Genomic DNA, 41,019 nt, shown 5'->3' with positions numbered 1-41,019 from the left:
ACGCGTCAATGGTAGGGAGCCCGCGGCCCGCACCGCCCCGTCGTCCCTTCCGAGGCGGCGGACCGGACGCGAGGTGGGACCGTTCACGCTGAGGCGGTTGGTGTTGCGGGGCGGGCGCCGGGCGCACAGGGTGGCTGTGCGGTGCCGCGGCGCTGCTTGTCCGGTGCCCGCCCCGCAACCGCCCGGTGCCCGTCCGCAGGTCGGCCGACGATGCCGGTAAGCGCGGATCCGTAGGCGTGGACTTGTCGTACGCGGGAACGCGTGGCCTAGGAGGAGTTCCCCATGACGCACCCCGTCCCCGATCCGGTACCTCCCGGTCCGACCCCCGGCCCGGAACCGGTGCCTCCCGGCCCGGCGCCCGGCCCCGGCCCCTCACCCGGCCCAGGTCCCGGCCCAGGTCCAGGTCCCGGCCCAGGTCCAGGTCCCGGCCCAGGTCCAGGTCCCGGCCCAGGTCCAGGCCCCGGCCCCGGTCCCGAGCCGCAGCCCGACCCCGGGCCCTTCCCGTCGCCCATCCCGGACCCGCAGCCGGGGCCCGCCCCCGAGCCGCAGCCGTCCCCGATCCCGAAGCCGCCGGGACCCGACCCGGTCCCGGAACCAGAACCCGCGCCGGGACCCATGCGGTAGCCGCCGGGACCCAGGCGGTAGCCGCCGGGACCCAGGCGGTAGCCGCCGGGACCCAGGCGGTAGCCCTGGATCCGCAAACTAACTGAGCCCCCCTCTGGCCATCACCCCCGCCATCGGAAATGCTTCCGTCGAAGCCGCACCGATGACGGGAGTGACGACGCGTCCGTCGACGACGAGTCAACAGAAGACGAGTCAACACAAGACGAGTCAACACAAGACGAGTCAGAGGAGACTGCCGCTCATGGCGTTGTTCGACCTGCCCCTCGACCAGCTCCGCACCTACCGCCCCCACCACCCCGCACCGCCGGACTTCGACGAGTTCTGGCTGAAGACGCTGGCCGAGGCGCGCGAGCACGATCTGGGGGCGCGGTTCGAACCGGTCGACGTGCCGCTCACCGGGGTCCAGGTCCTCGACGTGACGTACGCGGGCTACGGCGGCCACCCCGTCAAGGGCTGGCTCATCCTCCCCGCGCACGCCGCCGCCGCGGGCGACCCGCTGCCCGCGGTGGTCGAGTACATCGGGTACGGCGGCGGCCGCGGCCTCCCGCACATGCATCTGCTGTGGGCCGCCGCCGGGTTCGCGCACTTTGTGATGGACACCCGGGGCCAGGGCAGCGGCGGCTGGGCGCAGGGCGACACCCCCGATCCGGTGGGGAGTCCACCCGCGTACCCGGGGTTCCTGACGCGCGGCGTCGAGGACCCGCACGCCTACTACTACCGGCGCGTTTTCACGGACGCCGTCCGGGCCGTGGAGGCCGCGCGCTCGCACCCGCTGGTGGACTCCGCGCGCGTCGCCGTGGCCGGGGGCAGCCAGGGCGGCGGCATCTCGATCGCGGTGGGCGGACTCGTCCCCGACCTGGCGGCGGTCCTGCCGGACGTGCCGTTCCTCTGCGACTTCCCGCGCGCCGCGACCCTCACGGACCATCCGCCGTACAACGAGATCGGCCTGTACCTCAAGTCCCGCAGGATCGGCGGCGATTCGGTCTTCCGTACGCTGTCCTACTTCGACGGCGTGCACTTCGCGGCCCGCGCCCACGCCCCCGCCCTGTTCTCGGTCGCGCTGCAGGACCTGACGTGCCCGCCGTCGACGGTGTTCGGGGCGTTCAACGCGTACGCGGGCGAGGAGAAGACGATCGAGGTGTACGAGTTCAACGAGCACGAGGGCGGCGGACCATACCAGCAGCAGGCCCAACTCCGCTGGCTCCCCAGGTACTTGACCGCCCGGTGACCCGGACTCTTGTCAGGCGCCGCGGCGGGCGCCTACGTTGGCGGCGCTCGGCGCATCGGGGGACATCAGGGCACGCGGCTTCGAGGGGAACGCTCATGGGCTTACGCGGCCGGCACCGCCGGTACAAGGCGAGCAGGATCAACCGGGCCTCGCTCACCGTCACGGCCGGCGGGGCCGGAATGGCGCTCCCGCTGGTCGGCGGCGGCGACACCGTGCACGCGGCCGAGGGTCGCCAACTCGTCGGCCACGCACAGCAGTTCACCGTCGCCGAGAAGGTCCTCCGGGTCCAGGGCCTGGGCCAGACCCAGACCCAGACCCAGCCCCAGACCCAGACCCAGCCCCAGACCCAGCCCCAGACCCAGACCCAGACCCAGGCTCAGACTCAGGCCCCCGCCGCCGTACGGCCCGAGAGCACCCCGCAGTCGAACGCGGGCAAGGCCGAGCTCTACACGGTCGTACAAGGCGACAGCCTCTCCGCGATCGCGGGCGCCGAGGACGTGGCGGGCGGCTGGCAGGGCCTGTACGCGGCGAACCGCAAGGTGATCGGGACGGACCCGGACCTGATCCTGCCGGGCCAGCGGCTGACGCTGCGCGGCGGAGCGACGGCGGACGGGCGCAGCCGGGAAGCCCCGAAGCCCGAGGCCGAGCCGGACCCGAAGCCGGACCCGGACCCGGACCCGAAGCCCAAGCCGGACCCGGAACCGAAGCCCAAGCCCGAGCCGGACCCGAAGCCCAAGTCCACGCGCGAATCCCAGCCGGAGAAGGAGAAGCAGGCCGAGGAGGCCTCCGTGCCGCAGCGGGGCGGGCTCAGCGCCCCCGTCGCGGCGGGCCCCAGCACCCCGTACCGCGCGGCGGGCGATTCCTGGGCGAGCGGCTATCACACCGGCGTCGACTTCCCGGTGCCGATCGGCACATCCGTGCGGGCCGTCGCCGGGGGCCGGGTCGTCTCGGCGGGCTGGGGCGGCGCGTACGGCTACGAGGTGGTGATCCGGCACGCCGACGGCAGGTACAGCCAGTACGCTCACCTGTCCGCGCTCACCGTGCGGGCCGGGCAGGACGTCGCCCCGGGCCGACGCATCGCCCGCTCCGGCTCCACCGGCAACTCCACGGGCCCCCACCTGCACCTGGAGATCCGGACCGGCCCCGGCTACGGCTCGGACGTGGACCCGCTGGCGTATCTGCGGGCGGGCGGCGTGCGCATCTGACGGCCCGCGAGGTCAATACCGCTCCCAGTGCCGGACCCGGTGCCGGACCCGGTGCCGGACCCGGTGCCGGACCCGCGGGTTCAAGACCGCACCCGGTGCCAGAAGTGCCGTTCGCCCGGGCCCGGCGGCTGGTCCGGGATGTCGTCGAGGCGGCGCAGCTCGGCCGGGTCCAGGTCGCCCAGACCGTCGAGCGCCGCCGGGTCGTCCGGCACCGCAGGCATCCCCGGGACGGAGGTGTGCGGGGCCGCGTGCGCGTGCGCGGCCTCCGTACGCGCGGCCTCCGTACGACCGATGCGCTCCGTCGTCAGCATGACCAGACCGCCCGCCGCGAGCACGCCGAACAGCAGCGCGCCGACCGCGCCCGCCGTGCCGTACCGGAACGTCTCCCCGAACAGGGTCAGGCCGACGGCCGCGGCCACCACCGGGTTCACCACCGTCACGACCGCGAGCGGGACCGCGAGGCCCGCGCCCCGGTAGGCGGCCTGCGAGAGCAGCAGGCCGCCGGTCGCGAGGACCGCGATGACGACGAGGCTGGACGCGCCGCTCAGGCCGACACCCGAGGTCAGGTCCACGGCGACCGTCTTCGTGAACACGGAGGCGATACCGAACGCGATGCCCGAGGCCGTCGCGAGCAGCACACTGCGCGCCACCGGAATCCGGGCCGCCGCCCGCGCCGCCGCCAGCAGCGCGGCGACCGCGGCGAACGTCACGAGGGCGACCGAAACACGCTCGGGGCCCGCGAGCGTGTCCGACCCGGCGTTCCCGGCGAGCGAGAGCAGTCCGGCGAGGCCCACCGTCGCCAGGACCGCGCCGCGCCAGGCGGCGGGCCCGGCCCCGCGGCCGACGAACAGGGCCGCCATCGGCAGCGCGAACACGATGGTCAGCGCGCCCAGCGGCTGCACCAGGCTGAGCGGACCGAACGCGAGCGCCACCACGTGCAGGACGGCGCCCAGGCCGTTGAGGCCCACGGCGACCCACCAGCCGGGGCGGCGCACCGGCGCGTACGTGTGGGTGTCGGAGACCGCCACGCGCTCCTGCACGATCGCGCCGCCGGCGTAGGCGACGGCGGAGACGAGGGAGAGCAGCGCTGCCAGTGCGAGGGCGCTCATCGGCGCCTCCTTGCCAGGTCCTGCGGGTGCTGCGGGTGCTGCGGGTGCTGCGGGTCCTGTGGGTCATGCGGTGAACGGTCGCCTTCCATAACGTCCACGATGACGCCGGCATTCCGCTTCGTCGTCGTCCCTGAGCAGGCATTCCCTCGTACTGCCGATGGAGTAGACCCCGGTGCCGCGTCCAACCGGCGGTGCTGACCCGTGGCCGGGCCTGCGCCGGGCGCCCGTCATCATGGGCGCGTGGATCTTCGACTGCTCTCCTCCGTCGGCGGCTTCTTCGCCCTGCGTACGGGACGGCCGGACGGTGGACCGGACGGTGCCGTTCCGCTGGCGCGGGTGTACCGGGAGCCGTTGGTGTACCGGGAGTACGGGGTGCACCGGGCGTACGAGGCAGGCCCGGAGCCCGCCGACGACCCCCTCGCCTTCCGCGTCGACAAGGTGACCGCGAGCCTCGGGGCGCCCGAGGCGAGGATCGGGGCGTCCGTGGCCCAGCTGGGGCTCGCCGCACGGCTCTGGTCGGTGAGCCTGGGCGCCGCGGCGCTGTACGGCCGGGTCCTGGACCTCGACCCCGGGCGGCTGCGCTGGGACCCGGACGGCACGAGCCCGGACGACCTGTGGCTCGACGAGGCGCACACGCCGCCCCTCGACGGGCCGTCCACGACCGACCCGCTCGCCGCGACCGACCCGCTCGCCGCGACCGACCGGCTGACCACGACCGACGGCCTCGCCGTGAGCGACCTGCTCGCCACGACCGACCAGCTCGCCGCGAGCGTCCTCGACGGGCACCTCGTCCCGCTCGGCGCGGCCCTGCGCCGCCGCCACCGGATCGCCGAGCCGCTGCTCTGGGGCAACGCGGGCTCCGCGCTCGCCGGGGCCGTCCGCGAGCTGCACACCTGGGCCCGGCGCGAGGGCCGGCCCGAGGCCGCCGCCCGCGCCCTCGCCCTGGGCACGGCCCTGTTCCGGCGCCCGGAGCTGGCCGCCACGGGGACCCTCGACACCACCGCCCGGCCCCCGCGGTTCCGCCGCCGCAGCTGCTGCCTCTACTACCGCTGCCCCGGCGCCGGCGTCTGCGGCGACTGCTGCTTCGACCGCCCGCCGGGCCGGAACTGACCGGACCCGCACCCCGGTCGCCACAGGTTGCCGTGCACCCGCACGCCCCGCCGAAGTGGCCGGTGTGGTGGCCGGGATGGGCGAGGAAAGGCTTAATCTGCTCGTAACGCTACGTGTCCTGAACGTACTTGACCGTAGTCGCCCGGGAGAGATTGACTCGGGCTCCCCGTCGCCGACGCGAGAGCAAGCCATGACCCCTGACCTGCTCGCCCCCCTCGACCTGGCCTTCTGGAACATCGAGTCCGACCGCCACCCGATGCACCTCGGCGCCCTCGGAGTCTTCGCCGCCGACTCCCCGGAGGTCGCGCGGCACGCGGCCACACTCCTCGCCGCCCGAGCCGTCGCCGTACCGGGCCTGCGGATGCGCATCCGCGACGCGTGGCTGCCCTTCGGAGGCGCCGTACGGACCCCGGACGCCGACTTCGACCCCGCCCGGCACGTCCATCTGGCCTGCGTGGCCCGGGACTTCCACGCGGCGGCGGGCGAGCTGATGGAACGGCCCCTCGACCGGGCGCGGCCGCCGTGGGAGGTGCACGTCCTGCCCGGCCCGGACGGCGCGTCGTTCGCGGTCCTGTTCAAGTTCCACCACGCCCTCGCGGACGGCCTGCGCGCGCTCACACTCGCCGCGGGCGTCCTCGACCCGCTGCCGGAGGCGACGGCGCCCCGCCGGAACCGCCCCGCCCCCACGGCGACCGCCCCCGCCCTCCGCGTCCCCGACCTCTCCGACACCCTCGACCTGGTCCGCCGCCGCGTCGGCGAGGTCGGCCAGGCCCTGGACATCGGCGCCTCCGTGGCCCGCGCCACCTGGGGCTACCTCGACGCCGCCCCGGCCCTCACCGCCGACGCCACCGGTACGCGCCGCACCGCCGGCGTCGTCGTCGACATCGACGACATCCACCGCATCCGCAAGCGCACCGGCGGCACCGTCAACGACGTCCTGATCGCCGCGGTCGCCGGCGCCCTGCGCCGCTGGCTCACCGAGCGCGGCGAGAGCGCCGACGGGGTCCGCCCCCGCGCCCTGATCCCGGTGTCCCGCCGCCGCCCGCGCGACGCCCACCCCGGTGGCAACCGCCTCTCCGGCTACCTGATCCGGCTCCCCGTCGCCGAGCCCGACCCGCTGGAGCGGCTGCGTACGGTCCGTACCGCCATGGACCGCAACAAGGAGGCGGGCCCCAACCGCGGAGCGGGTGCCGTCGCCCTGCTCGCCGACCACGTGCCGCCGCTCGGCCACCGGCTCGGCGGCCCCGTCGTCGCCCAGGCCGCCCGGCTGCTCTTCGACATCCTCGTCACGAGCGTCCCGCTGCCCGGCGTCGGCCTGCGCCTCGGCGGCTGCCCGCTCACCGCCGTCTACCCCTTCGCGCCGCTCGCCCAGGGCCAGTCCCTCGCGGTCGCGGTCTCCACGTACCGCGGCAACGTCCACTACGGCCTGATCGCCGACGCCGAATCCGTCCCGGACCTGGACCGCCTGGCTCAGGCGCTGCGGGCGGAGATCGCGGAGCTGGGGGAGGCGGCGGACGGGGCCGTGTAGCGGGTCGGCGGGGGCAGGGGTGGCGTACGCACAGCAACGGCCCGGGTACGGGGAGCTCATCCCCGTGCCCGCGCCCCCGCGAGGGTTTGGCCAACCGTCCCACCCCTACGTAAAGTTCCCTCTTCGGAACTTCCCGCGACCCCGCCGCCCCCCGCGCGCGGGGCCCGAGCGAGCACGAGGAAACGGCCATGACGGTTGCCCCCGAGGCGGCGGACGAGACCCAGACGTACGGTCCGGGGATCGACCCCGACCGGCTGGCCATCTGCCTCAGCGTGCTCGACGAACTGGACAAGCTGGACGTCGACCACCCCGACGCGATCGCCGTGCGCCGCGCCACCGCCGGCATCTACCGCACCGTGAAGCAGCGCCGCCGGCAGGAGCGCCGCGCCGCCAAGACCGCCCACGACAAGGCCGTCACCGAGGCCACCGCCACCGGCTCCGCCGAGCGCATCGACGACGAGACCGAAGGGCTGCTGCCGTCGTCGCAGACCGAGGAGGGGAAGATCGCGGGGATACTCCAGCGCCCCCGCTCCTGCTACATCTGCAAGGCCCGGTACGTCGAGGTCGACTACTTCTACCACCAGCTCTGCCGGCAGTGCGCCGCCGAGAACCGCGCCCGGCGTGAGGCCCGCGCCGACCTCAGCGGCAAGCGCGCCCTGCTCACCGGCGGCCGCGCCAAGATCGGCATGTACATCGCGCTGCGCCTGCTCCGCGACGGCGCGCACACCACGATCACCACGCGCTTCCCCAAGGACGCCATCCGCCGCTTCAAGGCCATGGACGACTCCGCGGAGTGGATGCACCGCCTGGAGGTCGTCGGCATCGACCTGCGCGACCCGGCGCAGGCCGTCGCCCTCGCCGACCAGGTCGCCGAGCAGGGCCCCCTCGACATCCTGATCAACAACGCCACGCAGACGGTACGCCGACTGCCCTCCGCGTACGCCGCCCTCGTCGACGGCGAGAGCGCGCCGCTGCCCGCCGGTGAGCTGCCCGCCCACCACGTCATCGGCGCCTTCGGCTCCGGCGCGGTCGATGGAATCGCCTCGCTGCCCGCCGGGATCAGCGGCATGGACGCACAGGCGGTCGCCGACCTCGCCCTGGTGGCGGGCAACGCGAGCCTGGAGCGGCACGTCGCGGGCACCGCCATAGACGCGGGCGGGCTCGTCCCCGACGTCGTCGACACCAACACCTGGGTGCAGACCATCGAGCAGATCTCCCCGGTCGAGCTCCTGGAGACCCAACTCTGCAACTACACCGCCCCGTTCATCCTCATCTCCAAGCTGCGCCCGGCCATGGCCGAGGCGGCGAAGAAGGCGGCGAGCGGCCGCGCGTACATCGTGAACGTCTCCGCGATGGAGGGCGTGTTCAGCCGCGGCTACAAGGGCGCCGGACACCCCAACACCAACGCCGCGAAGGCCGCGATGAACATGGTGACGCGCACCAGCGGCCAGGAGATGTTCCAGGCCGACCAGATCCTGATGACCTCGGTCGACACCGGCTGGATCACCGACGAGCGCCCGCACTACGACAAGCTCCGCCTCGCCGACGAGGGCTTCCACGCCCCCCTCGACCTGATCGACGGCGCGGCCCGCGTCTACGACCCGGTCGTGCGCGGCGAGCACGGCGAGGACCTGTACGGCGTCTTCCTGAAGGACTACGCCGTCTCCAAGTGGTAGACGCACTGCGCGTGCGGGCCTGGATGAACCCTGGGGGCAACTCCTAGTTCACGGTCACCCCCGGCGGCAGCAGCGCGTGTCCCGCCGCGAGGAGTTCGAGGACGGGCCGCCAGTCCTCAAGCACCCCCGCGTCCAGCTCCACCACCCGCGCCGCCTCCGCCGCCTGCCGCAGCGCCACCGCCTCCTCCGCCAGCGGATCCCGTACGAACGCGTCCGCCTCCCGCGCCGGCATGGTGCCGCCCCGCTCCGCGATCCGCCGCACGCTCCACGGGGGCAGCGGGCGGCCCGGCTCGACCGCGGCGAGGTACCGCTCGGCGTGCACATGCAGGCGTACGAGGCGTGCGACCCGGCCGCCGAGCAGGGTGTGCAGGGCGTCGGCGGCCGCGTCCGCGAGGTCCGCGTGGGCCGCGGCGCCGGGGTGCAACAGCAGCTCGATGTCCTGGATCAGCCCTGCGACCTGCAACTCCTTGTCGCTGGGGCGGGACCGGCGCAGCAGGGCCGCGGTCCGCAGGGCGTGATCGAGCAGGTCGAGCGGTGCGTCGCCGCCGTGCTCGGGCGGCACTGCGTACGCGCCCCGGCCGGAGTAGAGGAGTTGCATCAGCTCGTCGACGGTCCGCGGCGCCCTCTGCGGCGCCCTCCATGGCTCCATGCGCGGCTCCCTCCGGGCTCGGTGCCGGTGTCGCAGCACACCATGCCCGCCTGACGCTGCGACCAACGCGGCGTTAACCTCGTACGCCTCCTGGTCCATGTGGGGTACGCGACACGCCGTGCGGCACCCCTTCTGGACTCCCTGCCGCGCGAACCCGGTGGGCCGCGCCTAGCGTTTCCACGCGTCGGACCGGTTTCTGTCGGGACGTCAGAAACCGGTCATCTGTGCGGAGGAAAAAGGGGAGTTGTTGATGCAAGCGATAGCACGAGCCTCGGCGCGTGCGGCGGCGGCGCTCATGCCGGTCGCCTTCGTGACGGGAACCGTGACTGCCACGTTTCCTCGGGTACGCCGCCGGGGCGTCCACGAGAGCTGAAGACGGAAAACGTACGCGCGAGGGCCGGTGCCGCACCGCTGATGCGGCACCGGCCCTCGCGCGTACGCACACCCGACCGAGCGCACGCGCGCCTCCTGGTACCCCCTCGCCGCCCGGCCCTTCGCGCCGTCAAGCCCTGGGCCAAACAAGGTAAAGGGGCCATTCGGGTGATTAGTGACAAAAAGGACATGTGCTCGATGTCCGACGCAACAGCGGCCGGAGGGTGCGGAGTCCAGGATCTCCGAGGTGGATTGTGGTCGAATCAATGCGACGAATCGCGATAAAGCGGACGACTTTTGGCCCCATCGAGCAGCGGGCCGCTCATTTGGTTACGCTGTACGGAACGGACAGCCAAAAGGGGTCCCACCAACACCCATGGCCCGTCCTGGGGCAAGCCGGTCACCCGGCCTCGCCCCGTACGAGTACCGGCGCCACCGCGTCCGAACTGCCCAGATCGAGCCCTACGGTCAGCGGCGCCCGGTAATCGGGGACGCGCCGGAGCGACCGGGGGTTACCCGACACATAAGGAGTGCGCGGTGACACCAGACAAGACGAACAGCGATCAACGCCCGAAGGAACACAGCGAGCGCAAGAGCCGGCCCGAAGAGCTGGGCAGTCTCGATGTGTGGGCCCGTTCCGCGCCGATCAGGCTCGCGGGGTACGAGGACGATCTCGCCGAGCCGCACATCCTCCAGGGCGTCGACTGACCCTCCGGGAGTCGACCGGCCCCCACGGGCCGACCGATCGCACCGGGCCCCCGCGGACCACCGTCCGCCGGGGCCCGACGCATGCCCGGGCCCCGGCGCGGGCGTGAGCGCCGCATGGACCCTCGCCCCGTACCCCCGGCCCCGTACCCCGGCCCCCGGCCCTGTCACTCCGCCCTGTCACTCCGCCCTGTCACTCCGCCCCGAACACCCGCAGGCCGCCCACGAAGGTCTGTTCCACGCGGGTCGTGCCGATCTCCTCCGCCGGGCCGGCGAACGGGTCGCGGTCGAGGACCGCGAAGTCCGCGAGGAAGCCGGGCGCGAGGGCGCCGGTCACCTCGTCCAGGTGGTTCACGTACGCGCTGCCCGCCGTGTACGCGGCGAGCGCCGAGCCCAGGTCGATGCGCTGTTCGGGCAGGAACACCGGGGTGCCGTGCGGGGCTTCGGGCAGGACGCGGTTGACCGCGACATGCAGGGCCTGCAGCGGGTCGGGGCTGGACACCGGCCAGTCGCTGCCCGCCGCGAGCGTCGCCCCGGACCGCAGCAGCGCCGCGAACGGGTACTGCTGTCCGCTCCGCTCAGGACCGAGGAACGGGATCGTCAGGTCGTCCATCTGCGGCTCGTGCGCCGCCCACAGCGCCTGCAGGTTGGCGCTCGCGCCCAACTCCCGGAACCTGCCGATGTCGTCGGGGTGCACGACCTGCAGATGCGCCAGGTGCGGGCGCGTGTCCGAGAAGCCGTTGGCCCGCCGCGCCGCCTCCACCGCGTCCAGCGCCTCCCGCACCGCCCGGTCGCCGAGCGCGTGGAAGTGCACCTGGAACCCGTGCGCGTCAAGCTCGGTGACGTACGACTGCAGCTCCTTCGGCGGTACGAAGCTGATGCCGCTGTTGTCCGACATGCAGCCGCAGCCGTCGAGGTACGGGCCGAGCAGCGCCGCCGTGCCGTTCTCCGCCACGCCGTCCTGCATGATCTTCACGGTCGAGCAGCGCAGCCGCCCGCGCGTGCCCGCCGCGCGCCGTGCGAGCAGCTCCTCGATCTGCTCGGTGCCGCGCGCCCGGTCCCACCACAGTGCGCCCACCACGCGCGCCGTGAGCCGCCCGTCCGCCGCTGTGGCCAGGTACGCGTCCGTCGGGTCGGTGAGGTTGGCGTGCTCGCCGAGGATGGCGTCCTGCCAGGCCGTGACGCCGAGCGAGTGCAGCAACTCCTGGGCGCGCAGCAGGCCTTGGACCTTCTCCTCCAGGGTGACCGGCGGCAGCAGCCGGCCGATCAGGTTGGCGGCGCCCTCCTGCAGCATGCCGGTCGGCGTGCCGTCCGCGTGCCGCTCGATGCGGCCGTCGGCCGGGTCGGGGGTGCGGGCGTCGATGCCGGCGCGTTCCAGGGCGCGCGAGTTGACCCACGCGCCGTGGTGGTCGCGGTTGACCAGGTACACGGGCCGGTCCGGTACGAGCGCGTCGAGCTCGGCGGCCGTGGGCAGCCCGCCGGGGAACGCCTCCATCGCCCAGCCGCCCCCGGTGATCCACGCGGCGTCCGGGTCGGCCCGCGCGTACGCCGCGATCCGCTCCCGGTAGGCGGCGAGCGTCGTCGCCCCGCTCAGGTCGCACTGGCCCATCTCCAGGCCGCCGCCGACCGGGTGGACGTGCGCGTCCTGGAACCCGGGGATCAGCAACTTGCCGCGCAGATCGACGACTTCGGTGCGCGGGCCGATCAGCTCCCGCACCTCGTCGTGGCCGACGGCGACGATGCGCTCCCCGCGCACGGCCAGGGACGTGGCGCGCGCCCGCGCGGGGGACAGGGTGTGGACCGGGCCGCCGGTGAGGACGAGGTCGGCGGGTGCGGTGTCGGACATGAAGGCTCCTTGAGGGTGCGGAAGCGCGGAGGGGCGGAGGGAACGGAGGAGGGCGGAGGGGGTGGAGGGGGCGGAGGGGGTGGAGGGGGTGGAGGGCACGAGACAACAGCCTTGCCAACCTTGCGTCAATGGTGTTGACATAAGGGTGGCAGGCGTACGACGGCGATACGACCCAGCGGGAGGCGGCCGGTATGGGGGCGGGACGGATTCCGGCGGAGCGGCGCCGGCGCAGGCCCACCAAGAGCGGTGTGGTGCTCTCCGAGGAGCTGATCGTCGACCGCGCGCTGACCCTGGTCGGGCAGCACGGCCCGGAGGCGCTCAGCGTGCGCCGCCTCGGCGCCGCGCTCGGCTGCGACCCCAGCGCCGTCTACCGGTACTTCCACCACACCGACGACCTGCTCCTCGCGATCGCCGACCGGCTCATCGGCGAGGCCCTCGACGGCTTCGCGCCCGGCGCCGACTGGGTGGCGGGCCTGCGCGAGATGGCCCACCGCATCCACCGCAGCTACCGTGCCCACCCCCGCATCGCCGCCCTCGCCGCGTACCGCGTGACCCGCCGCCCGCACGAGTTCCGCGCCGTGGACACCGGCATCGGCCTGCTGCGGCGCGCGGGCTTCGACGCGGCGGACGCGGTACGGCACTACGCGGCGTTCGTCGACACGGTCCTCGGGCACGCCGCCCTGGACGCGGCGCATCTCGCGCTCGGGGCGCGGCAGCGGGTGGCGGACGAGGCGGCGTGGACGGACGCGTATCAGTCCGTGCCGGCCGAGGAGTATCCCCAACTCTCCGCTGTGCGCGAGCAGTTGCCGCTCATGGCGGACGGGTCGTTCGACCGGGCGATCGAGCTGCTGCTCTCGGCGCTGGCCGCGCGGGCGGGCGGCACCGGCTACCGGCCGTGATCCGCGGGCGTGTCGAGCCGGGTCGGCGGCCAGAACTCGCGCACGTACGTGCGGTGCCACCACGCCCCGGTCTGCCGCAGCTCGCGCCAGGTGGTGTAGCGGTAGCGGTAGAGGCGGGCACGCACGTACGTGGGCGGCTCGTCCGGGAACGGGTTGTGGCCGAGGAGCCGCAGCGTGTCCCGGTCGTTGGTCAGCAGCCGCTCCAGCAACGGGCCGAACCACGGGCGCGCGTACGCGGGGGAGAGCCCGGCGAACCACATCAGCCAGTCGAGCCGCAGATGGTACGGGGCGAACTGGCGCGGCAGCCGCCGCACGTCGCCCGGCTTGCCCTTGAAGCCGTACTCGCGCCACGCCGAACCGTCCGCCGACGGCACCCGCGCGTTCGTACCCTCGACGACGACCTCGGTCCGCACCCGGCCGATGCTGCCGAAGGCGCCGTACGTGTTGACCAGATGCAGCGGGTCGAAGGAGGTGTTCATGACCTGCCTGCGGGACAGCAGATTGCGGACCGGGTGGTAGCTGAGCCCCGCGACCCCGCAGGTGACGGCGGTGACGACCACCGCGTACCAGAGCGGCACCGCCGGGAACGCGGGCGGCGGGCCGCCGGACAGCGGGGACCAGTCGATCGCCGAAAGGGCGAGCGTCACGGTGATCCAGTTCAGCCAGGAGAAGTTGCCCGACAGGATCAGCCACAGCTGGGTGAGGACCATCAGACCGGCCGCGTACGAGGCGACCGGCTGCGGCGTGAACAGCACGAACGGGACGCCGAGTTGGGTGACGTGGTTGGCCGCCGTCTCCACGCGGTGCAGCGGGCGCGGCAGATGGTGGAAGAACCAGCTCAGCGGTCCCGGCATCGGCTGGGTCTCGTGGTGGTAGTAGAGGCAGGTCAGATCGCGCCAGCAGCGGTCGCCGCGCATCTTGATGAGCCCGGCCCCGAACTCCACCCGGAACAGCACCCAGCGCAGCAGGAAGAGCACCAGGACCGGCGGGCCCGCCTCGTCGTTGCCGAGGAACACCGCGAGGAAGCCGACCTCCAGGAGCAGTGACTCCCAGCCGAAGGCGTACCAGGTCTGCCCCACGTTCACGATCGACAGATACAGCGCCCACGGCACCAGCCAGAGCAGCATCGCCGCCCACAGCGGCACCAGACCGTCCACCCCCGCGAGCAGCGCCGCCGACCAGAGCACCCCCGTCCACGCGGTGACGGCGAACAGCCGGTCGGAGTAGCGCAGTTGGAACAGGCTGGGCGCCCGCCGCCACGGCACCCGTGCCACGAACCGCGGCACCGGCAGCATCCCGCGCTCCCCGATCAGCGCCCGGAACTGCAGCGCGGCCGTGAGGAACGCGACCAGATACAGGGCGGCGAGGGCCCGCTGGAAGATCAGGCGGGCGAGCCAGTAACCGGAATCCGTGAACCACTCCACGTGCCCCATTGTGACGCCGCCCGCGCCTCCCGGACTCGGCTTGCGGGGGCGTGCCGCCGCCCGCGGACAGTGAGGGGCGAGGGGACCCGGACGGGCAGACGGTCCCGTCGCCGTCGCAGCCGGACGCGTTCAACGGCTGACCCGTCCCCCACCCGCTCCGCGCGGACAGGACCCCCCTGGCCAGGCAAACCCCCCTGGCCAGGCAAACCCCCCGTGGACAGGAAAAACGCCCCGACTGGTGACAAGGTGGCTCCATGGTCGATCAGGGAGCCGCCCACACCGGAGGCGACCGGCAGGCCGACCACAGCGCCGGCGCCGACGCCCCGGCGCCGCCCCAGGACTGGCCTGCCCGCCCCGACCCGATCCTCGCCCTGAACCAGCTCGGCACCTTCGACTGGGACCTCGACACCGGCCTGATGCACATGGACGCCAAGGCCCACGAGGTCTTCGACATCCTGCCCGAGGACTACGACGACCGCCCCGAGAACCTGGCCGGCCGCGTCCCGTCCGGCGAGGGCCGGCGGCTCGACGCGATCGTCGCCCAGGCCCTGAAGAACGGCAGCGAGAACTACGGCACGTACTTCCGCATCCGCCGCCGCGACGGCAGCCTGCTCTGGACGCACACCCAGGGCTACATCCGCCGCGACGCCTCGGGCCGCCCCCGCCGCATCATCGGCGTCGTCCGGGACGCCACCCAGGAGCTCAGCGACACCCGCGTACGGATGCTCCGCGACGCCGAGACGCGCCGCCTCACCGGCGTCGTCGAGGGCGCCACCGCGGCCCTCTCGTACGCCCGCACCGTCGAGGACGTCATCGACGTGCTCACGGACAACGACGGCCTCGCCCGCCTGGGCGCCGCCAGCCTCGTCATGGGCCTGGTCGAGGGCGGCCGGATCCACCTGGTCGCGGAGGGACAGCAAGGCGCGTTCGTGCCCGGCACCCGCTTCACGCGCATCGACGAGCCGTACCCGATGAGCGAGGTGGTCCGCACCCTCAGCCCGCTCTTCATCGAGAGCCGCGAGGACTTCGCCGCCTCGTACCCGATCCTGTGGCCGCACATCTCGCACCTGGAGGTGACCTCGGCGGTCTATCTGCCGCTGATCGCGCAGGCCCGCCCGATCGGCGCGCTCGGCCTGCTCTACCGCGACAAGATCGGCTTCACCGCCGAGGACCGCAACCTGCTGGTCGCCCTCGGCAGCGGCATCGCACAGAACCTGGCCCGCGCGATGCTGTACGAGCAGGACAAGGACCTCGCCCAGGGGCTGCAGCAGGCCATGCTGCCCCGCTCCATCCCCGCCGTGCCGGGCGTCGACATCGCGGTGCGCTACCGGTCCGCGAAGCTCGGCCGGGACATCGGCGGCGACTGGTACGACCTGATCCCGCTGCCCGGCGGCCTGATCGGCGCCGTCATCGGCGACGTGCAGGGCCACGACACGCACGCCGCGTCCGTCATGGGCCAGCTGCGGATCGTGCTGCGCGCCTACGCCTCCGAGGGGCACACCCCGTCCACGGTGATGGCCCGCGCCTCGGTGTTCCTGCACGAGCTGGACACCGACCGGTTCGCCACCTGCCTGTACGCGCAGTGCGACCTGACCACCGGCGTCGTGCAGTTCGTACGGGCCGGGCACATCGACCCGCTGGTCCGCCGGGTCGACGCGACCTGCCGCCGCGTACCCGTCGAGGGCGGCCTCCCGCTCGGCCTGTCCGCGGAGTTCGGCCGGCTCGAATACCCGGTCACGACCGTCGAACTGGACCCCGGCTACACGCTGTTGATGTGCACCGACGGCCTGGTCGAGGAGCCCGGCGCCGACCTCCACGACGGCATGCGGCGCCTCACCCGGCAGATCTGGGCCGGACCCCTCGACCTGGACGAGCTGGCCGACCGGCTGTGCGAGGCGGTGGAGGACCGGGACGGCGCGGACGACGTGGCGCTGCTGCTCCTCCGCCGCCGCCTCAGCGACGCGCCCCGCTCGGGCGGCCGCCTCAAGGAGCACGTCGCGCCGAACGACCCGGACGCCCTCGTCGGCGCCCGCCACATGATCCGCGCCGCGGTCCGGGCCTGGGGCGCGGGGGAGCGGGCCGACGAGATCGAACTGGTCGCCGACGAGATGATCACCAACGCCCTGATGCACACCGACGGGGCCGCCGTCGTCACGCTCCGCGTCCTCTCCGCGGCGGACCGGCGCCTGCGCGTCGAGGTCGAGGACACGTCGAGCGCCCTGCCGCGCCGCCGCGAGGCCGGGGACGACGGGGTGTCGGGGCGCGGCCTGCTGCTCGTCGACCGGCTCGCCGACGTGTGGGGCGTGGAGCCGCGGGGCAGCGGCAAGTGCGTCTGGTGCGAATTCATCGTGCCCGCGCGAGACTGACGGTCAGCGTGCCCGCGCGGGAGCGACGGTCAGCGTGCCCGCGCGAGACTGACGGTCAGCGTGCCCGCGCGGGACTGACGGTCAGCGTGCCCGCGCGGGACCGACGGCCCGACCGTGCACCGGAGGTGAGGGACCATGCCGGAACTGCCCGAGGTGGAGGCGCTGCGGGACTTCCTCGCCGAGCACCTGGTGGGCCGCGTCATCGTGCGCGTGCTGCCCGTCGCGGTCAGCGTCCTCAAGACGTACGACCCACCGCTGAGCGCTCTGGAGGGCAGGGAGGTCACCGCGGTCGCCCGGCACGGCAAGTTCCTCGACCTCGCCACCGCCGAAGGCCCGCACCTGGTCACCCATCTCGCCCGCGCGGGCTGGCTGCAGTGGAAGGACCGGCTGCCGAACGTCGCGCCCCGCCCCGGCAAGGGCCCGCTCGCACTGCGCGTAGCCCTGGAGGACGGCTCGGGCTTCGACCTCACCGAGGCGGGCACGCAGAAACGCCTCGCGGTGTACGTGGTCGCCGACCCGGCCGAGGTCCCCGGCATCGCCCGCCTGGGCCCCGACCCGCTCGCCCCCGGCTTCGACAGGGCGGCCCTCGCGGCGCTCCTCGCGGGTGAGCGCCGCCGGATCAAGGGCGCGTTGCGCGACCAGAGCCTGATCGCGGGCATCGGCAACGCGTACAGCGACGAGATTCTGCACGCCGCCAGGATGTCCCCGTACAAACCGGCCGGGAGTCTCGGTGACGAGGAGCTGACGGGGCTCTACGAGGCGCTGCGCAGCACGCTCGCCGAGGCCGTGGAGCGCTCGCGCGGGGTGGCCGCGGGGCGCCTGAAGGCCGAGAAGAAGAGCGGGCTCCGCGTGCACGGCCGCACGGGCGAGCCCTGCCCGGTGTGCGGGGACACGATCCGCGAGGTGTCGTTCAGCGACTCGTCGCTGCAGTACTGCCCGACCTGCCAGACGGGCGGCAAGCCGCTCGCGGACCGCCGGATGTCCCGCCTCCTGAAGTGACGCGCGCGGGCCCGTCCTCAGAACAGATGGATCGCCAAGTGGCCCAGGGGCAGGCCGAGTTGCCACGCCGGGGTCCACACCTGCGGGCCCTCCTCCTCGTCCCGCGCACCGCCCTCCAGGAGCGCCGCGTCCAGGTCCGGGGCGAGCAGTTCGGTCTCCTCCAGCCAGCGCCAGGCCGCGCGCGCCAGGTCCAGGTCGGCGTCCGCGCCGCCGGACTCGCGGGCCTCCGCCTCCAGTACGGCCATCCGGTCGCCGACCCACTCCTCCCAGGCCCGGTCGTACGCGGTCAGCGAGAGCCAGGTCTCCAGCTGGGAGACGACGCGGATCCGGGACAGCTCGCGGTCCACGTCGGAGAGGAAGATCGTCAGCGCGAGGGCGTCCCGGCCCGCCCGGTACTCGAAGGACGTGGGCGGCATCAGGTCGCCGGTGCGCAGCAGTTCGTCGGCGATGTACTCGGCGTAGAGCCAGGCCATCGGCACGGTCAACTCGCCACGGCCGTCGGCGCCGTTGGTGCTTCCTCGCGGCATCCTGATCGCCTTCCTCAGCTCTCCTCCGGTGCCTTCGGGGCCGTGCACGGGCGAGCCGCCTGCCCTCGCGCCGCGGTACGGCTGGGACCAGCCGATTACTCGACGGGGCGGCGGGCAAGGTGTTTTACGGACCCTTGACCATGCCGTCGGTTTCGCCGCTGGTCATGGAGTCCCTGTGGTGTCGCACGGTGGTCGCCGGGTTGCCGTGCGCGACGCCGGTCCCGCGCGCACGGCACCACACCGTACCGGGCTCGCGGCGCCGTGACGCAGCCGGACCGCTTCGTCTACGACAGGCGGGCGGCGCGCAGTGGACGCCGGGAGGCGGAGGTTCCGGGCCCCGTTCCTCAATCGCCGGAGAAGCTCAGCCCTCGCGCTCCTCCCGCGCCAGGTTCGACTTCCGGTACGAGTACGCGAAGTACACGATCAGGCCGACGCCGAACCAGACCGCGAACCGGGCCCACGTCTGCCACTGCAGGAACGTGATCAGCCACAGCGAGAAGATCACACCGATCGCGGGCACCACCGGCATGCCGGGGCACTTGAAGGCGCGCGGCAGGTCCGGCTGCCGGTACCGCAGCACGATCACCGCGACGCACACCACCACGAACGCCAACAGGATCCCGATATTGGTGAGTTCGGCCGCCTCGCCGATCGGCATGAACCCGGCGATCCCCGCCGACAGCACCCCCACGATCCACGTCACCCGCGTCGGCACATGCCGCGTCGGATGCGTCTTGGCGAACCAGTGCGGCAGCAGCCCGTCCCGGCTCATCGAGAACCACACGCGGGTGACGCCCAGCATGAACGTGAACATCACGGTGAGGATGCCGATGATCGCGCCGACCGCGATCACGTTGGCGAGCCCTCCGAGGCCCACCGACTCGAAGGCCGTGGAGAACCCGCTCTCCTTGTCGACCTCCTGGTAGTTCTGCATGCCGGTCAGGACCAGGCAGGCAAGCACGTACAGGACCATCGAGATGGCGAGCGAGTACACGATCGCCTTCGGCATGTGGCGCTGCGAGTCCTTGGACTCCTCGGCCGCCGTGGACATCGCGTCGTACCCGAACACCGCGAAGAACACCGTCGCCGCACCCGTGAACGCACCGCCCACCCCGTACGGGAAGAACGGGTTGTAGTTGGCCGTGTCGATGTGGAAGAAGCCCACGCCGATCACCAGGAGCACCACGAGCACCTTCAGGACCACGACCACCGTCTCGAAGCGGGCCGCGTTCTTGATGCCGAGGGTCAGCAGGTACGCGATGAACAGGCACAGGACCACCGCGAACAGGTCGATCCGGTGCCCGTCGCCCGTCCCCGGCGCGCCCATCATCCAGGCCGGCAGCTCGGCGCCCAATGACTCGACCAGGAAGCCGAAGTAGCCGGAGATGCCGATCGCGACCACCGCCACGATCGCCGTGTACTCAAGCAGCAGGTCCCAGCCGATGAACCAGCCCGCCAGCTCGCCGAGGACCGCGTACCCGTACGTGTAGGCGGAGCCCGCCTTCGGGATCATGCCCGCGAACTCGGCGTACGAGAACGCCGCGGCGGCGCTCGCGATGCCCGCGATGAGGAAGGAGACCAGGACCGCGGGGCCCGCGGTGCCGTTGGCGACGGCGCCCGCGAGGCTGAAGATGCCGGCGCCGATGATGCCGCCGACGCCGATCGCGGTGAGCTGCCACAGGCCGAGCGTCCTGGTCAGCTGCTCGCTGGGCGCACCCTCCTCGATCTGCTCGATCGGCTTGCGGCGCAGAATGCCCTGTCCCGTGCGTAGCCCGGCCATGTGCCTCACCTCGTCGTGGACGGCCAGTGGGTGATGGGCGATCATGATGGCCGACATGCGGCCCCGACGGAAGACGGGGGACGCCTCAGAGGTGCGTTGGAGTCACGGCACCACTGTGACGGGCCAGCGGCCCGCCTTCACGAGCCGCACCGCCACCGAGCCGACGAAGCGGTGCCCGGCCTGCTCGGAGGCGCCGACCACCACGGCGTCGGCGGTCAGCTCGTCGGCCGCCTCGACCAGGCCGTTGTACGGGTCGCCGCGGAACGTGTGGAACTCCCAGCGCACGTCGTATATGTGCCGCACCCGCTCGGCGGCCTCCCGGATCTCCTGGATCAGGGACTCGGCGACCTCGTCCGTCGTACCCGCGACCGGCGCCCCGAGCGCGGCGCCCGCCACCATCACCGGCTGCACATAGACCATCGCGAGCCGCGCCCGCTGCCGCCGGGCGAGCCCCGCCGCGTACGCGGCCGCGCGCAGCGACGACTCGGAGCCGTCGACGCCGACGACGATCACTTTGGGGCCGTCCGTACCCCGCTCGAACTGGTGGGACTGCTGTTCCGTCATGCCGCAAAGGCTAGGGCCAGTCCGGAGCCCCGCTGAGCGGGTCTACTTGGGCGTGCCGAAGGGCTCCACGCCCACGATCCGCCGGACCCGCTCAAGCTCGACGACCACGGTGATGCGCTTCTCCTCGGGCAGCAGCCACTCGTAGGGCGTGCCCAGGTACTTGTGCGCGAGCCGGTCCATGTCCGCCTTGGCCTGCTCGCCCTCGACGAACCGGGCGACGCGGCCGTGCAGCTGCACGCGGTCGAAGGGGTTGGCCGTGTCGGCGTTGGAGAGGCAGATACGCGGGTCGTTGCGCAGGTTGCGCTCCTTGACGCGCCCCACCGAGGTGTTGAACCAGAGCTGGTCGCCGTCCAGGTCGACCCACATCGGGCTCACGTGCGGCGACCCGTCCGGGTTGGTGGACGCCACGAACCAGATCCCGGTCCCGGCGATCCGGTCCCGTACGTCCTGCGTGAGCTGGGCCATTGCTCTCCTCTTCCGTGTGCCGGCGTGCGCGATGATCACGGTACGCGGAGGCGGAGAGGGCCCGCCGAACGGGGGTGCGGTCGTCCCGCAACTTCTGCTCGGTCAGGGGGAATTGACCGTATATCAGCCCCATCTCTAACCCGGGAGCGCGCGCTGCGCACCCCGAGCCGGTCTCATCAGGTGCTTTCCGTCGCGGCACCGTGTCGATGGATTGGGTACGGGCACCGCCGTGCGACGCATAAGTCATGAAAACGGACGAAATGCTTCCGGGGCGGCGTGTACTCCTGCGCGGCGCCGCCCTCTTCGCCCTCGCGGCGACCGCCGGCTGCGCCGGCGAAGAACGGTCCGGCGCCCCCGCCCGCCCCTCCACCTCGCCGGAACCTGCCGCGGGCGCCCAGGCGGCCCGCCCGCGGAAGCCTTCCGCGTACCGGCTCCGGCCCATGACCGGCTACGGCCCCCGGCGCGCCGCCGTGCGCCGAACCCCCGTACGCAGCAAGCCGATTCTGCGGCTGGCGGACCGCGGCCGCGGCATGGTCCTCAGCTTCGACGACGGCCCAGACCCCCGCTACACCCCGCACATCCTGGACACCCTGCACAAGCACGACGTACGCGCGATGTTCTTCGTCTGCGGCGAGATGGCCGAGTCCAACCCGGACCTGCTGCGGCGGATGACCGACGAGGGCCACCTCATCGGCAACCACACCTTCACACATCCCCAGTTGACCCTGATGCGGCGCCCCGGCATCCGTGACGAGATCGAGCGGACCAGCGAGGCCGTCCTGGACACCGTGGGCCGCCCGCCGCTCTGGTTCCGCGCGCCGTACGGGGCCTGGAACCGCTCGGCCTTCGAGATCGGCGCCGAGCTCGGCATGGAGCCCCTGGCCTGGACCGTCGACACCCTCGACTGGACGGAGCCGGGCAGCCGCACCATCGTCCGCCGCGTCCTGCAGGGCGCCGGACCGGGTGTCGTGGTGCTCTCCCACGACGCGGGCGGCAACCGCTCCCAGACCGTGAAGGCCCTGCGGACCTATCTGCCGCGACTGCTCGACGAGGGATACCGGATCGAGGTGCCGAACCGTGCGCTGATGTGAGAATTCCGGGAGCCATTCACGCGAGGGTCAAGGGGCAAGGGTCGAGGAACAAGAATCAAGGGCCGGTCGGGCTCAAGGAAATGAGTCCGACCGGCCCTTGGTAGTTCCCGGGTCAGATCGTTTTCACCAACCGGGCGAACGCCACCACATTCCCGTCGTAGCCGTTCTCCTTCGTGAACCCGCCGCCGCACGTGATGACGCGCAATTCGGCCCCGCCGGTCTCGCCGTACACCCTGGTGCCCGGGAAGTTCTCCTTCTCGAACACCTCGATCCCGTACACCTCGAAAATGGCGGTGCGGCCGTCCTTGCGGGTGACCTCGACGTGATTTCCCTTCGACAGCGAACCCAGGCCGTAGAAAACCGCGGGACCCGCGTTGTTGTCGACATGGCCGACGACCACGGACGTGCCCTTCTCGCCGGGCGAGACGGAACCGTTGAACCAGCCCGCCAGATTCGGGTCCTGGGGCGGCGGCGCGTCCACCCACCCCTCCGCGTCCAGGCCCACGGGCTGGATCGGCGCGTCCACCTGGATCGCCGGGATGCTAATCCGTTGGGCGAGCGAGAACGACAGTGGCGCGGGGCCCTCGGCCCTGATCTGGCCGTGCACCCGGCGCTCGGCCGCCGCGGCCGAAGCCGGCTGCGGCGGGCCCACGGTGAATTCACCGGAGCCATTCCTTATCAAGGCGAGTCCGGTGAGCAGAACAAGCGCTATCACTCCCCACGGGGCGCGCTTCTTCCGCGGCTCCTCCTCGATGGCGGACTGGGACGAAGGCATTTCGATTTCCCCTCTCGACGCGACAAGTCCTGCCGCGTCCACGACGCATGGCAGAACGCTAAGGGCCGGACAGAATTCGGGCGACAGCGCGGAGGCGAACGGGTGGCGGCCGAACGGTCCCTGCGCCATCCGAGTCTCCGGCCCCAGGGAATTTCTGACGGTCCGTGACCTGCGCCTACTCGTCATATTCGGAGTTTGCCCCGGCGTGTCGCCTCACCAGGACGGACCAGCCCCGAAATGCGGGCCGGTGCACTGCACCTGAGGGTCGGTCTGGGAGGGCGATCTCGCCAATCCTGCCCGGGGACGGTTCCTCGGCGCGCTCTCCCGCGGAGGTTCTCATGCGTACTTCTCGTGCCCTGGCGGTCACGGCCGCCGCCGGTGCCATCATCGGGCTCGCAGCACCGTCCGCGAGCGCCTGGGACGGAAGCGCCATCACCGTCTCGCCCACCACGAGCCAGCGCGGCGGAACCGTCACGGTGACGGTCGACGCCCATGAGTGCACCAGGGGCAACAACAACCACGTCTCCTCGTCGGCCTTCCCGCGCACCCGGCTGCGTCCGAGCGGCGGCAACATGGCCACCGCCACCGTGAAGATCAGCCGCAAGGCCCACATCGGCGCCCACAGCGTCACCGCCACCTGCGGCGCCGCAGGCAGCGTGACCCGGGAGGCCGCGCTCACCGTCATCCACGGCGGTGTGCGCGGCGGCGTCGGCGGCAGCTCCAGCATGGGCGCCACGTCGACCGACGTCGCGATCGGCGGCTCCCTGGTGGGCGCCGCGGCCATCGGCGGCGGCGTGTTCTGGCTGCGGCGCCGCGGCGAGACCAGGACCGGTCGCGCCTGACACAGCCGCGCGCCCGCGGGCGCGCAGGACGGCACTTCGTCCCGGGCCGGGTGTGGATCCCGGGACGAAGTGCCGTTCCGTGTGCGGGTACGGGGGGGCGAAGTGCCCTGCCCTTGCATGTAGGGGAGTTGGCGCATCATGGGCGCGGGCTTCCGGTGTCCGGGGTCAGGCGTCCGTGCCCGGACCGCCGGCGGCGTCCTCGCTCGGGCGGCGCCTCGCCCAGTAGTACGCGGAGCCGAGTGCGCCCGTGATCAGGGCAGCGCCCAGGGCGAGTTCGCTGAAGTCGAGCTTGCCGAAGGTGCCGCCGATGCCCGCGTTCACGCCGCGCTGGACGTTGTGTTGCCGGCCGCCGGTCTGATTGCCGCCGGTCTGGTTGCCGCCGGTGTGGTGGCCGCCGCCCTTGGCGATGGTGAGGTCCGTGGTGCCCGTCTCGCCCTTGCACTCGAAGGTGACGGTGTACATGGCGCCCGGTTTGGCGTCCCAGTCGACGGTGGCGGTGGCGGTTTGGTGCTTGCGGATCGTGACCGGGTCGAAGACGCCCGAGGTGGCGTGCGCGGCCGCTTTGCAGCCGTCCACCTTCAGGGTGACCTGGCCGCCCGCGGCGACCGTCGACGGCGTCACGCTGAAGCCGAACGACGTGATGTTGTTGTCGTTGTCCCCGGCGACCGTCGCATGGGCGGCCGGGGCGGCCAGGACCAGGGCGCCTGCCGTGAGAACGGCCACGGACGCGGCGGACACGGCGGATACGCCAGGCATGGCGGACACGGCAGATACCGCGGATACGGGGGATATCGCGCGCATGAGCAAATCCTTAGGTCCCGAGGAGCGCGTGCGGACCTGTTCCGCTGCGACCGGCGATGCACCTCGATGTTCGAAACGCTAGGTATGCACCCCGGGGGTCGCGAACGGGGTCGGGCGAATGGGGGAACCCGCCGGGCACCCAGGCCGTACGGAGAACGCCACCACCAGGCCGCACGAAGGCCGCACGAAGGCCGCACGAAGGCCGCACGAAGGCCGCACGAAGGCCGTACGGAGACACCGCGCCCCCGGTTGAACAACGCGGCCCACGGCTCCGTATGCAGGGGTGCGAGCAGCGAGCGAGCACCACCCCTACCAGCACGGGAGTTGACCACCATGAACACCTGGCGGAGCGCGTCGGTCGCGGTGGCGGCCGCGGCCCTGTTGACGCTGACGGCGGCGTGCGGTCAGGGGGAGCCGGACGCGGACGCGAGCGGTCGGTCCGCGGGCAACGCGGCCCCGGCGCAGGGGAGTTACGGCGACGGGTACGGCTCGGCGGCGGGCGGGAGCGGGGCCGCGGAGGCAAAGCCCGCCGGGCAGCTCGCGGTGTGGAAGAGCAAGAAGTTCGGCGAAGTCCTCACCGACAGCGCCGGGTTCACCCTCTACCGCTTCGACCGGGACACCGCGAAGCCCTCGAAATCGGCCTGCGCGGGGGAGTGCGCCGAGACCTGGCCAGTGGTAGCCGCCGACGGCGCGAAGGCCGCACCCGGCGTCGACCCCGCCCTGGTCGGCTCGGTCACCCGCGAGGACGGCACCGAACAACTGACCGTCGCCGGCTGGCCGATGTACCGCTACGCCGCCGACGAGAAACCGGGCGACGCCAAGGGGCAGGGAGTCGGCGGCACCTGGCACGCCGCGGCGCCCGACGGCAAGAAGGCGACGGCGGCTCCCGAGGGCGGTTCCGCCGATGAGGCCGACGGGAAGGGGGCGGACCTTCCCGGGATGTCCACCCGCCAGGACCCCGAGCTCGGCGAGATCGTCGTCGACAAGAACGGCAGGACTGTCTACCGCTTCACGAAGGACTCCGCCTGGCCCATGAAGTCCGCCTGCACCGGGGCCTGTCTGGAGCGCTGGCCGGTCGTCGAGCCGGTGGACGAGTCAGACGCCGAGGGTGTCCTGAAAAAGGGGTTCACGGTGTTCGACCGGCCCGACGGGAAGCAGCAGCAGACCCTCGACTGCTGGCCGCTCTACACCTTCGCCGGCGACAAGGCGCCGGGCGACCTGAACGGCCAGGGCGTGGGCGGCACTTGGTACGCCGTCTCGCCCGAGGGGAAGCTGCTCGGCGCCCCGGAATAGCCGTCGGGCCGCCGCCCCCGCTCCGCGTTCGGCGGAGCGGGGGCGCGGTCGTGTGCATCTGCAATCGGCCATGTGCACGTGCAGCTGCAGATGCAGTCACCGGAGGTGGTGACCGAGAACGGACGAGCAATTTCCGGTTCTGCTCGACCTGTTGGCGAGCGATCAGTAGCCTCGGCTCGAACACCGGCTCGCTCACGCCTTGGAGACACGATGGATCGACCCGCCTGGGCCCCACCGGGCATCGACATCTCGAAGCCCAGCGTGTCCCGTATGTACGACTTCTACCTGGGCGGATCGCATAATTTCGAGGTCGACCGGGAAGCGGCCCGCAGGGCCATGGAGTTCATGCCGGGGCTTCCCAAGATCATGCAGGCCAATCGGGCCTTCATGCGGCGAGCCGTACGATGTGCGGTCGAATCGGGAATCACGCAGTTCCTCGATATCGGCTCCGGCATTCCCACGTTCGGAAACGTTCACGAAGTGGTACAGGCGGCAAATCCCCGGGCAAAGGTCGTCTACGTCGATCACGATCCGGTGGCGGTCGAGCACAGCCGCGCCGTGCTCGCCGGGAACGACGGGGCGACGGTCCTCGCGGCCGACCTGCGCAGCCCGCAGGAGATCCTCAACAGCCCGGAGGTGAAGGGCCTGTTGGACCTGGAGCAGCCGGTGGCGCTGCTCCTCGTCGCGATCCTGCACTTCGTCGAGGACGCGGACGACCCGTACGCCGCCGTCGCCGAGCTGCGGGACGCGCTCGCGCCCGGCAGCCTCCTCGTCCTCACGCACGCCTCGTACGACGGCGTCCCGGCGCGCGAGGAGGCCGCCGGCACGGTCGGGGTCTACGAGAAGACCCGCAACCCGCTGGTCATGCGCACGCGCGACGAGATCGCGCGCTTCTTCGAGGGGTACGAGATGGTCGAGCCAGGGCTCGTGCAGATGCCGCACTGGCGGCCCGAGACGCCCCCGGAGCAGGAGGACCCCTTCACGTTCTCCGGGTACGCGGGTGTGGGGCGCGGCGCGTGACCGAGAAGAGCGCGGCGCCGGACGGGGCCGAGGGAAGACTGCGCCGGTTCGCCACGATCTGGAGCCGTGCGGTCTTCCCCGCCACGGCCACCTCGCTCAGCCGGGCCGAGCTGGAGCAGCAACTGGTGCCGCTGGCCCGCCGGTTGCGGGACGCGCTCGCCGCGCGGGCCTTTGACGCGGCCGAGGGCCAGGCGGTCGGCGCGGCCCTGGTCGGCACGCACTGCACGGACCCGGAGGCGCTGAGCCGCACCCTCGACGTGGTCGACGCGTACCTCGTCCTGTACTGCGGGCAGGACGAGGAGCGGCGGAGCAAGGACGAGCTCAGATCGCGCTGTTCGCGGCTGCAGCACGCCGTGGCCGCGGGCTTCGCGCAGGCCCTCAAGGAGCGCACCCTCGCCGAGCAGGAGGCCATCTCGCGCGCCGCGCTCGACGCCCGGCACGCGGTCGCCGAGGCCCTGCACGCCAGCGAGGCCCGCTTCCGCGCCGTGTTCGAGGGCGCCGCGATCGGCATCGGCATCGCCGACCTCGACGGCACCGTCCTCCAGGTCAACGACACCCTCACCCGGATGTTCGGCGGCGGCCTGGAGCACCAGATCCGCGGCCGCAACATCAGCGACTGGACCCACCCGGACGACGCCCCGCAGGTCTGGCGGCTTTACGAGGAGCTGGTCCGCGGCGACCGGGACGAGTACCGGGTGGAGAAGCCGTACTACCGCCACGACGGCACCGTCCTGTGGACCAACCTCACCGTCTCCCTGCTGCGCGACGCCGAGGGCCGCCCGCAGTACCAGCTGGCGCTGATGGAGGACACCACCGAGCGGCGCCTGCTCAACCTGCGCCTGCGGTACGAGGCGACGCACGACGCGCTCACCGGGCTGCCCAACCGCACCCTGTTCTTCGAACGCCTGGAGAAGGCGCTCGCCGCGGGCGACGGCAGGCGCTTCGGCCTCTGCTACCTCGACCTCGACGGCTTCAAGGCCATCAACGACAGCCTCGGCCACGCCGCCGGGGACCGGCTCCTCGTCGAGGTCGCCGACCGCCTGCAGTCCTGCGCGACCGCGCCCGGCGAGATGGTGGCCCGGCTCGGCGGCGACGAGTTCGTGGCGCTCACGACAGGGCCCGACACCGAGCGTGAGGTGGACGACCTTGCGGGGCGCATCCTGTCCATGCTCGCGATCCCCGTACGGATCGAGGGCCGCGAGATCACCGTGCGCGGCTCCATCGGCATCGTCGAGGGCCCGGCGGGCGAGCGCAGCCCCGCGGAGGTGCTGCGCAGCGCGGACATCACGATGTACCGGGCCAAGTCCGCGGGCGGCAACCGCTTCGAGCTGGCCGACCCGGAGGCCGACGCCCGTACGATCACGCGGCACGGACTGACCACCGCCCTGCCGGCGGCCCTGGCGCGCGGGGAGTTCTTCATCGAGTACCAGCCGCTGGTGCACCTCGCGGACGGGTCGGTGAGCGGGGCGGAGGCGCTGGTGCGGTGGACGCATCCGCAGCACGGGGTGCTTGGCCCGGACCGGTTCATTCCGCTCGCCGAGCACACGGGGCTCATCGTGCCGCTCGGGCGCTGGGTCCTGGAGGAGGCGGTCCGCCAGGCCCGCGACTGGCAGCAGCGGCACGCGGACGCAGGTCCGCTGCGGATCAACGTCAACCTGTCCCCGGTGCAGCTGCACCATCCGCATCTGGTGTCCGACACGGTCGAGATCCTGGAGCGGGTCGGGCTCGAACCCGGGGCGCTGTGTCTTGAGGTCACGGAGTCGGCGCTGATCGGCGCCGACGACGATCTGCTGAAGCCGTTGCGGCGGCTGGCCGAGATGGGGGTCGACATCGCCCTGGACGACTTCGGTACGGGGTACTCGAACCTGGCGAATCTGCGGCGGCTTCCGGTGAGTGTGCTGAAGCTGGACCGGTCGTTCACGCAGGGCATGCAGCGGTATCCGGTGGACCCGGTGGACCTGAAGATCGTCGAGGGGGTCGTCTCCCTCGCCCACAGTCTCGACCTGTCGGTCACGGTGGAGGGGGTGGAGACGGGGGCGCAGGCGGAGCAGTTGCGGGAGCTGGGCTGCGATACGGCTCAGGGGTGGTATTACGCCCGGCCCGGGCCGCCGGATCGGTTGCATGCGCTGGCGCTGGTCGACGCGACGGGTTGACCACCGGGGGCGAAGCCCCCGCCTCCCCCGTCCGTGGCTGGTCGCGCGGTTCCCCGCGCCCCTATCGGGGCAGTCCGGCCGCGCCGGAAGCCTCCGTAAGCATCCGTTGCAGCTCTCGTGCCGCCCGAGGCGGAGCCACATCGCTGCGGTGGGCCAGGGCGATCGTCCGGTGGAGGCCGGGGCGGGTCAGTGGGGTGACCCGGAGATCCCGGCCCGCCCGCGCAGCGACCATGCGCGGGACCACCGCCACCCCCAACCCCGCCCGCACAAACCCGAGGACCGCGTCCATCTCCCCGCCCTCCACCGCGAAGTCCGGCTCGAACCCCGCCGCCCGGCACGCGGCGACCGTGAGTTCCCGCAGGTCGTAGCCGTGCCGGAACATCACAAGGCGCTCGCGCTGCAGGTCGGACACGCGCACCGACCGCCCGCGCGTCCCCGGCGCCGGAGCCTCCGGTGAGGAGACCACCACCAAGTCCTCGCGCAGCAGCTCCAGCGTCGTCAGGGCGGGGGAGGGCGACGGCAGCGGCAGGACCACCAGCGCCAGGTCGAGCGCGCCGCGGGCCAGCTCGCGTACGAGATCGTGGGAGCCGCCCTCCTCGATGAGCAGGCGGATGCCCGGATAGCGGTCGTGGAAGGCGCGGAGCACGTCCGGAAGCAGGCCCGTGCAGAGCGAGGGCGTCGCGCCGAGCCGGACCCGCCCGCGCTCAAGGCGGCCCAGCTCCTGCACCTCCTGCCGGGCCGTGTCCGCGTCCGCGAGAATCCGCCGGGCGAGGGGGAGGAGCGTCTCGCCCGCGTCCGTCAGCGCGATGTTGCCCCGCGCCCGGCTGAACAGCTCCGCGCCCAACTCCCGCTCCAGGGACCGGATCTGCTGGGACAGCGAGGGCTGCGCCACGTGCACCTGCTCGGCGGCCCGTGTGAAGTGCCGGGTCTCGGCCACCGCGACGAAGTATTGGAGCTGCTGCAACTGCATAAGCACCAGCGTACGCGGTTGATAGTCATCGGCTATCGAGATGAGCCGTACAAGATCTTGGACCTCTGGGACCTTGGGCCCTTAGCGTCTTGAGTCATGGCTCTGGCAACGCGGGCAACGCGGACGGACCGACGGCCGTCGAAGACACCCGGCTTCTGGGACTCGACCGTCGGCAAGAAGACGGTGATGGCCGTGAGCGGCCTCGTCATGCTCCTGTACCTGGTCGTCCACATGCTGGGCAACCTCAAGATCTTCTTCGGGACGGACGAGTTCAACGGGTACGCGCACTGGCTGCGCACCGTGGGCGAGCCCTTCATGCACTACGAGTGGACGCTCTGGCTGGTCCGCATCGTCCTGGTCCTGGCGGTCGTGGCGCACGCGGTCTCCGCGTACCAGCTGAGCCGTCGGGACATCAAGGCGCGGCCGACCAAGTACGTGCACAAGAGGAAGCGCGCGAGCTACGCCACCCGCACGATGCGCTGGGGCGGCATCATCCTCGGCCTGTTCATCGTCTGGCACCTGCTCGACCTGACCACCCTCACCGTCAACGAGCACGCGGTGCACGGCGAGGCCTACCAGAACGTCGTCGCGACCTTCTCCACCTGGTACGGCAACGTCATCTACCTCGTCGCGACGGTCGCCCTCGGCTTCCATGTCCGGCACGGATTCTGGAGCGCCGCCCAGACCCTCGGCGTCGGCAGCGCCGCCCGTGACCGCGCCCTGAAGACCGTTGCGGGCGGGCTCGCACTGCTCCTGACCTTGGGCTTCGTGTCCGTACCCGTCGCCGTCATGACCGGAGTGGTGAGCTGAATGAAGACCCCTGATTCCTACGGTTCCTCCGGCTCCTACGGTTCCTACGCCGACTACGCCACCGGCGAGCCGGTCGTCGACGCCAAGGCGCCCACCGGGCCGATCGCCGAGCGCTGGGACACCCGCCGCTTCGAGGCCAAGCTGGTCAACCCGGCCAACCGCCGCAAGCACACCGTGATCGTCGTCGGCACCGGTCTCGCGGGCGGCTCCGCGGGCGCGACGCTCGCCGAACAGGGCTACCACGTCGTCCAGTTCTGCTACCAGGACTCGCCGCGCCGCGCCCACTCCATCGCCGCGCAGGGCGGCATCAACGCCGCGAAGAACTACCGCAACGACGGCGACTCGGTCCACCGGCTGTTCTACGACACCGTCAAGGGCGGCGACTTCCGCGCCCGCGAGTCGAACGTGCACCGGCTCGCGCAGATCTCCGTCGAGATCATCGACCAGTGCGTCGCGCAGGGCGTGCCGTTCGCCCGTGAGTACGGCGGACTGCTCGACACCCGCTCCTTCGGCGGCGTGCAGGTCTCCCGTACGTTCTACGCCCGCGGCCAGACCGGCCAGCAGCTGCTGCTCGGCGCCTACCAGGCACTGTCCCGGCAGATCGCCGCGGGCAACGTCGAGCTGCATCCCCGTACGGAGATGCTGGACGTGATCGTCGTCGACGGGCGGGCCCGCGGGATCGTCGCCCGCGACCTGATCACCGGCAAGATCGAGACGTACTTCGCGGACGCGGTGGTGCTCGCGAGCGGCGGCTACGGCAACGTCTTCTACCTCTCCACCAACGCCATGAACTCCAACGCGACGGCGGTCTGGCGGGCCCATCGCCGCGGCGCCTACTTCGCCAACCCCTGCTTCACGCAGATCCACCCCACCTGCATCCCGCGCACCGGCGACCACCAGTCGAAGCTGACCCTGATGAGCGAGTCGCTGCGCAACGACGGCCGCATTTGGGTGCCGAAGGCCAAGGATGACGACCGGCCGGCGCACAAGATCCCCGAGGACGAGCGCGACTACTACCTGGAGCGCATCTACCCCTCCTTCGGCAACCTCGTGCCCCGCGACATCGCCTCCCGCGCCGCGAAGAACGTCTGCGACGAGGGCAGGGGCGTCGGACCCGGCGGGCAGGGCGTCTACCTGGACTTCGCCGACGCCATCAAGCGCATGGGCCGCAAGGCGGTCGAGGCGAAGTACGGCAACCTCTTCGACATGTACCAGCGGATCACCGACGAGGATCCGTACCAGGTGCCCATGCGGATCTACCCGGCCGTGCACTACACGATGGGCGGCCTGTGGGTCGACTACGACCTGCAGACCACCGTCCCCGGCCTCTTCGCCGTCGGCGAGGCCAACTTCTCCGACCACGGCGCGAACCGTCTGGGCGCCAGCGCGTTGATGCAGGGTCTGGCCGACGGCTACTTCGTCCTCCCCTCCACCATCAACGACTACCTCGCGCGCAACCCGCTGGAGAGCGAGGTCGACGCTCAGCACCCCGTCGTACGCGAGGTGCTTGAGGAGACCGAGGACCGTCTCGCCCGCCTCCTGGCCGTCGACGGGGACCGCACCCCGGACTCCTTCCACCGCGAACTCGGCGAGGTCATGTGGGAGTTCTGCGGCATGGCCCGCACCGAGGAAGGGCTGCGCAAGGCGCTCGACCGCATCCCGCAGATCCGGGACGAGTTCTGGCGCCGCATCAAGGTCCCCGGGGTCGGCGAGGAGTTCAACCAGTCCCTGGAGAAGGCCAACCGCATCGTCGACTACCTGGAGCTCGCCGAGCTCATGTGCCTCGACGCCCTGCACCGCGCCGAGTCCTGCGGCGGCCACTTCCGCGAGGAGTCCCAGACGGCCGACGGCGAGGCCGAACGCCGCGACGAGGAGTTCTCGTACGCGGCCGCCTGGGAGTTCACGGGCACGGGCGCCGCCCCGACCCTCCACAAGGAAGACCTGGTCTTCGAGTACGTCCACCCCACGCAACGGAGCTACGCCTGATGAAGCTCAACCTGCGCGTCTGGCGGCAGCGCAACGCCGACGCCGACGGCACCATGTCCACGTACGAGGTCGACGGCATCTCGTCCGACATGTCCTTCTTGGAGATGCTGGACACGTTGAACGAGGAACTGATCCTCAAGGGCGAGGACCCGGTCGCCTTCGACCACGACTGCCGCGAAGGGATCTGCGGCGCCTGCTCGTTGGTGATCAACGGCGACGCCCATGGACCCGAGCGCACGACCACCTGCCAGTTGCACATGCGCTCCTTCCGCGACGGCGACACGATCGACATCGAACCCTGGCGGGCCTCCGCGTTCCCGGTCGTCAAGGATCTGGTCGTGGACCGCTCGGCCTTCGACCGCATCATCCAGGCCGGCGGCTACGTCTCGGCCCCCACCGGCTCGGCCCCCGAGGCCCACGCGACCCCGGTCCCGAAGGCCGACGCGGACTCGGCCTTCGAGCACGCCGAGTGCATCGGCTGCGGCGCCTGTGTCGCGGCCTGCCCGAACGGCTCGGCGATGCTGTTCACCTCGGCCAAGGTCAACCACCTGAACGTCCTCCCGCAGGGCGGTCCCGAGCGCGAGACCCGCGTGCTCGACATGGTCGGCCAGATGGACGCGGAGGGCTTCGGCGGCTGCACCCTCACCGGCGAATGCGCCACGGCCTGCCCGAAGGGCATCCCGCTCCCGTCGATCACGGCGATGAACAAGGAGTGGCTGCGCGCTAATCGGAAGGTCTCGCGGGGCTGACGGCGTGCGTCTTTCCCTCCCTTCCCCTCCTCACCTTGCGGCTGCAGCGCCGTCGTGGCTGGTCGCGCAGTTCCCCGGGCCGCGCCCTCAGTCCCCCACCGCCCGCAACCCGCCCGGCCTGAGCCCCTGCAACCGGTCCAGGGCCCGGCCCGTCGCCGCGTCCGCCGGGAGGTGGATCAGGACGTGCTGGCCGTCCGCCTCCGGGAGGGACAGCGTCTCGTAGGCGAGGCGGAGGTCGCCCACCTCCGGGTGGACGAAGCGGGTGACGCCCGTGGGGGAGGGGAGGCGGGACGGGGCCTTGATGCGGTCGGTGAACGGGGTGCCCGCCGTGATCGTCAACTCCTCGACCAGCTCCGCGACATACGGGTCCCGACGGCTCAAGTCGTAGTGCAGCGCGGCCACTTGCTCGTCGGCGGCGTGGTTCCAGTCCGGGTAGGCGGCCCGCGCGCGGGGGTCCGTGAACACGTAGCGGATGAGGCTCGGCGGGTCCTCGTCCAGGGCGCCGACGGGGCCCATCAGGCGGGCGTACGCCTCCGTGTACGCGACGGCCTCGCCGAGGAGGTTCCGTACGACGGCCGGCGTCGGTTCGAGGCGGTCGAGGAGCGCGCGGACCGTCGGGCGCACCTCGCGGGCCGGCATCGGCGCCGCCCCGCACAGGTAGTGCCCCTCCTCGGCCTTCAGCAGGTGCCGCAGCTGGGCCCGGGACTCCAGCGGCAGCTGCAGCGCGTCGCAGATCGAGGCGAGGACCTGCGCGGACGGGTGGCGGTCGCGGCCCTGCTCAAGGCGGGCCAGGTACTCGACGCTGATCCCGGCGAGCATCGCCAGCTCGGCGCGGCGCAGGCCGGGCGTGCGGCGGCGCGGCCCCGCGGGCAGGCCCACGTCGGCGGGCGTCACGGACTCGCGGAGACTGCGCAGATACGCGCCCAGTTCGTTCTCGCTCACTCGTCGATCGTACGGTCGCGCCCCGCGCTCAGGGTGGCCCTGCCACTACCAGCCTGGCCACTACCAGCCTGGCCACTACCGGCCTGGCCACTACCGGCCTGAGCCCTACCAGCCCGGCCACTACCGGCCTGAGCCCTACCAGCCTTCGCCCGGCCTTCCTCCGGGCCCGCACGCCGCGCAGGGTTGCGGCATGACTTCGCAGACCACCGCTCCCGTACTGCCCCTGCCCGCCGGCAACTGGGCCTTCGACCCCTTCCACTCCGCCGTCGGCTTCACCATCCGCCACCTCGGCATCGCCAAGGTCCGCGGCCGTTTCAACCGCCTGGACGCCGCGCTCGTCGTCGGCGAGACGCCGGCCGAGAGCTCCGTCACCGCAACCGTCGCCCTCGACTCCGTCGACACCGGCAACGCCGACCGGGACGCGCACGTCCGCGCCTCCGACCTGCTGGACGTGGCCCAACGGCCCACCATGACGTTCCGCTCGACCCGCATCGAGGGCGCGGGCGCGGACTGGACGCTCGCCGGGGACCTCACCATCGGCGACGTGACCCGGCCGGTCACCTTCGCCGTGGAGTTCGGCGGCGTCGTGGAGTCCCCGGTCGACGGTTCCACGCACGCCGGGTTCGAGGCGACCGGGGAGATCCGGCGCAGCGAGTACGGCCTGGACTTCGCGCCGGGACTGCTCGGCGAGGTCGTCAGGATCAACCTCGATGTGCAGTTCGTGGCACCGCCAAAGGCGTAGCCTCCGCGGACAGCGCCGCCGCCAGATAAGGACCCGTCCGGCTCCCCGCCGCCCGCGCGACCTCCGCGGGCGGCCCCGCCGCGACGATCCGGCCGCCCGCGTCGCCGCCGCCGGGCCCCAGGTCGATCACCCAGTCCGCGTCCGCCACCACCGCCATGTCGTGCTCGACGACCACCACCGTGTTGCCCGCGTCCACCAGGCCGTGCAGCTGCCGCATCAGGACCTCCGCGTCGGCCGGGTGCAGGCCGGTGGTCGGCTCGTCGAGCACGTACAGGGTGTGGCCGCGCTGCACCCGCTGGAGCTCGCCGGCCAGCTTGATGCGCTGCGCCTCGCCGCCGGACAGCTCCGTCGCGGGCTGGCCGAGCCGCAGATAGCCCAGGCCCACGTCCAGGAGAGTGGCCAGGCTGCGCGCCGCCGCCGGCACGTCCGCGAAGAACTCCGCCGCCGCCTCCACGGTCAAGTCGAGGACCTCCGCGATCGTCCGGCCGCGATACGTGACCTCCAGCGTCTCGGCGTTGTAGCGGGCGCCTCCGCAGTCCGGGCAGGGCGCGTACGTACTGGGCAGGAACAGCAGCTCCACCGAGACGAAGCCCTCGCCCTGGCAGGTCTCGCAGCGCCCGCCGGCCACGTTGAAGGAGAACCGGCCGACCCGGTACCCGCGCGCCCGCGCCTCCGTTGTCTCCGCGAACAGCTTCCGTACGGCGTCGAAGAGGCCCGTGTACGTCGCCAGGTTGGAGCGCGGCGTACGGCCGATCGGCCGCTGGTCGACCTGGACCACGCGGCGTACGGACGTCAACTCCTCGGCGGCGAGCGGCAGTTCCTGGCTCACCAGCGTCGACTTGCCCGAGCCGGAGACGCCCGTGACCGCGGTGAACGTGGCGAGCGGGAACTCCGCGTCCACGTCCCGCAGGTTGTGCCGCGTCACCCCGGACAGCTTCAGCCAGCCGTCCGGCTCGCGCACCGCCCGCGTACCGGCCCGCGACGGCTCGAACAGGAACCGCCGCGTCGCCGACTCCTCGACCCGCGCCAGGTCGGCCACCGTCCCGCTGTGCAGCACCCGGCCGCCGTGCTCGCCGGCGCGCGGGCCCACATCGACCAGCCAGTCGGCGTGGCGGACCACATCGAGATGGTGCTCGACCACGAACACCGAGTTGCCCGCCGCCTTCAGCCGCTCCAGGACCGTGAGCAGCGCCTCCGTGTCCGCCGGGTGCAGGCCCGCCGACGGCTCGTCCAGGACGTACACCACCCCGAACAGGCCCGACCTCAACTGCGTGGCCAGGCGCAGGCGTTGGAGTTCGCCCGCCGACAGTGAGGGTGTGGAGCGGTCCAACCCCAGGTATCCCAGGCCGAGTTCGGTGATGACCTCGATCCGGGCGAGCAGGTCCTCGGTGAGGAGACGGGCCGCCTCGTCGCCGTCCGCCGCCCGCAGCAGCGCGGCGAGGGCCGTCAGCGGCAGCGCGGCGAGATCCGCGATCGTGCGCCCCGCGAACGTCACCGCCAGCGCCTCGGGCCGCAGCCGCCGCCCCGCGCACCCCGGGCACGGCGTGCTCTGAAGGAACCGCTCGGCCCTGGCCCGCAGCGTCTGGCTCCTGGAGTCCGCGAAGGTCTTCAGCACGTACCGCCGGGCGCTCATGTACGTGCCCTGGTACGGGCGTTGGATGCGGCCCGCGTCCCGTACCGGGTGCACGGTGACCACCGGCTGCTCGTCGGTGAACAGGATCCAGTCCCGGTCCGCCTGCGCGAGCTCCCGCCACGGCCGGTCCACGTCGTACCCGAGCGCGTCAACAACGTCCCGCAGGTTCTTGCCCTGCCAGGCGCCCGGCCACGCCGCGATCGCGCCCTCCCGGATCGACACGGCCGGGTCGGGCACGAGCAGCGCCTCCGTCGTACGGTGCACCAGGCCCAGGCCGTGGCAGTCCGGGCAGGCGCCCGCGGCCGTGTTCGGGGAGAACGCGTCGGAGTCGAGGCGTTCGGCGCCCTGGGGGTAGTCGCCCGCGCGGGAGAACAGCATCCGCAGCGAGTTGGAGAGCGTCGTCACCGTGCCCACCGAGGACCGCGAGGTCGGCGCGGAGCGCCGCTGTTCGAGCGAGACCGCCGGCGGAAGCCCGCTGATCTCGCCCACCTTCGGCACGCCCACCTGGTGGATGAGGCGGCGCGCGTACGGCGCGACCGACTCGAAGTACCGCCGCTGCGCCTCCGCGTAGATCGTCCCGAACGCGAGCGAGGACTTCCCGGACCCGGAGACCCCGGTGAACGCCACGAGCACGTCCCGTGGCACGTCCACGTCCACGCCCCGCAGATTGTGCTCACGGGCACCGCGGACGCGGACGTACGGGTCGTGCTCGGGGGAGGTGATCGTCACGGGGGGCTCCGCGGGGTCGGGGGCGGGGGCGTGGGGGCGTCGGGAGCGTCGGGAGCGTCGGGGACAAACTCCGCAATTCTAGGGCGTGCCCGACGTCACTGCATCGAGGACCGCCACCGCCGCAGCCCACCGGCCAGCAGCACCACCGGCCAGCAGCACCAGGGGGCCGCAAGGGCCACAGCCGCAGTCAGCCGGACAGTCCCGCGAGCCGGGCCAGGCGGCGGTACGAGTCCAGCATCCCGTCCCGGTCGTACGTGGACGTCGTCACCAGCACCTCGTCCGCGCCGCTCGCCACGATCACCTCGTCGAGCCCGGCGGCCACCTCGTCCTCGGTGCCGTGCAGTTGCCCGGCGATGCCCTGCTCGTAGAACTCCCGCTCCTTCGGAGTCATGTCGCGTGCCTCGATCTCCTCGGCCGGGGCGAGCGGCGGGAAGACGCCGTGGGTGCGGGAGTACGCCATCGACCAGGCCTCGGGGATCAGCAGCCGGCGCGCCGACGCCCTGTCGGCGGCCACGGCGACGGTGCCGGCGATGATCACGTACGGCTCGTCGGCCCAGTCGGACGGCTTGAACCCGGCGCTGTGATGCTCGGATACCCATGCGCGAACGCCCCGGTGGCGCGGAGCGCGGCGGGCGCGCCCTGGCCCTGCAGGGTGCGGGAGCGGTCGAGTACGGAGAACCGGGTCCTGGCGAGTACGGAGGCCGGGGTCGAGGTCGGGGCCGAGGTCGAGGTCGGGGTCGGGGTCGAGGTCGGGGTCGGTGAGGTCACGGCCCGTACAACGCGGGACGCCTGCGCCTGCTTCCCGAAGGGCTCGTTACGCTGGCCGGATGGACCACGCACCCCGCCCGGTCGCCGTGTTCGACGTCGACAACACCCTCGCCGGCACCGCGCACCGCCAGCACTTCCTGGAGGGCAGGCCGCGCGACTGGAGCGGCTTCTTCGCGGCCGCGCCGGACGACCCGCCGCTCGCCGAGGGCATCGCCCTGGTCCGTACGCACGCCGAGCAGTGCGAGATCCAGTACCTGACGGGCCGGCCCGAGCGCTGCCGCGCCGACACCGAGGCCTGGCTGGAGCGGCACGGGCTGCCCGCCGGGCGCATCTGGATGCGGCGCGACAGCGACCGCAGGCCGGCCCGGCACACCAAGCTGGACGTGCTGCGCCGGCTGGCCCGCGCCCGCGAGGTGCGGGTGTTGGTCGACGACGACGAGCTGGTCTGCGAGGCCGCGCGGCAGGCGGGCTTCCGGGTCGTACGGGCCGCGTGGGCGGACCCGTCGGCGGAGCTGAAGGATGCGCAGGAGCGGGAGGGGCGGACGTGAGGCGGGAGGGGCGGACGTGAGGCGGGGGAGGCGGACGTGAGGCGGGGGAGGCGGGGCTGAGGCTTGAGGCAGGGCTGAGGCGGGGTTGCGGTCCCGCACCGTTGGCTCGGGCACCCTCGGTCGCCCTGCGGGCTCGTCCTCAAGCGCCGGACGGGCTGGTTTTCTCAGCCACACATGTCACAGCCCCGCGCAGCCTGTCCGGCGTTCGAGGGGAAGGTCAGCCCTCCGCCTCCTCCATGCGGAAGCCGACCTTGAGGCCGACCTGGTAGTGCTCGATCTGACCGTCGACGATATGGCCGCGGACCTGGGTCACCTCGAACCAGTCGAGGCCGCGCACCGTCTGTGCGGCGCGGGCGATGCCGTTGCGGATGGCCTGGTCGACGCCCTCCTGCGAGGTGCCGACGATCTCGGAGACCCGGTACGTGTGGTCGGACATGGCGGCCGCACTCCTTTCGCTTGGTCACACGCGTGATGACTTCACCACCGTGCCCCAGGGGGCGACGGGCCGCGAGGCGACGGCGGGCCGAGGGCGGCCCGGCCCTGGGACGATGCCGGGACAAGTCAGCCGAACGGCCGTACCCCCGTGCTCCCCTCGCTCGCGTAGATCCCCATCGCACCCAGCGCCGCCCCGAGCCCGTCGCACAGCACCAACAGCCGCCCCGCGAACAGCCGTTCCGCGCCGTCGGCGCAGTGGACCGGCAGGTCGGCCGCCATGTCCTTGATCTCCGGGTGGGCCATGGCGCGCCGGAACCCCGCCCAGTGCGCCTCGCGCAGCCGCTCGGGGACCAGCAGGTCGAGGGTGCGGCCCACGGCATCCGGCGCGGAGTGGCCGAACAGCCGCTCCGCGCCGTCGCTCCACTGCGTGATCGTCCCCTGCACATCGGCGACGACGATCGCGTGATACGTCATACGTCCAGTGCAGCACGCGTACGGCGGGGCCGCCCCCTCACGCCACCCGCGACAGCGACAGCGCGAACCGGCCCGCGTCGTCCGTCCACCAGTGCGCCGGCGTCAGGCCCGCCGCAAGCAGCTCGGCCCGCACACCGGCCTCCCGGAACTTCGCCGAGACCTCCGTGCGCAGCTCCTCGCCCGCCGCGAAGTCCACCGCGAGCTCCAGGGCGGGGATCTTCACGGAGAGGTCGGTGCGGGCCCGCAGCCGCATCTCGATCCACTCCTCCCGCGGGTCCCAGCGGGCCACGTGCGTGAACGCGTCCGGGTCGAAGTCGGCGCCCAGCTCGCGGTCGATGACGTTCAGGACGTTCTTGTTGAACTCCGCCGTCACCCCCGCCGCGTCGTCGTACGCCGCCACCAGCGTCCCCTCGTCCTTCACGAGGTCGGTGCCGAGCAGCAGCGCGTCGCCCGGCGAGAGGAGCGCCCGTACCGACGCGAGGAACGCCGCGCGCTCCGCGGGCAGCAGGTTGCCGAGGGTGCCGCCGAGGAACGCCACCAGGCGCGGCCCCGGCGTGGCGGGCAGGGCGAGCGGGGCGGTGAAGTCGGCGATCAGGGCGTGCACGGCAAGGCCCGGGTGCTCCGCGCGCAGCGCCTCGGCGGCCTGCCGCAGCGCGCTCTCGCTGACGTCGACCGGCACGTACATCGCCAACTCGGCCAGGGAGTCCAGGAGATGGCGGGTCTTGTCGGACGAGCCGGAGCCCAGCTCGATCAGGGTACGGGCCCCGGTGGCGGCCGCGATCTCCTCCGCGCGGGTCAGCAGGATCTCCCGCTCGGCGCGGGTCGGGTAGTACTCCGGCAGGGTCGTGATCTCGTCGAACAGCTCGCTGCCGCGCGCGTCGTAGAACCACTTCGGCGGCAGCGTCTTCGGCGAGGCGGTCAGGCCGGTGAGGACGTCGGCGCGCAGTGCGGCGCCGGTGGCGTCCTCGGGCAGGGTGCGGGTGAACTGCAGCGTGCTCACGCCATCGGCTCCTTCGGCTCCGGGTCCTTCAGCGGGGTCAGCAGTACTTCGGTGCGGCTCGCGGTCAGCAGCGTCCGGTCGGGCGCCTCGCACCACTCGGGCGCGTCGTCGTAGGGCTCGGAGGCGACGACCGTACGGCCGCCGGCCGGCTCGTGCCGGTACCAGAGGCTGTCGCCCCAGGC

The 41,019-nt window shown here is 72.5% G+C and carries 37 protein-coding genes (1 of these 37 running past the window's edge); 19 read left to right on the top strand and 18 right to left on the bottom strand.

Annotated features, from left to right (window positions below):
• Window positions 1–865: 865 nt before the first annotated feature.
• A complete protein-coding gene (locus QIS99_RS23935) occupies window positions 866–1,852 on the top strand; it encodes an acetylxylan esterase (protein ID WP_282515681.1) in 987 nt (328 codons plus the stop codon).
• A gap of 95 nt (window positions 1,853–1,947) precedes the next feature.
• Window positions 1,948–3,057 carry a M23 family metallopeptidase gene (locus tag QIS99_RS23930; protein WP_282515680.1) on the top strand — a complete coding sequence of 370 codons (1,110 nt, stop codon included), beginning with the start codon at window positions 1,948–1,950 and terminating at the stop codon, window positions 3,055–3,057.
• A gap of 80 nt (window positions 3,058–3,137) precedes the next feature.
• Here the strand turns inward: QIS99_RS23930 and QIS99_RS23925 are convergent, their stop codons facing one another.
• Window positions 3,138–4,166: a DMT family transporter gene (locus QIS99_RS23925; protein WP_282515679.1), complete on the bottom strand. Its 1,029-nt coding sequence runs from the start codon at window positions 4,164–4,166 to the stop codon at window positions 3,138–3,140.
• A 240-nt stretch (window positions 4,167–4,406) separates the two neighbouring features.
• On the opposite strand from QIS99_RS23925, the gene QIS99_RS23920 reads away from it, so the two are divergent.
• The 3 genes from QIS99_RS23920 (at window position 4,407) to QIS99_RS23910 (ending at window position 8,480) form a co-directional block, all read left to right on the top strand.
• Window positions 4,407–5,276, top strand: a complete 870-nt coding sequence (locus QIS99_RS23920) for an IucA/IucC family C-terminal-domain containing protein (protein ID WP_282515678.1) — start codon at window positions 4,407–4,409, stop codon at window positions 5,274–5,276.
• Between the two features lie 190 nt (window positions 5,277–5,466).
• On the top strand, window positions 5,467–6,804 hold the full coding sequence (locus QIS99_RS23915; RefSeq protein WP_282515677.1) for a wax ester/triacylglycerol synthase family O-acyltransferase: 1,338 nt from the start codon (window positions 5,467–5,469) through the stop codon (window positions 6,802–6,804).
• A 188-nt stretch (window positions 6,805–6,992) separates the two neighbouring features.
• The gene (locus tag QIS99_RS23910; RefSeq protein WP_282515676.1) at window positions 6,993–8,480 is read left to right on the top strand and encodes an SDR family NAD(P)-dependent oxidoreductase; all 1,488 of its coding nucleotides are present in this window, start codon (window positions 6,993–6,995) and stop codon (window positions 8,478–8,480) included.
• A gap of 43 nt (window positions 8,481–8,523) precedes the next feature.
• Here QIS99_RS23910 and QIS99_RS23905 read toward each other — a convergent pair whose 3' ends face one another.
• Window positions 8,524–9,129, bottom strand: a complete 606-nt coding sequence (locus tag QIS99_RS23905) for an HD domain-containing protein (RefSeq protein ID WP_282515675.1) — start codon at window positions 9,127–9,129, stop codon at window positions 8,524–8,526.
• Window positions 9,130–10,038: 909 nt separating this feature from the next.
• On the opposite strand from QIS99_RS23905, the gene QIS99_RS23900 reads away from it, so the two are divergent.
• Window positions 10,039–10,209, top strand: a complete 171-nt coding sequence (locus QIS99_RS23900) for a hypothetical protein (protein WP_282515674.1) — start codon at window positions 10,039–10,041, stop codon at window positions 10,207–10,209.
• A 190-nt stretch (window positions 10,210–10,399) separates the two neighbouring features.
• On the opposite strand, the gene QIS99_RS23895 is transcribed toward QIS99_RS23900, so the two are convergent.
• The gene (locus QIS99_RS23895; protein ID WP_282515673.1) at window positions 10,400–12,052 is read right to left on the bottom strand and encodes an amidohydrolase; all 1,653 of its coding nucleotides are present in this window, start codon (window positions 12,050–12,052) and stop codon (window positions 10,400–10,402) included.
• Window positions 12,053–12,243: 191 nt separating this feature from the next.
• Here QIS99_RS23895 and QIS99_RS23890 point away from each other — a divergent pair, with 191 nt between their 5' ends.
• Window positions 12,244–12,951: a TetR/AcrR family transcriptional regulator gene (locus QIS99_RS23890; RefSeq protein WP_282515672.1), complete on the top strand. Its 708-nt coding sequence runs from the start codon at window positions 12,244–12,246 to the stop codon at window positions 12,949–12,951.
• Here QIS99_RS23890 and QIS99_RS23885 read toward each other — a convergent pair.
• Window positions 12,939–14,375 (bottom strand): lipase maturation factor family protein, encoded by a 1,437-nt coding sequence (locus tag QIS99_RS23885; RefSeq protein WP_282515671.1) that lies wholly within the window; start codon window positions 14,373–14,375, stop codon window positions 12,939–12,941. The genes QIS99_RS23890 and QIS99_RS23885 overlap by 13 nt on opposite strands.
• A gap of 254 nt (window positions 14,376–14,629) precedes the next feature.
• Here QIS99_RS23885 and QIS99_RS23880 point away from each other — a divergent pair, with 254 nt between their 5' ends.
• Window positions 14,630–16,741: a SpoIIE family protein phosphatase gene (locus QIS99_RS23880; protein WP_282515670.1), complete on the top strand. Its 2,112-nt coding sequence runs from the start codon at window positions 14,630–14,632 to the stop codon at window positions 16,739–16,741.
• 135 nt (window positions 16,742–16,876) lie between these two features.
• The gene (locus QIS99_RS23875) at window positions 16,877–17,740 is read left to right on the top strand and encodes an Fpg/Nei family DNA glycosylase (protein WP_282515669.1); all 864 of its coding nucleotides are present in this window, start codon (window positions 16,877–16,879) and stop codon (window positions 17,738–17,740) included.
• A gap of 17 nt (window positions 17,741–17,757) precedes the next feature.
• On the opposite strand, the gene QIS99_RS23870 is transcribed toward QIS99_RS23875, so the two are convergent.
• The 4 genes from QIS99_RS23870 to QIS99_RS23855 all read right to left on the bottom strand — a co-directional run bounded on the left by QIS99_RS23870 (window position 17,758) and on the right by QIS99_RS23855 (window position 21,076).
• Entirely contained in the window at window positions 17,758–18,267 is a 510-nt protein-coding gene (locus QIS99_RS23870) for a hypothetical protein (RefSeq protein WP_282515668.1), read from the bottom strand.
• A gap of 361 nt (window positions 18,268–18,628) precedes the next feature.
• Window positions 18,629–20,047: an amino acid permease gene (locus QIS99_RS23865; RefSeq protein WP_282515685.1), complete on the bottom strand. Its 1,419-nt coding sequence runs from the start codon at window positions 20,045–20,047 to the stop codon at window positions 18,629–18,631.
• 102 nt (window positions 20,048–20,149) lie between these two features.
• On the bottom strand, window positions 20,150–20,611 hold the full coding sequence (locus QIS99_RS23860) for a universal stress protein (protein WP_282515667.1): 462 nt from the start codon (window positions 20,609–20,611) through the stop codon (window positions 20,150–20,152).
• A gap of 42 nt (window positions 20,612–20,653) precedes the next feature.
• Window positions 20,654–21,076: a PPOX class F420-dependent oxidoreductase gene (locus tag QIS99_RS23855; RefSeq protein ID WP_282515666.1), complete on the bottom strand. Its 423-nt coding sequence runs from the start codon at window positions 21,074–21,076 to the stop codon at window positions 20,654–20,656.
• A gap of 245 nt (window positions 21,077–21,321) precedes the next feature.
• Between QIS99_RS23855 and QIS99_RS23850 the strand changes: the two genes are divergently transcribed.
• Window positions 21,322–22,167, top strand: a complete 846-nt coding sequence (locus QIS99_RS23850) for a polysaccharide deacetylase family protein (RefSeq protein ID WP_282515665.1) — start codon at window positions 21,322–21,324, stop codon at window positions 22,165–22,167.
• Window positions 22,168–22,279: 112 nt separating this feature from the next.
• Here the strand turns inward: QIS99_RS23850 and QIS99_RS23845 are convergent, their stop codons facing one another.
• Window positions 22,280–22,942 carry a class F sortase gene (locus QIS99_RS23845; RefSeq protein ID WP_282515664.1) on the bottom strand — a complete coding sequence of 221 codons (663 nt, stop codon included), beginning with the start codon at window positions 22,940–22,942 and terminating at the stop codon, window positions 22,280–22,282.
• A gap of 338 nt (window positions 22,943–23,280) precedes the next feature.
• On the opposite strand from QIS99_RS23845, the gene QIS99_RS23840 reads away from it, so the two are divergent.
• Entirely contained in the window at window positions 23,281–23,784 is a 504-nt protein-coding gene (locus tag QIS99_RS23840; protein ID WP_282515663.1) for a hypothetical protein, read from the top strand.
• A 165-nt stretch (window positions 23,785–23,949) separates the two neighbouring features.
• Here the strand turns inward: QIS99_RS23840 and QIS99_RS23835 are convergent, their stop codons facing one another.
• Window positions 23,950–24,540 (bottom strand): hypothetical protein, encoded by a 591-nt coding sequence (locus QIS99_RS23835; RefSeq protein WP_282515661.1) that lies wholly within the window; start codon window positions 24,538–24,540, stop codon window positions 23,950–23,952.
• A 378-nt stretch (window positions 24,541–24,918) separates the two neighbouring features.
• On the opposite strand from QIS99_RS23835, the gene QIS99_RS23830 reads away from it, so the two are divergent.
• The 3 genes from QIS99_RS23830 (at window position 24,919) to QIS99_RS23820 (ending at window position 29,051) form a co-directional block, all read left to right on the top strand.
• Window positions 24,919–25,878, top strand: a complete 960-nt coding sequence (locus QIS99_RS23830) for an SCO0930 family lipoprotein (protein ID WP_282515660.1) — start codon at window positions 24,919–24,921, stop codon at window positions 25,876–25,878.
• 210 nt (window positions 25,879–26,088) lie between these two features.
• Window positions 26,089–26,898, top strand: a complete 810-nt coding sequence (locus QIS99_RS23825) for an SAM-dependent methyltransferase (RefSeq protein WP_282515659.1) — start codon at window positions 26,089–26,091, stop codon at window positions 26,896–26,898.
• The gene (locus QIS99_RS23820; protein ID WP_282515658.1) at window positions 26,895–29,051 is read left to right on the top strand and encodes a putative bifunctional diguanylate cyclase/phosphodiesterase; all 2,157 of its coding nucleotides are present in this window, start codon (window positions 26,895–26,897) and stop codon (window positions 29,049–29,051) included. The genes QIS99_RS23825 and QIS99_RS23820 overlap by 4 nt, the downstream gene beginning before the upstream one ends.
• Before the next feature lie 61 nt (window positions 29,052–29,112).
• Here the strand turns inward: QIS99_RS23820 and QIS99_RS23815 are convergent, their stop codons facing one another.
• Entirely contained in the window at window positions 29,113–30,021 is a 909-nt protein-coding gene (locus tag QIS99_RS23815) for a LysR family transcriptional regulator (protein ID WP_282515657.1), read from the bottom strand.
• A gap of 96 nt (window positions 30,022–30,117) precedes the next feature.
• Here QIS99_RS23815 and QIS99_RS23810 point away from each other — a divergent pair, with 96 nt between their 5' ends.
• The 3 genes from QIS99_RS23810 to QIS99_RS23800 are packed head-to-tail and all read left to right on the top strand — an operon-like array spanning window position 30,118 to window position 33,566.
• A complete protein-coding gene (locus QIS99_RS23810) occupies window positions 30,118–30,831 on the top strand; it encodes a succinate dehydrogenase (protein ID WP_282515656.1) in 714 nt (237 codons plus the stop codon).
• Window positions 30,832–32,817, top strand: coding sequence for a fumarate reductase/succinate dehydrogenase flavoprotein subunit (locus QIS99_RS23805; RefSeq protein WP_282515655.1), 1,986 nt, complete (start codon window positions 30,832–30,834; stop codon window positions 32,815–32,817).
• Window positions 32,817–33,566, top strand: a complete 750-nt coding sequence (locus QIS99_RS23800) for a succinate dehydrogenase/fumarate reductase iron-sulfur subunit (RefSeq protein ID WP_282515654.1) — start codon at window positions 32,817–32,819, stop codon at window positions 33,564–33,566. The genes QIS99_RS23805 and QIS99_RS23800 overlap by 1 nt, the downstream gene beginning before the upstream one ends.
• Window positions 33,567–33,653: 87 nt before the next feature.
• Here QIS99_RS23800 and QIS99_RS23795 read toward each other — a convergent pair whose 3' ends face one another.
• Entirely contained in the window at window positions 33,654–34,508 is an 855-nt protein-coding gene (locus QIS99_RS23795; RefSeq protein ID WP_282515653.1) for a helix-turn-helix domain-containing protein, read from the bottom strand.
• Window positions 34,509–34,698: 190 nt separating this feature from the next.
• On the opposite strand from QIS99_RS23795, the gene QIS99_RS23790 reads away from it, so the two are divergent.
• Complete coding sequence (locus QIS99_RS23790) at window positions 34,699–35,250, top strand: YceI family protein (RefSeq protein ID WP_282515652.1); 552 nt, start codon at window positions 34,699–34,701, stop codon at window positions 35,248–35,250.
• Here QIS99_RS23790 and QIS99_RS23785 read toward each other — a convergent pair.
• Window positions 35,210–37,606, bottom strand: a complete 2,397-nt coding sequence (locus QIS99_RS23785; protein ID WP_282515684.1) for an excinuclease ABC subunit UvrA — start codon at window positions 37,604–37,606, stop codon at window positions 35,210–35,212. The genes QIS99_RS23790 and QIS99_RS23785 overlap by 41 nt on opposite strands.
• 193 nt (window positions 37,607–37,799) lie before the next feature.
• The gene (locus QIS99_RS23780) at window positions 37,800–38,150 is read right to left on the bottom strand and encodes a hypothetical protein (protein ID WP_408909617.1); all 351 of its coding nucleotides are present in this window, start codon (window positions 38,148–38,150) and stop codon (window positions 37,800–37,802) included.
• A 289-nt stretch (window positions 38,151–38,439) separates the two neighbouring features.
• Here QIS99_RS23780 and QIS99_RS23775 point away from each other — a divergent pair, with 289 nt between their 5' ends.
• Complete coding sequence (locus QIS99_RS23775) at window positions 38,440–38,928, top strand: phosphatase domain-containing protein (protein ID WP_282515651.1); 489 nt, start codon at window positions 38,440–38,442, stop codon at window positions 38,926–38,928.
• A 217-nt stretch (window positions 38,929–39,145) separates the two neighbouring features.
• Here QIS99_RS23775 and QIS99_RS23770 read toward each other — a convergent pair whose 3' ends face one another.
• The 4 genes from QIS99_RS23770 to egtC all read right to left on the bottom strand — a co-directional run.
• Complete coding sequence (locus QIS99_RS23770; RefSeq protein ID WP_282515650.1) at window positions 39,146–39,364, bottom strand: dodecin; 219 nt, start codon at window positions 39,362–39,364, stop codon at window positions 39,146–39,148.
• Between the two features lie 125 nt (window positions 39,365–39,489).
• Window positions 39,490–39,837, bottom strand: coding sequence for a PAS domain S-box protein (locus tag QIS99_RS23765; protein WP_282515649.1), 348 nt, complete (start codon window positions 39,835–39,837; stop codon window positions 39,490–39,492).
• Window positions 39,838–39,874: 37 nt separating this feature from the next.
• Window positions 39,875–40,837 (bottom strand): L-histidine N(alpha)-methyltransferase, encoded by a 963-nt coding sequence (gene egtD, locus QIS99_RS23760; protein WP_282515648.1) that lies wholly within the window; start codon window positions 40,835–40,837, stop codon window positions 39,875–39,877.
• Window positions 40,834–41,019: the 3' end of an ergothioneine biosynthesis protein EgtC gene (gene egtC / locus QIS99_RS23755; RefSeq protein ID WP_282515647.1), read on the bottom strand. It continues 588 nt past the right edge of the window; 186 of the gene's 774 nt are visible here — the last part of the coding sequence; its start codon lies beyond the right edge, outside the window; its stop codon occupies window positions 40,834–40,836. The genes egtD and egtC overlap by 4 nt, the downstream gene beginning before the upstream one ends.

This window comes from Streptomyces solicavernae (assembly GCF_029968095.1).
In the GTDB taxonomy this organism is placed as follows: Bacteria; Actinomycetota; Actinomycetes; order Streptomycetales; family Streptomycetaceae; genus Streptomyces; species Streptomyces solicavernae.
This window is presented reverse-complemented; position numbering and strand designations above follow the sequence as displayed.

Bases quoted from the DNA above. Each gene is read 5' to 3' on its own strand.
- QIS99_RS23935 (WP_282515681.1), top strand. From the start codon at position 866: ATGGCGTTGTTCGACCTGCCCCTCGACCAGCTCCGCACCTACCGCCCC.
- QIS99_RS23930 (WP_282515680.1), top strand. From the start codon at position 1,948: ATGGGCTTACGCGGCCGGCACCGCCGGTACAAGGCGAGCAGGATCAAC.
- QIS99_RS23925 (WP_282515679.1), bottom strand. From the start codon at position 4,166: ATGAGCGCCCTCGCACTGGCAGCGCTGCTCTCCCTCGTCTCCGCCGTC.
- QIS99_RS23915 (WP_282515677.1), top strand. From the start codon at position 5,467: ATGACCCCTGACCTGCTCGCCCCCCTCGACCTGGCCTTCTGGAACATC.
- QIS99_RS23910 (WP_282515676.1), top strand. From the start codon at position 6,993: ATGACGGTTGCCCCCGAGGCGGCGGACGAGACCCAGACGTACGGTCCG.
- QIS99_RS23905 (WP_282515675.1), bottom strand. From the start codon at position 9,129: ATGGAGCCATGGAGGGCGCCGCAGAGGGCGCCGCGGACCGTCGACGAG.
- QIS99_RS23895 (WP_282515673.1), bottom strand. From the start codon at position 12,052: ATGTCCGACACCGCACCCGCCGACCTCGTCCTCACCGGCGGCCCGGTC.
- QIS99_RS23890 (WP_282515672.1), top strand. From the start codon at position 12,244: ATGGGGGCGGGACGGATTCCGGCGGAGCGGCGCCGGCGCAGGCCCACC.
- QIS99_RS23880 (WP_282515670.1), top strand. From the start codon at position 14,630: ATGGTCGATCAGGGAGCCGCCCACACCGGAGGCGACCGGCAGGCCGAC.
- QIS99_RS23875 (WP_282515669.1), top strand. From the start codon at position 16,877: ATGCCGGAACTGCCCGAGGTGGAGGCGCTGCGGGACTTCCTCGCCGAG.
- QIS99_RS23870 (WP_282515668.1), bottom strand. From the start codon at position 18,267: ATGCCGCGAGGAAGCACCAACGGCGCCGACGGCCGTGGCGAGTTGACC.
- QIS99_RS23865 (WP_282515685.1), bottom strand. From the start codon at position 20,047: ATGGCCGGGCTACGCACGGGACAGGGCATTCTGCGCCGCAAGCCGATC.
- QIS99_RS23860 (WP_282515667.1), bottom strand. From the start codon at position 20,611: ATGACGGAACAGCAGTCCCACCAGTTCGAGCGGGGTACGGACGGCCCC.
- QIS99_RS23855 (WP_282515666.1), bottom strand. From the start codon at position 21,076: ATGGCCCAGCTCACGCAGGACGTACGGGACCGGATCGCCGGGACCGGG.
- QIS99_RS23850 (WP_282515665.1), top strand. From the start codon at position 21,322: ATGAAAACGGACGAAATGCTTCCGGGGCGGCGTGTACTCCTGCGCGGC.
- QIS99_RS23845 (WP_282515664.1), bottom strand. From the start codon at position 22,942: ATGCCTTCGTCCCAGTCCGCCATCGAGGAGGAGCCGCGGAAGAAGCGC.
- QIS99_RS23840 (WP_282515663.1), top strand. From the start codon at position 23,281: ATGCGTACTTCTCGTGCCCTGGCGGTCACGGCCGCCGCCGGTGCCATC.
- QIS99_RS23835 (WP_282515661.1), bottom strand. From the start codon at position 24,540: ATGCCTGGCGTATCCGCCGTGTCCGCCGCGTCCGTGGCCGTTCTCACG.
- QIS99_RS23830 (WP_282515660.1), top strand. From the start codon at position 24,919: ATGAACACCTGGCGGAGCGCGTCGGTCGCGGTGGCGGCCGCGGCCCTG.
- QIS99_RS23825 (WP_282515659.1), top strand. From the start codon at position 26,089: ATGGATCGACCCGCCTGGGCCCCACCGGGCATCGACATCTCGAAGCCC.
- QIS99_RS23815 (WP_282515657.1), bottom strand. From the start codon at position 30,021: ATGCAGTTGCAGCAGCTCCAATACTTCGTCGCGGTGGCCGAGACCCGG.
- QIS99_RS23810 (WP_282515656.1), top strand. From the start codon at position 30,118: ATGGCTCTGGCAACGCGGGCAACGCGGACGGACCGACGGCCGTCGAAG.
- QIS99_RS23805 (WP_282515655.1), top strand. From the start codon at position 30,832: ATGAAGACCCCTGATTCCTACGGTTCCTCCGGCTCCTACGGTTCCTAC.
- QIS99_RS23800 (WP_282515654.1), top strand. From the start codon at position 32,817: ATGAAGCTCAACCTGCGCGTCTGGCGGCAGCGCAACGCCGACGCCGAC.
- QIS99_RS23790 (WP_282515652.1), top strand. From the start codon at position 34,699: ATGACTTCGCAGACCACCGCTCCCGTACTGCCCCTGCCCGCCGGCAAC.
- QIS99_RS23775 (WP_282515651.1), top strand. From the start codon at position 38,440: ATGGACCACGCACCCCGCCCGGTCGCCGTGTTCGACGTCGACAACACC.
- QIS99_RS23770 (WP_282515650.1), bottom strand. From the start codon at position 39,364: ATGTCCGACCACACGTACCGGGTCTCCGAGATCGTCGGCACCTCGCAG.
- QIS99_RS23765 (WP_282515649.1), bottom strand. From the start codon at position 39,837: ATGACGTATCACGCGATCGTCGTCGCCGATGTGCAGGGGACGATCACG.